This is a genomic window from Streptomyces griseomycini (assembly GCF_014203535.1).
Lineage (GTDB): Bacteria > Actinomycetota > Actinomycetes > Streptomycetales > Streptomycetaceae > Streptomyces > Streptomyces griseomycini.
The window spans coordinates 112,953-168,399 of the sequence record NZ_JACHJI010000002.1; the positions used below are offsets into that span (position 1 = coordinate 112,953).

53 protein-coding genes and 4 pseudogenes (2 of these 57 only partly in view) are annotated in these 55,447 nt (G+C 72.1%); 32 read left to right on the forward strand and 25 right to left on the reverse strand.

The window, feature by feature from the left end; genetic code table 11:
- The 3 genes from FHS37_RS05010 to FHS37_RS05020 all read left to right on the forward strand — a co-directional run.
- A protein-coding gene (locus tag FHS37_RS05010) for an FtsW/RodA/SpoVE family cell cycle protein (protein ID WP_184817819.1) crosses the window boundary here: on the forward strand, positions 1 to 1,071 show its 3' portion. The gene continues 294 nt to the left of window position 1, outside the view; 1,071 of the gene's 1,365 nt are visible here — the last part of the coding sequence; its start codon lies off the left edge, out of view; its stop codon occupies positions 1,069 to 1,071.
- Positions 1,068 to 2,525, forward strand: coding sequence for a penicillin-binding transpeptidase domain-containing protein (locus tag FHS37_RS05015; RefSeq protein ID WP_184817820.1), 1,458 nt, complete (start codon positions 1,068 to 1,070; stop codon positions 2,523 to 2,525). Before FHS37_RS05010 ends, FHS37_RS05015 begins: the two co-directional genes overlap by 4 nt.
- Positions 2,526 to 2,591: 66 nt before the next feature.
- Positions 2,592 to 3,101, forward strand: a complete 510-nt coding sequence (locus tag FHS37_RS05020) for a DUF3291 domain-containing protein (protein ID WP_184817821.1) — start codon at positions 2,592 to 2,594, stop codon at positions 3,099 to 3,101.
- Here the strand turns inward: FHS37_RS05020 and FHS37_RS05025 are convergent.
- A pseudogene (locus tag FHS37_RS05025) lies at positions 3,098 to 3,695 on the reverse strand (Uma2 family endonuclease). The gene FHS37_RS05020 and the pseudogene FHS37_RS05025 overlap by 4 nt on opposite strands.
- Positions 3,696 to 3,918: 223 nt before the next feature.
- Here FHS37_RS05025 and FHS37_RS05030 point away from each other — a divergent pair.
- The 4 genes from FHS37_RS05030 to FHS37_RS05045 all read left to right on the forward strand — a co-directional run bounded on the left by FHS37_RS05030 (position 3,919) and on the right by FHS37_RS05045 (position 7,178).
- The gene (locus tag FHS37_RS05030; protein WP_184817822.1) at positions 3,919 to 4,857 is read left to right on the forward strand and encodes an AurF N-oxygenase family protein; all 939 of its coding nucleotides are present in this window, start codon (positions 3,919 to 3,921) and stop codon (positions 4,855 to 4,857) included.
- A 35-nt stretch (positions 4,858 to 4,892) separates the two neighbouring features.
- Complete coding sequence (locus FHS37_RS05035; protein ID WP_184817823.1) at positions 4,893 to 5,546, forward strand: TetR/AcrR family transcriptional regulator; 654 nt, start codon at positions 4,893 to 4,895, stop codon at positions 5,544 to 5,546.
- A 41-nt stretch (positions 5,547 to 5,587) separates the two neighbouring features.
- Positions 5,588 to 5,902 carry a DUF8847 domain-containing protein gene (locus FHS37_RS05040; protein ID WP_184817824.1) on the forward strand — a complete coding sequence of 105 codons (315 nt, stop codon included), beginning with the start codon at positions 5,588 to 5,590 and terminating at the stop codon, positions 5,900 to 5,902.
- Positions 5,903 to 6,005: 103 nt separating this feature from the next.
- Positions 6,006 to 7,178, forward strand: a complete 1,173-nt coding sequence (locus FHS37_RS05045; protein WP_184817825.1) for a C40 family peptidase — start codon at positions 6,006 to 6,008, stop codon at positions 7,176 to 7,178.
- 136 nt (positions 7,179 to 7,314) lie between these two features.
- Here the strand turns inward: FHS37_RS05045 and FHS37_RS05050 are convergent, their stop codons facing one another.
- From FHS37_RS05050 to FHS37_RS05070, 5 genes are read right to left on the reverse strand one after another with little or no spacing between them, the layout of a single operon-like run.
- The gene (locus tag FHS37_RS05050) at positions 7,315 to 8,577 is read right to left on the reverse strand and encodes a styrene monooxygenase/indole monooxygenase family protein (protein WP_184817826.1); all 1,263 of its coding nucleotides are present in this window, start codon (positions 8,575 to 8,577) and stop codon (positions 7,315 to 7,317) included.
- Positions 8,578 to 8,590: 13 nt separating this feature from the next.
- Positions 8,591 to 9,229 carry a GTP-binding protein gene (locus FHS37_RS05055; RefSeq protein WP_184817827.1) on the reverse strand — a complete coding sequence of 213 codons (639 nt, stop codon included), beginning with the start codon at positions 9,227 to 9,229 and terminating at the stop codon, positions 8,591 to 8,593.
- On the reverse strand, positions 9,210 to 9,638 hold the full coding sequence (locus FHS37_RS05060) for a DUF742 domain-containing protein (protein ID WP_184817828.1): 429 nt from the start codon (positions 9,636 to 9,638) through the stop codon (positions 9,210 to 9,212). The genes FHS37_RS05055 and FHS37_RS05060 overlap by 20 nt, the downstream gene beginning before the upstream one ends.
- The gene (locus FHS37_RS05065; RefSeq protein ID WP_184817829.1) at positions 9,635 to 10,138 is read right to left on the reverse strand and encodes a roadblock/LC7 domain-containing protein; all 504 of its coding nucleotides are present in this window, start codon (positions 10,136 to 10,138) and stop codon (positions 9,635 to 9,637) included. Before FHS37_RS05065 ends, FHS37_RS05060 begins: the two co-directional genes overlap by 4 nt.
- Complete coding sequence (locus FHS37_RS05070; protein ID WP_229889953.1) at positions 10,135 to 13,173, reverse strand: sensor histidine kinase; 3,039 nt, start codon at positions 13,171 to 13,173, stop codon at positions 10,135 to 10,137. The genes FHS37_RS05065 and FHS37_RS05070 overlap by 4 nt, the downstream gene beginning before the upstream one ends.
- A gap of 407 nt (positions 13,174 to 13,580) precedes the next feature.
- On the opposite strand from FHS37_RS05070, the gene FHS37_RS05075 reads away from it, so the two are divergent.
- Positions 13,581 to 14,387 carry a protein phosphatase 2C domain-containing protein gene (locus FHS37_RS05075; protein ID WP_184817831.1) on the forward strand — a complete coding sequence of 269 codons (807 nt, stop codon included), beginning with the start codon at positions 13,581 to 13,583 and terminating at the stop codon, positions 14,385 to 14,387.
- A 46-nt stretch (positions 14,388 to 14,433) separates the two neighbouring features.
- Here FHS37_RS05075 and FHS37_RS05080 read toward each other — a convergent pair whose 3' ends face one another.
- Positions 14,434 to 14,928 carry a MarR family winged helix-turn-helix transcriptional regulator gene (locus tag FHS37_RS05080; RefSeq protein WP_184817832.1) on the reverse strand — a complete coding sequence of 165 codons (495 nt, stop codon included), beginning with the start codon at positions 14,926 to 14,928 and terminating at the stop codon, positions 14,434 to 14,436.
- A 235-nt stretch (positions 14,929 to 15,163) separates the two neighbouring features.
- Between FHS37_RS05080 and FHS37_RS05085 the strand changes: the two genes are divergently transcribed.
- On the forward strand, positions 15,164 to 15,988 hold the full coding sequence (locus FHS37_RS05085; protein ID WP_184817833.1) for a lysozyme: 825 nt from the start codon (positions 15,164 to 15,166) through the stop codon (positions 15,986 to 15,988).
- A 75-nt stretch (positions 15,989 to 16,063) separates the two neighbouring features.
- On the opposite strand, the gene lon is transcribed toward FHS37_RS05085, so the two are convergent.
- Positions 16,064 to 18,478, reverse strand: coding sequence for an endopeptidase La (gene lon, locus FHS37_RS05090; protein ID WP_184817834.1), 2,415 nt, complete (start codon positions 18,476 to 18,478; stop codon positions 16,064 to 16,066).
- A gap of 195 nt (positions 18,479 to 18,673) precedes the next feature.
- Between lon and FHS37_RS05095 the strand changes: the two genes are divergently transcribed.
- The 8 genes from FHS37_RS05095 (at position 18,674) to FHS37_RS05130 (ending at position 28,379) form a co-directional block, all read left to right on the forward strand.
- Entirely contained in the window at positions 18,674 to 19,387 is a 714-nt protein-coding gene (locus tag FHS37_RS05095; RefSeq protein WP_184817835.1) for a spermine/spermidine synthase domain-containing protein, read from the forward strand.
- A gap of 123 nt (positions 19,388 to 19,510) precedes the next feature.
- Positions 19,511 to 20,251, forward strand: a complete 741-nt coding sequence (locus FHS37_RS05100; protein WP_184817836.1) for a response regulator transcription factor — start codon at positions 19,511 to 19,513, stop codon at positions 20,249 to 20,251.
- Complete coding sequence (locus FHS37_RS05105; protein ID WP_184817837.1) at positions 20,248 to 21,357, forward strand: sensor histidine kinase; 1,110 nt, start codon at positions 20,248 to 20,250, stop codon at positions 21,355 to 21,357. The genes FHS37_RS05100 and FHS37_RS05105 overlap by 4 nt, the downstream gene beginning before the upstream one ends.
- Positions 21,358 to 21,648: 291 nt before the next feature.
- Positions 21,649 to 25,461, forward strand: a complete 3,813-nt coding sequence (locus FHS37_RS05110; protein ID WP_184817838.1) for a multifunctional oxoglutarate decarboxylase/oxoglutarate dehydrogenase thiamine pyrophosphate-binding subunit/dihydrolipoyllysine-residue succinyltransferase subunit — start codon at positions 21,649 to 21,651, stop codon at positions 25,459 to 25,461.
- 101 nt (positions 25,462 to 25,562) lie between these two features.
- Positions 25,563 to 25,742, forward strand: a complete 180-nt coding sequence (locus FHS37_RS05115; protein WP_003992906.1) for a DUF6104 family protein — start codon at positions 25,563 to 25,565, stop codon at positions 25,740 to 25,742.
- A 147-nt stretch (positions 25,743 to 25,889) separates the two neighbouring features.
- Complete coding sequence (locus tag FHS37_RS05120; RefSeq protein WP_184818749.1) at positions 25,890 to 26,342, forward strand: sporulation protein; 453 nt, start codon at positions 25,890 to 25,892, stop codon at positions 26,340 to 26,342.
- An 80-nt stretch (positions 26,343 to 26,422) separates the two neighbouring features.
- Positions 26,423 to 27,343, forward strand: a complete 921-nt coding sequence (locus FHS37_RS05125; protein ID WP_184817839.1) for a DUF4097 family beta strand repeat-containing protein — start codon at positions 26,423 to 26,425, stop codon at positions 27,341 to 27,343.
- 1 nt (position 27,344) lies between these two features.
- Positions 27,345 to 28,379: a PadR family transcriptional regulator gene (locus tag FHS37_RS05130; protein ID WP_184817840.1), complete on the forward strand. Its 1,035-nt coding sequence runs from the start codon at positions 27,345 to 27,347 to the stop codon at positions 28,377 to 28,379.
- 290 nt (positions 28,380 to 28,669) lie between these two features.
- On the opposite strand, the gene FHS37_RS05135 is transcribed toward FHS37_RS05130, so the two are convergent.
- The 4 genes from FHS37_RS05135 to FHS37_RS05150 form a co-directional block, all read right to left on the reverse strand.
- Positions 28,670 to 29,230 carry a Clp protease N-terminal domain-containing protein gene (locus FHS37_RS05135; RefSeq protein ID WP_184817841.1) on the reverse strand — a complete coding sequence of 187 codons (561 nt, stop codon included), beginning with the start codon at positions 29,228 to 29,230 and terminating at the stop codon, positions 28,670 to 28,672.
- Complete coding sequence (locus tag FHS37_RS05140) at positions 29,230 to 29,439, reverse strand: HTH domain-containing protein (protein WP_030860301.1); 210 nt, start codon at positions 29,437 to 29,439, stop codon at positions 29,230 to 29,232. The genes FHS37_RS05135 and FHS37_RS05140 overlap by 1 nt, the downstream gene beginning before the upstream one ends.
- A 145-nt stretch (positions 29,440 to 29,584) precedes the next feature.
- Positions 29,585 to 30,550 (reverse strand): zinc-binding dehydrogenase, encoded by a 966-nt coding sequence (locus tag FHS37_RS05145; protein WP_184817842.1) that lies wholly within the window; start codon positions 30,548 to 30,550, stop codon positions 29,585 to 29,587.
- Positions 30,551 to 30,739: 189 nt separating this feature from the next.
- Positions 30,740 to 31,978 (reverse strand): NAD(P)-dependent malic enzyme, encoded by a 1,239-nt coding sequence (locus tag FHS37_RS05150; protein ID WP_184817843.1) that lies wholly within the window; start codon positions 31,976 to 31,978, stop codon positions 30,740 to 30,742.
- Positions 31,979 to 32,556: 578 nt separating this feature from the next.
- On the opposite strand from FHS37_RS05150, the gene FHS37_RS05155 reads away from it, so the two are divergent.
- Genes FHS37_RS05155 through FHS37_RS05165 form a run of 3 tightly spaced genes read left to right on the forward strand, consistent with a single transcriptional unit; the run spans position 32,557 to position 35,271 of the window.
- Complete coding sequence (locus FHS37_RS05155; protein ID WP_184817844.1) at positions 32,557 to 33,525, forward strand: ABC transporter substrate-binding protein; 969 nt, start codon at positions 32,557 to 32,559, stop codon at positions 33,523 to 33,525.
- Between the two features lie 37 nt (positions 33,526 to 33,562).
- Entirely contained in the window at positions 33,563 to 34,501 is a 939-nt protein-coding gene (locus FHS37_RS05160) for an amino acid ABC transporter permease (protein ID WP_184817845.1), read from the forward strand.
- A 17-nt stretch (positions 34,502 to 34,518) separates the two neighbouring features.
- Positions 34,519 to 35,271: an amino acid ABC transporter ATP-binding protein gene (locus tag FHS37_RS05165; protein WP_184818752.1), complete on the forward strand. Its 753-nt coding sequence runs from the start codon at positions 34,519 to 34,521 to the stop codon at positions 35,269 to 35,271.
- A gap of 53 nt (positions 35,272 to 35,324) precedes the next feature.
- Here FHS37_RS05165 and FHS37_RS05170 read toward each other — a convergent pair whose 3' ends face one another.
- Entirely contained in the window at positions 35,325 to 36,092 is a 768-nt protein-coding gene (locus tag FHS37_RS05170) for a class I SAM-dependent methyltransferase (RefSeq protein ID WP_184817846.1), read from the reverse strand.
- A 100-nt stretch (positions 36,093 to 36,192) separates the two neighbouring features.
- Between FHS37_RS05170 and FHS37_RS05175 the strand changes: the two genes are divergently transcribed.
- Positions 36,193 to 36,840, forward strand: a complete 648-nt coding sequence (locus tag FHS37_RS05175) for a CGNR zinc finger domain-containing protein (RefSeq protein ID WP_184817847.1) — start codon at positions 36,193 to 36,195, stop codon at positions 36,838 to 36,840.
- Here FHS37_RS05175 and sodX read toward each other — a convergent pair.
- A complete protein-coding gene (sodX, locus tag FHS37_RS05180; RefSeq protein ID WP_184817848.1) occupies positions 36,726 to 37,178 on the reverse strand; it encodes a nickel-type superoxide dismutase maturation protease in 453 nt (150 codons plus the stop codon). The genes FHS37_RS05175 and sodX overlap by 115 nt on opposite strands.
- A gap of 144 nt (positions 37,179 to 37,322) precedes the next feature.
- On the opposite strand from sodX, the gene sodN reads away from it, so the two are divergent.
- On the forward strand, positions 37,323 to 37,718 hold the full coding sequence (sodN, locus tag FHS37_RS05185) for a superoxide dismutase, Ni (RefSeq protein WP_004983535.1): 396 nt from the start codon (positions 37,323 to 37,325) through the stop codon (positions 37,716 to 37,718).
- A 233-nt stretch (positions 37,719 to 37,951) separates the two neighbouring features.
- Here the strand turns inward: sodN and FHS37_RS39115 are convergent.
- A pseudogene (locus FHS37_RS39115) lies at positions 37,952 to 38,200 on the reverse strand (cupin domain-containing protein); the annotation flags it as partial.
- On the opposite strand from FHS37_RS39115, the pseudogene FHS37_RS40730 reads away from it, so the two are divergent.
- Together FHS37_RS40730 and FHS37_RS05195 are read left to right on the forward strand one after the other, a co-directional pair.
- Positions 38,199 to 38,468 (forward strand): annotated as a pseudogene (locus tag FHS37_RS40730) (EamA family transporter); the annotation flags it as partial. The pseudogenes FHS37_RS39115 and FHS37_RS40730 overlap by 2 nt on opposite strands.
- 101 nt (positions 38,469 to 38,569) lie before the next feature.
- Entirely contained in the window at positions 38,570 to 39,277 is a 708-nt protein-coding gene (locus FHS37_RS05195) for a B3/B4 domain-containing protein (RefSeq protein ID WP_184817850.1), read from the forward strand.
- A 171-nt stretch (positions 39,278 to 39,448) separates the two neighbouring features.
- Here the strand turns inward: FHS37_RS05195 and FHS37_RS05200 are convergent, their stop codons facing one another.
- From FHS37_RS05200 to FHS37_RS05225, 6 genes are all read right to left on the reverse strand, one after another.
- A complete protein-coding gene (locus FHS37_RS05200; RefSeq protein ID WP_184817851.1) occupies positions 39,449 to 39,715 on the reverse strand; it encodes a hypothetical protein in 267 nt (88 codons plus the stop codon).
- 26 nt (positions 39,716 to 39,741) lie between these two features.
- Positions 39,742 to 40,326 carry a dihydrofolate reductase family protein gene (locus FHS37_RS05205; RefSeq protein WP_184818754.1) on the reverse strand — a complete coding sequence of 195 codons (585 nt, stop codon included), beginning with the start codon at positions 40,324 to 40,326 and terminating at the stop codon, positions 39,742 to 39,744.
- Positions 40,327 to 40,495: 169 nt separating this feature from the next.
- Positions 40,496 to 40,888, reverse strand: a complete 393-nt coding sequence (locus FHS37_RS05210) for a hypothetical protein (protein ID WP_184818862.1) — start codon at positions 40,886 to 40,888, stop codon at positions 40,496 to 40,498.
- A gap of 238 nt (positions 40,889 to 41,126) precedes the next feature.
- Entirely contained in the window at positions 41,127 to 41,774 is a 648-nt protein-coding gene (locus FHS37_RS05215) for a GNAT family N-acetyltransferase (protein ID WP_184817852.1), read from the reverse strand.
- 302 nt (positions 41,775 to 42,076) lie between these two features.
- A complete protein-coding gene (locus FHS37_RS05220; RefSeq protein WP_184817853.1) occupies positions 42,077 to 43,186 on the reverse strand; it encodes a family 2 encapsulin nanocompartment cargo protein polyprenyl transferase in 1,110 nt (369 codons plus the stop codon).
- 141 nt (positions 43,187 to 43,327) lie between these two features.
- Positions 43,328 to 44,734 (reverse strand): family 2B encapsulin nanocompartment shell protein, encoded by a 1,407-nt coding sequence (locus FHS37_RS05225; RefSeq protein WP_184817854.1) that lies wholly within the window; start codon positions 44,732 to 44,734, stop codon positions 43,328 to 43,330.
- Between the two features lie 293 nt (positions 44,735 to 45,027).
- Here FHS37_RS05225 and FHS37_RS05230 point away from each other — a divergent pair, with 293 nt between their 5' ends.
- From FHS37_RS05230 to FHS37_RS05240, 3 genes and pseudogenes are all read left to right on the forward strand, one after another.
- Positions 45,028 to 45,618 carry an N-acetylmuramoyl-L-alanine amidase gene (locus FHS37_RS05230; protein WP_184817855.1) on the forward strand — a complete coding sequence of 197 codons (591 nt, stop codon included), beginning with the start codon at positions 45,028 to 45,030 and terminating at the stop codon, positions 45,616 to 45,618.
- A 136-nt stretch (positions 45,619 to 45,754) separates the two neighbouring features.
- A pseudogene (locus FHS37_RS05235) lies at positions 45,755 to 46,202 on the forward strand (DUF6010 family protein).
- Between the two features lie 33 nt (positions 46,203 to 46,235).
- A complete protein-coding gene (locus tag FHS37_RS05240) occupies positions 46,236 to 47,162 on the forward strand; it encodes a 1-aminocyclopropane-1-carboxylate deaminase/D-cysteine desulfhydrase (RefSeq protein ID WP_184817856.1) in 927 nt (308 codons plus the stop codon).
- A 19-nt stretch (positions 47,163 to 47,181) separates the two neighbouring features.
- On the opposite strand, the gene FHS37_RS05245 is transcribed toward FHS37_RS05240, so the two are convergent.
- On the reverse strand, positions 47,182 to 48,774 hold the full coding sequence (locus FHS37_RS05245; protein WP_184817857.1) for a Na+/H+ antiporter: 1,593 nt from the start codon (positions 48,772 to 48,774) through the stop codon (positions 47,182 to 47,184).
- 60 nt (positions 48,775 to 48,834) lie between these two features.
- Between FHS37_RS05245 and FHS37_RS05250 the strand changes: the two genes are divergently transcribed.
- The 3 genes from FHS37_RS05250 to FHS37_RS05260 all read left to right on the forward strand — a co-directional run bounded on the left by FHS37_RS05250 (position 48,835) and on the right by FHS37_RS05260 (position 50,913).
- Complete coding sequence (locus tag FHS37_RS05250) at positions 48,835 to 49,095, forward strand: UBP-type zinc finger domain-containing protein (RefSeq protein ID WP_184817858.1); 261 nt, start codon at positions 48,835 to 48,837, stop codon at positions 49,093 to 49,095.
- A gap of 256 nt (positions 49,096 to 49,351) precedes the next feature.
- Positions 49,352 to 49,765 (forward strand): ATP-binding protein, encoded by a 414-nt coding sequence (locus FHS37_RS05255; RefSeq protein WP_004925829.1) that lies wholly within the window; start codon positions 49,352 to 49,354, stop codon positions 49,763 to 49,765.
- A 17-nt stretch (positions 49,766 to 49,782) separates the two neighbouring features.
- A complete protein-coding gene (locus FHS37_RS05260; RefSeq protein WP_184817859.1) occupies positions 49,783 to 50,913 on the forward strand; it encodes an RNA polymerase sigma factor SigF in 1,131 nt (376 codons plus the stop codon).
- A gap of 10 nt (positions 50,914 to 50,923) precedes the next feature.
- On the opposite strand, the gene FHS37_RS05265 is transcribed toward FHS37_RS05260, so the two are convergent.
- Positions 50,924 to 51,364, reverse strand: a complete 441-nt coding sequence (locus FHS37_RS05265; RefSeq protein ID WP_184817860.1) for a hypothetical protein — start codon at positions 51,362 to 51,364, stop codon at positions 50,924 to 50,926.
- 115 nt (positions 51,365 to 51,479) lie between these two features.
- Between FHS37_RS05265 and FHS37_RS05270 the strand changes: the two genes are divergently transcribed.
- Both FHS37_RS05270 and FHS37_RS05275 read left to right on the forward strand, forming a co-directional pair.
- On the forward strand, positions 51,480 to 52,448 hold the full coding sequence (locus FHS37_RS05270; protein ID WP_184817861.1) for a diacylglycerol/lipid kinase family protein: 969 nt from the start codon (positions 51,480 to 51,482) through the stop codon (positions 52,446 to 52,448).
- A 320-nt stretch (positions 52,449 to 52,768) separates the two neighbouring features.
- Positions 52,769 to 53,026, forward strand: a complete 258-nt coding sequence (locus FHS37_RS05275; RefSeq protein ID WP_003992873.1) for a WhiB family transcriptional regulator — start codon at positions 52,769 to 52,771, stop codon at positions 53,024 to 53,026.
- Between the two features lie 247 nt (positions 53,027 to 53,273).
- Here FHS37_RS05275 and FHS37_RS05280 read toward each other — a convergent pair whose 3' ends face one another.
- Together FHS37_RS05280 and FHS37_RS05285 are read right to left on the reverse strand one after the other, a co-directional pair.
- Positions 53,274 to 54,749, reverse strand: coding sequence for a sensor histidine kinase (locus FHS37_RS05280; RefSeq protein WP_184817862.1), 1,476 nt, complete (start codon positions 54,747 to 54,749; stop codon positions 53,274 to 53,276).
- Between the two features lie 346 nt (positions 54,750 to 55,095).
- Positions 55,096 to 55,447: the 3' portion of a TetR/AcrR family transcriptional regulator gene (locus FHS37_RS05285; RefSeq protein ID WP_373304218.1), read on the reverse strand. It continues 311 nt past the right edge of the window; 352 of the gene's 663 nt are visible here — the last part of the coding sequence; the start codon falls outside the window, past its right edge; the stop codon is at positions 55,096 to 55,098.

The window sequence follows — 55,447 nt, forward strand, 5'->3', positions numbered from 1 at the left end:
CTGGTGCTGATCTACCGGCTCGACCTGGAGACGCCGGGCGATCCGGCGGCCCCCACCCAGTTGGTCTGGTCGACGCTGGGCGTGGCGCTGTTCACCGTGGTGGTGCTGGTGCTGCGCGACCACCGGGTCCTCCAGTGCTACACCTACGTCTGCGTCGCCGCCGCGCTGGTCCTGTTGACGGTCCCGATCCTCTTCCCGGCGGTGAACGGGGCCCGGATCTGGATCCGGGTCGCCGGGTTCTCCATCCAGCCCGGTGAGTTCGCGAAGGTGCTGCTGGCGGTCTTCTTCGCCGCGTACCTCGCCGCGAACCGGAGCGCCCTCACCTACGCCGGCCGCCGGGTCTGGCGGCTGCAGCTGCCCACCGGCCGGGTGCTCGGCCCGATCGTCGCCGTCTGGCTGGTCAGCGTGGGCGTACTGGTGCTGGAGCGGGACCTCGGCACCTCGCTGCTGTTCTTCGGCCTGTTCGTGGTCCTGCTGTACGTCGCCACCGGCCGCACCGGCTGGATCGCCGTCGGCCTGCTGCTGGCGTCGCTGGGCGCGGTGGCCGTGGGCCGGCTGGAGCCGCACGTGCACCACCGGATCGAGACCTGGCTGCACCCGTTCGCCTCCATCGAGGCGGGTGAGGGCCCGAACCAGCTGGCCCAGTCCCTGTTCGCCTTCGCGGAGGGCGGGATGCTCGGCACCGGGCTCGGGCTGGGGCACTCCGTGCTCATCGGCTTCGCGGTCAAGTCCGACTTCATCCTGGCGACGGCCGGCGAGGAGCTGGGCCTGGCCGGACTGTCCGCGATCTTCCTGCTCTACGGGCTGCTGGTGGAGCGCGGCTACCGGGCGGGGCTCGCCCTGCGCGACCCGTTCGGCCGGCTGCTCGCCGTGGGCCTCGCCTCCCTCGTGGCGCTCCAGGTGTTCGTGATCGCGGGCGGGGTGACCGGGCTGATCCCGCTGACCGGGATGGCGATGCCGTTCCTGGCGCAGGGCGGCTCGTCGGTGGTGACCAACTGGACGATCGTGGCGCTGCTGGTCCGGCTCAGCGACTCGGCGCGCCGCCCGGGCGGCGGGGGTGCCGTCCGGTGACGCGGCACATCCGGCGCGCCGGTCTCTTCTGCGCCCTGCTGCTGGTCGCCCTGCTGGTGAACGCCGCCCGCGTCCAGGTCCTGCGGGCCGACGCCTACGACGACAACCCGGCCGACCGCCGCGACGCCATCACCCGCTACCGGCAGCCGCGCGGCGACATCCTGGTCGCCGGCCGGCCGGTCACCGGCTCGCGGGACACCGGGGAGCACCTGCGCTACGAACGGACGTACACCGACGGGCCGCTGTACGCGCCGGTGACCGGTTTCGCCTCGCAGGAGTACGGGACGACGCTGCTGGAGCACACCGAGGACGGGCTGCTGTCCGGCGCCGACCCGGTGCTCGCGCCGCTGCCGCTGTGGAACGAGTTCACCCGCTCCCGCAACGCGGGCGGCCACGTCGTGACCACGATCGACCCTGCGGCGCAGCGCGCGGCGTACGAGGGGCTGCGCTCGCGCAAGGGGGCGGTGGCGGCGGTGGAGCCGTCGACCGGCCGGATCCTGGCACTGGTGTCGGTCCCCTCGTACGACCCCGGGCTGCTGTCGGGGAACGGCAGGACGGCGCGGGACGCCTGGGCGCGGCTGAACGCCGACCCGGACCGGCCGATGCTGAACCGGGCGGTGCAGCGGACGTACCCGCCGGGTTCGACGTTCAAGGTGGTCACCGCGGCGGCGGCGCTGAACGCGGGCGTGGTGACCGACCTCGACGAGCCGACCGACTCCCCCGGCCCGTACCGGCTGCCGGGCACGACGACGCGGCTGACCAACGGGTCCCCGGGCTGCGCGGACGCCTCGGTGCGGGAGGCGTTCACCTGGTCCTGCAACACGGTCTTCGCCAAGCTGGGCGTGGAGACGGGCGTGGCGGACATGACGGCCACGGCGCAGGCCTTCGGCTTCAACGACGGGGACCTGCGGGTCCCGTTCCGGGTGGCGCGCAGCACCTTCGACACCACGGTGGACCGGGCGCAGCTCGCGCTGGCGTCGATCGGGCAGTACAACACCCGGGCCACGCCGCTGCAGATGGCGATGGTGGCGGCGGCCGTCGCGAACGGGGGGCAGGTGCGGGAGCCGTACCTGGTGGAGCGGACGGTGCGGGCGGGCGGCGGCACGGTGTCGACGGCCGGCTCCCGTCCGGTGCGGCGGGTCATGCATCCGTCGACGGCGATGCTGATGCGGGAGCTGATGCGGGGCGTGGTGGAGAAGGGGACCGGCACGAAGGCCGCGGTCCGCGGTGCCGTGGTCGGCGGCAAGACCGGTACCGCCCAGCACGGCCTGGGGAACTCCGGGACGCCGTACGCCTGGTTCGTCTCCTGGGCGCAGGGCCGTGAGGACATGGAGGCGAAGGTGGCGGTCGCCGTGGTGGTCGAGGACGCGGCGGCGAACCGGCGGGAGGTCAGCGGGGGCGGGACGGCGGCCCCGATCGCGCGGGCGGTGATGGAGGCGGTGCTGAACTCGTAGGCACAGCCGCCCACTTACTGAGACGGGGGCTACCGAACCCCCGGCTCCCGACCTACCGTTCGGTCCATGACCGAGACCACCGCCGCGTACGAACTCGCCCAGGTGAACATCGCCCGCCTCAAGGCCCCGCTGGACTCCCCGCAGCTGAAGGACTTCGTCGACAGCCTCGACCCGGTGAACGCGGACGCCGACGCCGCCCCCGGCTTCGTCTGGCGCCTCCAGAGCGAGGAGGGCGACGCGACGGACATCTCCGTCTTCGGCGACTCGTGGCTGATCATCAACATGTCGGTGTGGCGGGACGCCGACGCCCTGACGGCCTTCATGTACCAGGGCCGCCACCGGGAGATGCTGGCGCGGCGCAGGGAGTGGTTCGAGCGCGTCCAGGAGGCGATGGCGACCCTGTGGTGGGTTCCGGCGGGTCACCGCCCGACGGTCGCGGAGGCGGAGGCCCGGCTGCTGCACCTGCGCGCCAACGGCCCGACGCCGTACGCCTTCACGCTGCGGACCTCGTTCCCTCCGGGGGCGTCGGAGCCGGTGCTCGGCGAGGTGCCGGAGGGGCTGGGCTGCTCGGTCTAGCGGCGGCGGTCGACGGCGGTGAGGTCGACGTCGACGGGGAACGGGACGGTCAGCTTGAGCCGGTTGTGGAAGATGCCCATCGGGACGTACGACCTGGTCATCGGGTCCAGTTCGTAGACGTAGACCACGGGGAGTCCGTCGTTCTCCTCGACGCGCCGGTAGTGCGGGATGCCCGCGGCCGCGTACTTCCTCGGTTTCACCTCGCGGTCCCGTTCCTGCGAGTCTCTGGAGACGACCTCGACGGCGATCACGACGTCCTCCGGCCGGTACCAGGTCTGGTCCGGCCCGGCGTCGGCGTCCGCCCGGAACACCAGGACATCGGGTTCCGGGCGGTTGCGCTCGTTGAGCTTGACGGTCATCTCACGGATGACGTCCAGTCCATCCGGCGCCTGAGCCAGCAGGGCGTCGTAGCAGCCGAATGACGCGTGAGTGGAAATTGGTCCGCGGGCTCACGAAGACGAGGCTCCTGTCGATCAGCTCCGTGTGCGGAGGCAGGTCGGGAAGCTCGTCGAGGTCGTCCGCCGTCCAGCCGCCCTCCGGCGGACGAGGCCACCGGTAGTCGCCGTCCAGCCCGAAGTCGCGTGCGGCGTTCATGATCGTTCCCATGTGCTGCGGTCTGACCGGCACGGCCAGCGTACCCAGGGCGAACGGCGACGCGGCGCTCCATGAGGTGAGGCGCGGGCGCGCCGTTGACGCCCCGCCCGGTAGACCGGTCGTCAACAAGTCCTGCGCGAAGGATTGACGCCCTTGTTGACAGGTAGTCTCATAAGTGGGGTGAACCACCGGTGACCCGAGACGCCCGCGAGGTGGAACCGCCATGACGACCCTGACGGAAGCCGACGCGCTCGACGGCCTGCGCGACGCGCTCGGCCTGCTCAAGGACCGCGAGCAGGTGGCCCAGCGGCTGCTCGACGCTTCCGCCAAGCACTCCTTCGACCCGGACCGGGAACTGGACTGGGACGCGCCCTTCGAGGAGGGCAAGTGGTTCTGGCCGCCCGAGCTGGTGTCGCTGTACGACACCCCGATGTGGGAGCGGATGAGCGAGGAGCAGCGCATCCTGCTCTCCCGGCACGAGGCCGCCGCGCTCGCCTCGCTCGGCATCTGGTTCGAGATCATCCTCATGCAGCTGCTGGTGCGGCACATCTACGACAAGTCCGCCACGAGCGCGCACGTGCGCTACGCGCTCACCGAGATCGAGGACGAGTGCCGGCACTCGAAGATGTTCGCCCGGCTGATCACCCGCGGCGGCACCCCCTGGTACCCGGTGAGCCGGGTCCACCAGCAGCTCGGCCGGCTGTTCAAGACGGTCTCCACCACTCCGGGCTCCTTCACGGCGACCCTGCTCGGCGAGGAGGTCCTGGACTGGATGCAGCGGCTGACTTTCCCGGACGAGCGGGTCCAGCCGCTGATCCGGGGCGTCACCCGCATCCACGTCGTCGAGGAGGCTCGGCACGTGCGCTACGCCCGTGAGGAGCTGCGGCGCCAGATGGTGACCGCGCCGAAGTGGTCGCAGGAGTTCACCCGGCTCACCTCCGGCGAGTTCGCCCGCGTCTTCTCCGTGGCGTTCGTGAACCCGGAGGTCTACGCGAACGTCGGCCTGGACAAGCGCGCGGCCGTGGCCCAGGTCAGGGCGAGCGGGCACCGGCGGGACGTGATGCAGCAGGGCGCCAGGCGCCTGACGGACTTCCTGGACGACATCGGGGTGCTGCGGGGCGTCGGCCGGAAGCTGTGGAAGTCGTCCGGGCTGCTGGCGTAGGCACCCGTCCGGGGCGGGCGGTTACGCTGCGGGGCATGACCCCGCAGGCTCCCACCCCCGCCTACCGGCGGCTCAGCGTCGAGGAACGCCGCAGCCAGCTGCTCGACGCCGCGCTGTCCCTCTTCGCCCACCGCGCCCCGGAAGAGGTGTCCCTGGACGACGTGGCGGAGGCGGCCGGGGTGTCACGGCCCCTGGTGTACCGGTACTTCCCGGGCGGCAAGCAGCAGCTGTACGAGGCCGCCCTGAGGTCGGCCGCCGACGAGCTGCGGCACTGCTTCGACGAGCCGCACGAGGGCCCGCTGCTGCTCCGGCTGTCCCGGGCCCTCGACCGCTACCTCGCCTTCGTCGACCAGCACGGCACCGGGTTCAGCGCGCTGCTGCAGGGCGGGAGCGTCGTGGAGACCTCCCGCACGACCGCGATCGTCGACGGGGTGCGGCGGGCCGCCGCCGAGCACATCCTCAGCCATCTGGGGGTGGCCGGGCCCGGGCCCCGGCTGCGGATGACCATCCGGATGTGGATCACGGCCGTCGAGGCGGCCTCGCTGATCTGGCTCGACGAGGACAAGCAGCCGCCGGCGGACGAACTGCGGGACTGGCTCGTGGAGCAGTTCGTGGCGGTGCTGGAGGTGACCGCGCGGCGCGACCCGCAGACCGAGGCGCTGGTCCGGGAACTGGCCGCGGACCTCTGACCGGGGACCGGGGACACCGGCGCATGGCCGACACTGGTGCCGTGAAGAGCGAAGACACCCCGTTCGAGGGCGGGCCCATGGACGGGCGCGTCCTGCCCGTGCTGCTGGGCATCACCGGGCACCCGCCCAAGACGTACCGCATTCCGGTCCCGGCCCCGGACGGCGGCCCGCCCACGGTGCTGGTCTACCGGCGCGTGCCCCGCGGGCGGAGCGGACGGACCGGGCTGACGCAGGGGTGGAAGTACCTGTACGACCCCACGGGGCAGGCGGGCGGCCGCCCGAGGTGGCCGTGGTCGAAGCCCGTGCCCGATCCAGACGCCACGCCGAAGGGCAAGCCGGACGACGCGAACGGGTGACCCGGTTGCGCCGAACCGCGCACACCCGGCGAGCGGGCCCGGAGAACACGTCCGATGCTCGCGATGCGGAGCGGACGAGCCGCCCCGCGTCGGAGGTGATGACGTGTCAGGAATGCTTCTGCGTCTGGTGTGTACGGCGGCGGTGGCGGCCGGGACCGTTCTCGCACCCGCGCCCGCGACGGCCGTTCCCGAACCGGACGGCCCCGGTGACCGCTCCGTCGCCGAACTGCTGACGGACCTTCAGTCCCTGTACCGGGAGGCCGAGAAGGCCACCGAGGCCTACAACGGCACCGAGGAACGGCTGGAGAAGCAGCGCGCCGAGACCGAGCGGCTGGAGGCCGCCCTCGCCCGGGCCCGGCTCTCCCTGCACGACAGCCGGGGCGCGGCCGGGCGGCTGGCCCGGCAGCAGTACCAGAGCAGTACCGGGATCTCCCCGTACGTCCGTCTGCTGCTCGCGCGCGATCCGCAGGGCGCCCTCGACCAGGGCCACGTGATCGGGCAGTTGGCGCGGGAACGGGCCCAGACGGTGGACCGGCTGACCGGCGACGAGGAGGAGGCCGACGAGCTGGCCCGCCGGGCGCGCGCGGCCCTCGACGCCCGGCTCGCCCTCACCGAGCGGCGCCGGAAGGAGCGGGACGAGGTGCTCGGGCGGCTCCGCGAGGTCGAGGAACTGCTCGCCTCGCTCACCGACGAGGAGCTGGCCGCGCTGGCCGAGCTGGAGCGGTCCGAGGTGGCCCGGGACCAGGAGGAACTGCTCGCCTCCGGTGCGCTCGGCGACGCGCGCCCGCCCACCGCGGCGGGCGACCGGGCGGTGCGGTACGCCGTGGAGCAGCTCGGGAAGCCGTACGAGTGGGGTGCGGAGGGACCGGAGAGCTACGACTGCTCGGGGCTGACCTCCGAGGCGTGGGGCGCAGCCGGGACGCCGATCCCCCGGACCAGTCAGGAGCAGTGGGCGCGGCTGGAGCGCGTCCCGCTCCGGGAGCTGCGGCCGGGGGACCTCGTCGTGTACTTCCCCGAGGCCACGCACGTCGCCCTCTACCTCGGCGACGGCATGGTGGTGCAGGCTCCCCGGCCCGGCGCGAGGATCAAGGTCTCCCCCATCGCGGCCAACCCGGTCCTGGGCGCCGTACGCCCCGACCCGGACGGGGAGCCCCTGCGGCGGTACGTGCCGCCCGAGCTCCCCGAGGGGGCGACGGAAGGGTCCGACGAGGGGTACGCGGGGTACGCGGCGCCCACGGCGGAACCGGCGGGGCGGACGGGGCCCGCCGCCCCGTAGCCCGCCCGTCCGTGCGGGGGAGCGCGGCGACCGCGGACGCCGTCGGCGCGCCCGGCGCCTGCGGGGCCGCCCGCTCCGGCGGCCCCCGGCCTCCCCGGTCCCGGGCGCGGTCGCCGACCCGGAACCGCCCGGAGGACTACGCGCCCGTGGCGCCCGAGACCTCCATCAGGTAGGCCTCCGTCTTCTGCGGGTCGTAGAAGAAGTTCTCGAAGTCGGCCGGGTTGTCGAACCCGTTGGCGAAGCGGTCGGCGACCGGCTGGATCTGGCCGGCGGCGCCGATGAGGTTCAGGACGTGCTCGGGGGGCGGGGCGAGCATGGCGTTCGTCCACTTGGTGACGTGCCGGGCCGTCTCCCAGTAGCGGTCGAAGGTCTGCTGCATCCACTCCTCGTCGAACGGCTTGTCGCCGTGCTCGAGGATCGAGGCGAGGTAGGAGGCGGCGCACTTGGACGCCGAGTTGGAGCCCTGTCCGGTGATCGGGTCGTTGGCGACGACCACGTCGGCCACGCCGAGGACCGCCCCGCCGCCGGGCAGCCGGCCGATGGGGTGGCGGACGGTGGGGGCGTAGCGGCCGGCCAGGGTGCCGCCGGCGTCGGTCAGTTCGACCTTGGTGGCCCGCGCGTACTCCCAGGGGAGGAACTTCTCCATGAGCTCCAGCGTCAGGGAGAGGTGCTCCGCCGGGTCCTTGACGTCCTTGAAGACGTCCAGCGGGCCGCCCGGAACGCCCTCCCAGAACAGGATGTCGGCGCGGCCCGAGGTGGTGAACGTCGGCATGATGAACATCTCGCCGACCCCGGGGACCAGGTTGCAGCGGACGGCCTCCGTGTCCGGGTGTTCCGGGCGCGGTTCCATCCCGTGGACGTAGGCCACCGCGAGGGCGCGCTGCGGCTCGCTGTACGGGGAGCGGGAGGCGTCCCGGCCGAACATCTGCACGAGCTCGCCCTTGCCCGCCGAGACGAGCACGAGGTCGTACGTGCGCGAGAAGTAGTCGAGGTCGCCGACGGCCGCGCCGTGGATGACCAGCTGGCCGCCGCGCTGGGCGAACGTCTCCATCCAGCCGGCCATCTTCACCCGCTGGTCGACCGACTGCGCGAACCCGTCGAGCCTGCCCAGCCAGTCGATCGCGCGCTGCGTCGGGCCCGGGTCGTACGAGCCGGGGGCCGCGACCGAGACCCCGAGGCCCTGGATCTTCGGGGCCTGGGACTCCCAGAAGTTCAGCTGGAGGTCGCGCTCGTGCTGCAGCGCCGTGTGGAACATGCACTGCGTCGACATCACCCGTCCGGTGCGGATCTCGTCCGCCGTCCGGTTGGACATCAGGGTGACCTCGTACCCGTGCGACTGGAGGCCGAGGGCGAGCTGGAGACCGGACTGACCGGCTCCGACGACGAGTATCTTCCGCATACGGGGGTGTCTCCTACTCGGGGGTTTCGTCGAGCGCGTGGCCCACCAGGGCCAGGAGGGTCTCGATCACGGAGATCCGGCGGCGCGCGTCCATGATCATGACAGGTATGTGCTGCGGGATGGTCAGGGCCTCCCGCACGTCCTCCGGCTCGAACAGCTCGCTGCCGTCGAAGTGGTTGACCGCGACGACGTACGGCAGCCCGCAGCTCTCGAAGTAGTCCAGCGCCGGGAAGCAGTCCTTCAGGCGCCGGGTGTCGGCCATGACGACCGCGCCGATCGCACCGCGCACCAGGTCGTCCCACATGAACCAGAACCGCTGCTGACCGGGCGTGCCGAAGAGGTAGAGCACGAGGTCGTCGTCGAGCGTGATGCGGCCGAAGTCCATGGCCACGGTGGTGGTGAGCTTGCCCGGCGTGGCGGTGAGGTCGTCGGTCTCCTCGCTCGCCTCGGTCATCAGCGCCTCGGTCTGCAGGGGCGTGATCTCCGAGACGGAGGTGACCAGCGTGGTCTTGCCGACGGCGAAGCCGCCCGCCACGACTATCTTCGTGGCGACCGGGGCGCGGGTGCGGTCCGTCTGCCAGGGCTGCAACGGCTCGCCGTCCTCGACGAGCGGGGAGACGCCTCGGGCGGCGTCAGAGACGACGGAGTCCACTCAGCACCCTTTCCAGCAGCGCGCGGTCCGGGCGGCCCGTGCCGTGGCCGGTTCCCGTTCCGTAGACACGGATCCTTCCCTGGTCCGCGAGGTCGCTCAGGAGCACGCGGACCACGCCGAGCGGCATCTTCAGCAGCGCGGCGATCTCGGCCACCGTACGCATCCGGCGGCACAGTTCGACGATGGCCCGGGTCTCCGGCATGATCGCCGACAGCCCGCCGCTCGTCAGTTCCCTGCGCTCCTCGGCGGCCTCCAGCGCGGCCGTGCTCGCCGTGCTCGCGACGAACGTCTCCACGAGCAGGACGTGGCCGAAGCGGGTGCGCCCGCCGGTGAGCGAGTAGGGGCGGACCCGGGCGGGTTTGCGGTCACCGCCGCGGACCGGGAGCCGTTTCCTGGGCGTACTGCTCATCGGGGACTCCCGGTGGACTCGGTCTCCAGGGACTTGCGCAGCTCGCTGCGGAGTTCGGGGGTGAGGACGTGGCCGGCCCGGCCGACGAACAGGGCCATGTGGTACGCCACCACGCTCATGTCGCAGTCCGCGGAGCCGTGCACGCCGAGCAGCGAGCCGTCGCTGATCGACATCACGAACAGGCTGCCCTCGTCCATCGCGACCATCGTGTGCTTGACCGGACCGAAGTCCATCAGCTTCGAGGCGCCGACGGTGAGGCTGCCGATGCCGGAGACGACGGTGGCCAGATCGGCGGCGGAGCCGCGCGGGCCGGTACGGGGCTCCGTCCTGGCCTCGCGGGCCTCCGTGTTCCGTGCGTGGTCGGAGGAGAGGAGCAGCAGGCCGTCGGAGGAGACCACCGCGACCGAGAGGATGCCTGGCACCTCCTCGACGAGGTTGGTCAGCAGCCAGTGCAGGTTGCGGGCCTCACTGCTCAGTCCGAAGGTACTGGGCGCGGTCAACTGCTTGCCTCCTCGACGGTGCCCCCCGTGGTTTCTTCGGTTGTGGCGGGTGCGGCGGACGGGACCTGGTGCCGGCCCGTCTGCTCGGCGATCTCGGCCTCGACGTCCCGGCGACCGGCCTCCGCCCCCTGACGGAAGCCGCCGAGGCGGCGGCGCAGCGCCTCGGCGTCCACGGAACCGGTGCGCGGTCGTGGGGCCTGGACGGGTGTGGTGATCTTCGGTGTGCGCTTGGGCAGCCCCTTGGCGGTGACGGGCTCGTCCTCCACCGGCGGCCCGTCGGGCACGCGCGCGTGCTCGCCGGACGGTCCGTGCCCGGCACCGGCTTCGGCCCCCCGACCGGCACCGGCGGCCGTCGGCCCGGACTGCGACGGGGCACCCGCACCCGCGGGAGCACCGGACGCGGCCCGGGGCACGTCAGCGGCGGCCGCGTGCTCGCCGGACGGTCCGTGCCCGGCACCGGGAGCGGTCCAGGCTTCGGCTTCGGCGGCGGCCGTGTGCCCGGTCTCGTCGGGGGCGGGCGCGGTTCCCGGTGCGGCCGGCGTGTCGTCGGCCGCGTCCGCCGGGGACGGGATCAGCAGCTCCATCGTGGTCTCGGCGGCTCGCTGGGACGGCACCGCAGCGCCCTCCGCGTCCGTGTCCCCGTCACCTGCCGGCTCCGCCGCGGACTCCGCGTCGTGGCTCCGGGCACGCTCCCCCACGGCGTCCCCGGCACCGCCGCTCCCGGGCTCCGCACCGGTGCCGTCCGCCGGCTCCGTGCCGGTCCCCTCCGGGGCGCCCGCCTCCGCGGCCCCCTGGCGGCGCACGGTCTTCTCCGCGAGGGCGACCAACGGGTCGCCGCCCTCCCGGCGGCCGGGCAGCACGTTGGAGTTGGCCTCGGCGTCGGCGCCCGGGAGGGAGAAGGTGTGGGTGCCGCCGGCGACGGGACCGGAGGCGGGGACCGCGGCGGGCCCGGCGGGCGCGAGCAGGGTCTTGGGCAGGACCACGACCGCGGCGATGCCGCCCTGCTTCTGCTTCCGCAGCTGGACCCGCACCCCGTGCCGGTGGGCGAGCCGGGAGACGACGTACAGGCCGAGGCCGAGACCGTCCTCGCCCTCCTGGTCGTAACCGTCCTCCGGGTCGAACTCGGACAGGCGGGAGTTGAGCCGTTCCAGCCGCTCCGCGGTCATGCCGATGCCCTCGTCCTGCACGGAGAGCATGACCTCGCCGTTCTCCAGCAGCCAGCCGGAGACCTCGGCGGGCAGGTCGGGCGGGGAGAACGAGGTGGCGTTCTCCAGGAGTTCGGCCAGCAGGTGGGACAGGTCGTCCGCGGCGAACCCGGCGATGTGCGCGTGCGGCGGCAGCGCGGCGATCCGGACCCGCTCGTACCGCTCGATCTCGCTGACCGCGGCCCGCACGACGTCGACGAGCGGGACGGGACCCGCCGTGTGCCGGCCGTGCTCGGTGCCGGCCAGGACGAGGAGGTTCTCGCTGTGCCGGCGCATGACCGTGGCGAAGTGGTCGAGCTTGAACAGGGTGGCCAGGCGCTCCGGGTCGTCCTCGCGCTCCTCCAGGCCCTCGATCACGCCGAGCTGCCGCTCGACCAGTCCGAGGGTGCGCAGCGCCAGGTTGACGAAGGTGCCGCCGATGCCGGTGCGCAGCCGCTCCAGTTGCTCGGCGGTCCCGGCGAGTTCGGCGCGCAGTTCCTCACGGGCGTCGGCCATCTTCTGGCGCTGGCCGACGAGGTGCCTGCGGTCGGCCTCCAGGGTGGCGACCCGCTCGGTGAGGCCGGCGGCGTGCGCGTGCAGGGCGTTGACGGAGCGGACGACCTGGGCGAACTCGTCGTTGCGGCCGGTGAAGGTGATCGGCTCCTCGGTGCCGGGGTTCTCCGCCTCGGCGAGGCGGGCGGAACCGCGGCGCAGCACGGAGAGCGGGCGGGTGAGGGTGCGGGCCATCGCGGTGGCGACGCCGACGGCGAGCAGCATCAGGGCGCCGAGGACGGCGACGCGGATCTCCAGTGCGGTGACGTCGTCGTCGCGCAGCTGGGCGAGGTCCTTGGTGCGCTGGTCGAACAGCGCCGACTCCGCCCCGCGCATCGTCTCGACGCGCGCGGTGAGGGCGGCCCGGAGCTTCTTCGGGTCGGTGCCGAGTTCGTCGTCGGAGAGCGTCGGCTCGTCGGTGAGCCTCGCGAGGTACTTGTCGGCGGAGTCGACCTCGGGGCCGGTGACCGTGGAGTCGTAGGAGGTGCGGGCGGCCTTGGGCGCGGTGTCGCGGAAGTCGGCGAGGGCGGCGTCGGAGCGCAGCCGGGCCTGGAGCGCGGCGGCGGTCAGCGCGTCGCGCCGCTCGGCGTCGGCGTCCGAGGTGGTGGTGGACGTGGACGGCAGGCCGGTGATCGGGTCGATCACGGTCTGCGTGGTGCTCGGCACGTTCAGCGCGGCGAGCAGCAGTCCGCGGGTGGCGGCGGCCTGCTGGACGGCGGAGTCCAGCTCGGCGAGCGCGTACGTTCCGGAGCCCGCGCGGGGCGGGGTCTGCTGGGCGAGCCGCTCGGCGAGCCGGTGCAGCTGGGTGATGGCGGTGGAGTACGCCTGGTGCGCCTCGAGCGCGCTGCTCTTGCCGGTGAGCGCGGCGCGGCGGACGGCCGCGACGGCGTCGAGGTCGTCGCGCAGGGCGTCCTCGGTGTCGGTGTCGGCGCGCAGTTCCTCGACCTGCCGGTCGACGCGGGCGCTGTGCTCCTCCGACGGGGCCTTGGACTTGGGCCGGCCGGCCGCGATGTAGGAGGTGACGTCGTCGCGCTCGTCGGCGAGGGAGTGGGCCAGGGCGAGGGCGTCCTGGGTCTGCTCGGCGAGCGTCACCAGCTCCTGCGAGTCCTTGAGTTCGGCGGAGGCCGCCAGCACGGACGGCGCCCCGGCGCCGGCGATCGCGGCGGCCACCACGGCCACGGCCACGATGAGCCGGTTGCGTACGTGGGTGGGGCGGCCCCTGCCGACGGTGGGCGTCTGCTCCGCGTCCCCCGTGGGGGCCGTCTGCTTGGCTGTGCGACGAGGCCGCGACTTCTGCACCGGTGCTCGCATTCCTGACTCGTGTACCCCTGGATCCGGGTGACGCTCCGTCAACGGGCGTGGACGCTCGCCCCGAGCCGCCGAGCGCGCTCGGACGGCAAAGCGCCCCCATCGCTCCCCGACCCTCCCAGTGCCCGTGGGCAGTGGATGCGCATCACCTGACCCGCCACCCGAAGGAGTGAACATCGGACGCGAGTTGAGGAGCAAGTCCCGGCGTGCCGTGCGGCGGCCCCGCACGGCACGCCGGTTGGACGTCTGCGGCGGGCGGTGGCAATATTCGCCGCCACGCGTTCCCGGAGCCCTGCATTCCCTCCCAAATCCGGCGCCTGACCTGCACGACTGCGGTGATCCGGCAATGGGCGTCGGCCTTCTGCGGCCCTTGTGAAAGGCTCGTGCAGACTGACCGGATGCGTACGGAACTTGTTTCGGAGCCCGGCGATCCGGGCCGCCCCAACGAGGACTTCGCGAGTGTCGGGCTTCCGGCCTCCGGACAGGGCGGTTCGCTCGTCGTGCTGGACGGGGTCACCCCACCGGAGGACGGGGGCGGCTGCCTGCATTCGGTTCCCTGGTTCACCGCGCGCCTCGGCGGGGCGCTGACCGAACTGACCGTTTCGCTCCCGGATGTTCCCCTGGCCGAGCTGCTGTCCCGCGCCCTCACCCGTACCGCCGACAGCCACGCGGCAACCTGTGACCTTTCTCACCCCCGAACCCCTCAGGCAACGGTGGTGCTGGCCCGCTGGTCACCGGGCTCGGTCGAGTACCTGGTCCTGTCCGACTCGGCCCTGCTGGTCGAGTCCACCGACGGCACGGCGACCGCGCTGCTGGACGACCGGCTGGCCCTGCTGCCCCGCTCGGCCCTGGCGACGGACGCCCTGGTGGACGCCACGGTGCGCAACCGGGAGGGCGGTTTCTTCACCGCGGCGGCGGATCCCTCGGTGGCGGCCCGCGCGGTCACCGGCACCCTGCCGCGCGACGGGGTGCGCGCCCTGGCCGCCCTGACGGACGGGGCGGCGCGCTGGGTGGAACGGTTCCACGAGGGCGACTGGGCGGACTGCCTCGCGCTCCTCCGCGCGGAGGGGCCGCGTTCCCTGGTGCACCGTGTACGGGCGCTGGAGCGGGCGGACGCGGACCGGCTGCCGCCGCGCCGGGGCAAGACCCACGACGACGCGACGGTGGTCTACGTGGAGCTGCCCCCGTCCCCGCCCCCGGCGTGAACGCCGGGGTGCTCCCGGCGGTGGTGCGCGTCCGGTCCCGCCCCGGTCACCTCTCCATTCCGCGGTTCAGCTGGTGCAGCAGCCGGGCGAGTTCCGCGACCTCGCCGGGGTCCCAGTCGGCGAGCCGGCCGGCGTAGCGCGCGCGGCGGGCCTCGCGGACCCTGCTCACCCGTTCGCGTCCCTCCCGGGTGAGGGCGACCAGCCAGGCGCGGCCGTCGGCGGGGTCCGGCTCGCGGGCGACGAGGCCGAGTTCCTCCAGCGCGCGCAACTGGCGCGACATCGTCGCCTTGCCGACGCCGATGTAGGCGGCGAGCTCGGTGGCCCGCTGCTTGCCGCACTCATCCAGACGGACGAGCAACCCGTAGGCGGACGACTCCAGGTCGGGGTGGACCTCGCGGGCCATCTCCCCCTGGTTGGCCCGGGCGCGCCGCAGCAGCACCGTCAACTCCCGTTCCAGGGCGAGGAAACCGGGCTGGTCCAGACCGCTCCCGGGCCCTGGGGCGGCGGCTCGTTCCCCGCCGCCGTTTCGGTCTTCGTGCACGTGAGCCCTGCCTCGGTCTTCCCGGTCCTGAACGTTCTCGCCAAGTGGCGGCGTCGCCGCAGCTCCGCCAGTATTTCGCAGGCGTAGACCAACGGCAGCTCCCGGACGGAACCCTCCCCACGTCGCGGTCCACGCGCGCAGTCTCTCTACCAGGCGACTGCGTGGCATGCCCACTACATGCGACGGGGGTCACACACCGCATCCCCCTCGACAACCAGCCCTTCGGAGACACGTCATGCCCGTGCCCAGATCCGGCGTCACCCGTTTACACGTGTACACCGCCGTCGCGGCGGTCCTGCTCGGCCTCTTCTCCCTGCCCCGCACGGCCGCGGCGGGCGAGCCCGCCCCCAGCGCTCCCCCGCGCGGCTCCGCCCACATGGGGATGGGCGTCGTCGCCCACGACGGCCGCGGCGGCCTCCCCACCCGGCGCTCCACCCAGACGGAGGGGGTGGACGTCTCCAGCCACCAGGGCGACGTCGCGTGGCCGACGCTGTGGAACAGCGGGGTCAGGTGGGCCTACGTGAAGGCCACGGAGGGGACGTACTACACCAACCCCTACCACCCTCAGCAGTACGACGGCTCGTACGACATCGGGATGATCCGCGGCGCCTACCACTTCGCGACCCCCGACACCTCGAGCGGCGCCGCCCAGGCCGACTACTTCGTCGACCGCGGCGGCGACTGGTCCCCGGACGGATGGACCCTGCCGGGCGCGCTCGACATCGAGTGGAACCCCTACGGGGACGCCTGCTACGGCAAGTCGCAGAGCGCGATGGTGGACTGGATCCACGACTTCCTGGACCAGTACCGGGCGCGCACCGGCCGGGACGCCGTCATCTACACGGCGACCAGCTGGTGGAAGCAGTGCACCGGGAACTACGCCGGTTTCGCGTCCACCAACCCGCTGTGGATCGCCCGGTACGCCTCCACCGTGGGGGAGCTCCCCGCCGGCTGGGGGACCTACACGATGTGGCAGTACACCTCGACCGGGCCGACCGTCGGGGACCACGACCGCTTCAACGGCACGGTCGACCGGCTGCGGTCCCTCGCGCTGGGCTGACCACGGCCCTCCCGGCGCGGCGAAGGCCCGGGCCTCCCTCACGGAACCCGGGCCTTCCCTCGTCCGGCCGCCCCGTCACACGGCGACCGGAACCTCCGGCACCGCGCCGTTCACGGCCGGCGACAGCGCCAGCTCGAGCACCTGGCGGACGTCGGTGACGGTGTGGACGTCGAGCTTGTCCAGCACCTCGGCCGGGACGTCGTCCAGGTCGGGCTCGTTGCGCTTGGGGATGACCACGGTGGTGATCCCCGCGCGGTGCGCGGCGAGCAGCTTCTGCTTCACCCCGCCGATCGGCAGCACCCGCCCGGTCAGCGAGACCTCGCCGGTCATCGCCACGTCGGTGCGGACCAGCCGCCCGGAGAGCAGCGAGGCCAGCGCCGTGGTCATCGTGATGCCGGCGCTGGGGCCGTCCTTGGGCACCGCGCCCGCCGGGAAGTGGATGTGCACGCCCCGGTCCTTCAGGTCGGCCACCGGCAGCTCCAGCTCGGCGCCGTGGCTGCGCAGGAAGCTCAGCGCGATCTGCGCCGACTCCTTCATCACGTCGCCCAGCTGGCCGGTCAGGGTCAGCCCCGCCGCGCCCGTCTCCGGGTCGGCCAGCGACGCCTCCACGTAGAGGACGTCACCGCCGGCGCCGGTCACCGCGAGCCCGGTGGCGACACCGGGGACGGAGGTGCGGCGCTCGGCCGGGTCCTGGGCGGACTCGGGCACGTGGTGCGGCCGGCCGATCAGCTCCCGCAGGCCGCCCTCGGTCACGGTGAACGGCAGCTCCCGTTCGCCCAGTTCGTGCTGGGCCGCGACCTTGCGCAGCAGCCGGGCGATGGACCGCTCCAGGGTGCGCACGCCCGCCTCGCGGGTGTACTCGCCGGCCAGCTTGCGCAGCGCGCCCTCGTCCACGGTCACCTCGTCGGCACCGAGCCCGGCCCGCTCCAGCTGGCGCGGGAGCAGGTGGTCCCGCGCGATGACGACCTTCTCGTCCTCGGTGTAGCCGTCCAGGCGGACGATCTCCATCCGGTCCGCCAGCGCCTCCGGAACGGCCTCCAGGACGTTGGCGGTGGCGAGGAAGACCACGTCGGACAGGTCCAGCTCCACCTCCAGGTAGTGGTCCCGGAAGGTGTGGTTCTGCGCCGGGTCCAGCACCTCCAGCAGGGCCGCGGCCGGGTCGCCCCGGAAGTCCGAGCCCACCTTGTCGATCTCGTCGAGCAGCACCACCGGGTTCATCGACCCGGCCTCCTTGATCGCCCGGACGATCCGGCCGGGCAGCGCGCCGACGTAGGTGCGCCGGTGGCCGCGGATCTCGGCCTCGTCGCGGACCCCGCCGAGGGCGACCCGGACGAACTTCCGGCCCATCGCGTGGGCGACGGACTCGCCGAGGCTGGTCTTGCCGACGCCGGGCGGACCGACGAGCGCGAGCACGGCGCCGCCGCGCCGCCCGCCGACCACGCCGAGCCCCCGGTCGGCACGCCGCTTGCGCACGGCCAGGTACTCGGTGATGCGCTCCTTCACGTCCTGCAGGCCCGCGTGCTCGGCGTCGAGCACGGACCGGGCGCCCTGGATGTCGTAGGCGTCCTCGGTGCGCTCGTTCCACGGCATCTCGAGCACGGTGTCGAGCCAGGTGCGGATCCAGGAGCCCTCGGGCGACTGGTCGGAGGCGCGCTCCAGCTTGTCGACCTCCTTGAGCGCGGCCTCGCGGACCTTCTCCGGCAGGTCGGCGGCCTCGACGCGGGCGCGGTAGTCGTCGGACTCCTCGCCCTCCTGCTCGCCGTTCAGCTCGCGCAGCTCCTTGCGGACGGCCTCCAGCTGGCGCCGCAGCAGGAACTCGCGCTGCTGCTTGTCGACGCCCTCCTGGACGTCCTTGGCGATGGACTCGGCCACGTCCTGTTCGGCGAGGTGGTCGCGCAGCTGCTGGGTGGCGAGCTTCAGGCGGGCGACCGGGTCGGTGGTCTCCAGCAGGGCCACCTTCTGCTCGGTGGTCAGGAAGGGCGAGTAGCCGGAGTTGTCGGCGAGCGCGGAGACGTCGTCGATGGCCTGGACGCGGTCGACGACCTGCCAGGCGCCGCGCTTGCGCAGCCAGGCGGTGGCGAGCGCCTTGTACTCCTTGACCAGCTCGGTCACCTGGCCCGGCAGGGGCTCCGGCACGGTCTCGTCGATCCGGGTGCCCTCCACCCACAGCGCCGCGCCCGGCCCGGTGGTCCCGGCGCCGATCCGCACCCGGCTCCGGCCGCGGATCAGGGCGCCCGGGTCGCCGTCGGCCAGCCTGCCGACCTGCTCGACCGTGCCGAGGACGCCGGTGCCGGCGTAGGTCCCGTCGATGCGCGGCACCAGGAGCACCCTGGGCTTCCCGGGCTCGTTCTTCGCGGCGGCCTGGGCGGCCTCCACCGCGGCGCGCACCTCCGTGTCGCTCAGGTCCAGCGGAACCACCATCCCGGGCAGCACGACCTCGTCGTCGAGCGGCAGCACAGGCAGGGCGAGCGGTGTGGACTCAGCAGCCATGATCTCCCCTTCGGCAGTCAAATTGAGTTATGCCGACTCAATGCTCGTGAGCCGCCGGATGTTCCCCAAGCCGTGTTCGCTCTGAGCGATCATCAGGTGACGTGCGGGACCCACGGGCTGCGCGCCCCCGGCGGGCGAACCGGTGGAAGTCCGACGGACGACCCGGTGAAAAGGGGGAGCTGCCAAGATGAACGGATGCCCACCCCGTACGACATTCCCGAAGTCACCGAAGTCCTGGACCGCCGCGAGGGTCCGTACGGCGAGGTCGCGCTGCGGCGGCACGGCGGCCTGCTGCAGATCATCGCGAACGGCTGCTTCCTGATGGACACCTCCGACGGCCGCTCGGAGCGCCGGCTCGTCGACGCCGCCCTGGCCGCGCTCGACGCCGCCGACGCGCGCGAGGGCCGCGACCCGCGCCCCGGCCCGCACGTCCTCATCGGCGGACTCGGGGTCGGCTTCTCGCTCGCACACGCCGCCGGCCAGTCCCGCTGGGGGCGGATCACCGTGGTGGAGCGCGAGCCGGCCGTCATCGACTGGCACCGCGGGGGCCCTCTGGCCGCGCTCTCCGCCGAGGCCCTCGCCGACCCGCGCACGGAGATCGTCGAGGCGGACCTCGTCACCTACGTCAATGAGACATCCGACACGTTCGACGCGCTGTGCCTCGACATCGACAACGGACCCGACTGGACCGTCACCGAGGACAACGACGGGCTCTACTCACCGGCCGGACTGGCGGACTGCGCAAGGGTGTTGAGGCCCCGCGGAGTGCTCGCCGTGTGGTCGGCCAAGCCCTCCCCGGAATTCGAGGGAACCTTGCGGAATGCCGGGTTCCAGCATGTGCGTACCGAAGAGGTCCCCGTTGCCCGGGGCGTTCCGGACGTCGTGCACCTCGGCGTCCGCCCTGGATAGCAAACACGCGGTAACTCCCCGTACGCTGCTGCCCTGACGCGGGTCTTTCAAGCGTCAACCGCAGTCATGCGCACACGAGGGATCACCCCACGGATTCCGGAAAGCACACCTCAGGGGCGGGCGATGGACCAGACACACACCTCCCACAACGGCACGGCGACGACCACCCCCGGCGCACAGCGACGGGTCCTGGTGGTCGAGGACGACGCGACGATCGTGGACGCCATCGCGACCCGCCTCCGCGCCGAGGGATTCCTCGTGCAAACGGCGGGCGACGGCCCGTCCGCGGTGGACACGGCGGAGGCCTGGCAGCCCGATCTGCTGATCCTCGACATCATGCTGCCGGGCTTCGACGGCCTGGAGGTCTGCCGGCGCGTGCAGGCCCAGCGGCCCGTGCCGGTGCTGATGCTCACCGCGCGCGACGACGAGACCGACATGCTGGTCGGGCTGGGCGTCGGCGCCGACGACTACATGACGAAGCCTTTCTCCATGCGGGAGCTGGCGGCCCGCGTGCACGTGCTGCTGCGCCGCATGGAGCGCGCGGCCCTCGCGGCCACGACGCCGCGCAGCGGCATCCTGCGCCTCGGCGAGCTGGAGATCGACCACGCGCAGCGCCGGGTACGGGTGCGCAGCGAGGACGTCCACCTGACGCCCACCGAGTTCGACCTGCTGGTGTGCCTGGCGAACACCCCCCGCGCGGTGCTCTCCCGCGAGCAGCTGCTGGCCGAGGTCTGGGACTGGGCGGACGCCTCCGGCACCCGGACCGTCGACAGCCACATCAAGGCGCTGCGCCGCAAGATCGGCGCCGAGCGCATCCGCACCGTGCACGGCGTGGGCTACGCCCTGGAGACGCCGACGCCATGAGCGACGGGCCGGCCGGACACAGAAACCCCGGGAAGCCTCCCTGGGGCGGTGCACGCCCGTTCTCGATCAAGACCAAGCTGGGCGCGCTGGTCGTCATCTCGGTGCTGATCACCACCGGGCTGTCGATGATCGCGGTGCGCACCGAGACGGAGCTGCGCTTCATCACGGTCTTCTCGATGATCGCCACGCTGCTCATCACGCAGTTCGTGGCGCACTCGCTCACCGCGCCGCTGGACGACATGAACGCGGTGGCCCGGTCCATCTCGCACGGCGACTACACCCGCCGGGTGCGCGAGAACCGCCGCGACGAGCTGGGCGACCTGGCCCAGACGATCAACGTCATGGCCGACGAGCTGGAGGCCCAGGACCGCCAGCGCAAGGAGCTGGTGGCCAACGTCTCGCACGAGCTGCGCACCCCCATCGCGGGCCTGCGCGCGGTGCTGGAGAACATCGTCGACGGGGTCACCGAGGCCGACCCCGAGACGATGCGCACGGCCCTGAAGCAGACCGAGCGGCTGGGCCGCCTGGTGGAGACCCTCCTCGACCTGTCCCGCCTGGACAACGGCGTCGTCCCGCTGAAGAAGCGCCGGTTCGAGGTGTGGCCGTACCTGTCCGGCGTGCTGAAGGAGGCCAACATGGTCGCCTCCGCCCGCGCGGGCATGGCCACCGGGTCCGGCAGCCACACGCGCACGGACGTCCACCTGCACCTCGACGTGACGCCGCCCGAGCTGACCGCGCACGCCGACCCGGAGCGCATCCACCAGGTGGTCGCCAACCTCATCGACAACGCGGTCAAGCACAGCCCGCCGCACGGCCGCGTGACGGTCAGGGCGCGGCGCGGACCGCAGCCGGAGTCGCTGGAGCTGGAGGTCCTGGACGAGGGACCCGGCATCCCGCGGACCGAGTGGCACCGCGTCTTCGAGCGGTTCAACCGCGGCAGCGTCAGCCGGCCGCACGGTCCCGGCAGCGACGGCGGCACCGGTCTCGGCCTGGCGATCGCCCGCTGGGCCGTCGATCTGCACGGCGGCCGGATCGGAGTGGCCGAATCCGAGCGGGGTTGCCGGATTCTTGTCACCCTTCCAGGGGCGTCTTCCGTGTCGGATTGACGTACAGTTCGAAGCGGAGCCACAAGATCCACTGGCGTCCGCGCTGACGGGCACGTGTGATCAGGCACAGGCCCCGCGCCAGGTGCGCGCCGGGCCCGATCGAGCGATCCCTGAAGCAGCCGGAAGAAGCGGAACCACGCTTGTTTCCCGCCATTTCCAGCGCCGAAACACCCTCTGAGATGTGACTTGCGCGACGTTGAACGGACCCGGCCTGACCTTCTCGCTCTTGGAGGCGTAGCCTTGATTTCCGCTGTCCATCATCTTGCGAAGCGGAAGAGGGCGGTTGACGCCGTGTCGCCACAGTCCCCCAGTAACTCGAGCATCTCGACCGACACCGACCAAGCGGGTAAGAACCCCGCTGCGGCCTTCGGTGCCAACGAATGGCTCGTCGACGAGATCTACCAGCAGTACCTCCAGGACCCGAACTCGGTGGACCGAGCCTGGTGGGACTTCTTCGCCGACTACAAGCCGGGCGCGCCTGCGACCTCGGCTCCGGCGGGTACCGCGGCCGCGGGGGCCGCGGGGACCACCACCCCCACGGCCCAGCCGGCCGCCCCGGCCCGGCCCGCCGCGCCCGCGCCGGCCGCCGCGCAGCCCGCGCCCGCCGCCCCGGCCCAGCCGGCCGCCAAGGCCCCCGCGCCGCCGGCCCAGGCCCAGGCCCAGGCTCCGGCGAAGGCCGCCGCCCCCGCCGCGAAGCCGGCCGCCGCGAAGGCCGAGCCCGCGGGCGAGGCGAAGGAGGGCCCCGAGCAGGTGACCCTGCGCGGCCCGTCCGCCGCCGTCGCGAAGAACATGGACGCCTCGCTGGAGCTGCCCACGGCCACGTCCGTGCGCGCGGTCCCGGTGAAGCTGCTGTTCGACAACCGCATCGTCATCAACAACCACCTCAAGCGGGCCCGCGGCGGGAAGATCTCCTTCACGCACATCATCGGCTACGCCATGGTCCAGGCCATCAAGGCGATGCCGTCGATGAACTGGTCCTACGCGAAGGTGGACGGCAAGCCGACCCTGGTCAAGCCGGAGCACGTCAACCTCGGTCTCGCCATCGACCTGGTCAAGCCCAACGGCGACCGCCAGCTGGTCGTCGCGGCGATCAAGAAGGCCGAGACGCTGAACTTCTTCGAGTTCTGGCAGGCCTACGAGGACATCGTCCGTCGCGCCCGCGACAACAAGCTGACGATGGACGACTTCACCGGCGTCACGGTCTCCCTGACCAACCCCGGCGGCCTCGGCACCGTCCACTCCGTGCCGCGCCTGATGCCCGGCCAGTCGGTGATCATGGGCGTCGGCTCCATGGACTACCCGGCGGAGTTCCAGGGCACCAGCCAGGACACCCTCAACAAGCTCGGCATCTCGAAGGTCATGACGCTCACGTCGACCTACGACCACCGGGTGATCCAGGGCGCCGCCTCCGGCGAGTTCCTGCGCGCCGTCGCGAACCTGCTGCTCGGCGAGAACAACTTCTACGACGACATCTTCGAGGCGCTGCGCATCCCCTACGAGCCGGTCCGCTGGCTCAAGGACATCGACGCCAGCCACGACGACGACGTCACCAAGGCCGCCCGGGTCTTCGAGCTGATCCACTCCTACCGGGTCCGCGGCCACGTCATGGCCGACACCGACCCGCTGGAGTACCGCCAGCGCAAGCACCCCGACCTGGACATCGTCGAGCACGGCCTCACCCTGTGGGACCTGGAGCGCGAGTTCGCCGTCGGCGGCTTCGCCGGCAAGTCGATGATGAAGCTGCGCGACATCCTCGGCGTGCTGCGCGACTCGTACTGCCGCACCACCGGCATCGAGTTCATGCACATCCAGGACCCCAAGCAGCGCAAGTGGATCCAGGACCGCGTGGAGCGCGGCCACTCCAAGCCGGAGCGCGAGGAGCAGCTGCGCATCCTGCGCCGGCTGAACGCCGCGGAGGCGTTCGAGACCTTCCTGCAGACCAAGTACGTCGGCCAGAAGCGCTTCTCGCTGGAGGGCGGCGAGTCCGTCATCCCGCTGCTCGACGCGGTGCTGGACTCGGCCGCCGAGTCCCGCCTGGACGAGGTCGTCATCGGCATGGCCCACCGCGGCCGGCTGAACGTCCTCGCCAACATCGTCGGCAAGTCGTACGCGCAGATCTTCCGCGAGTTCGAGGGCAACCTCGACCCGAAGTCGATGCACGGCTCCGGCGACGTGAAGTACCACCTGGGCGCCGAGGGCACCTTCACCGGCCTGGACGGCGAGCAGATCAAGGTCTCCCTGGTCGCCAACCCCTCGCACCTGGAGGCGGTGGACCCGGTCCTGGAGGGCGTCGCCCGCGCCAAGCAGGACATCATCGGCAAGGGCGGCACGGACTTCACCGTCCTGCCGGTGGCCATCCACGGCGACGCGGCCTTCGCGGGCCAGGGCGTGGTGGCCGAGACCCTGAACATGTCGCAGCTGCGCGGCTACCGCACCGGCGGCACGGTCCACATCGTCATCAACAACCAGGTCGGCTTCACCGCGGCCCCCGAGTCCTCGCGCTCCTCCATGTACGCGACGGACGTGGCCCGCATGATCGAGGCCCCGATCTTCCACGTGAACGGCGACGACCCGGAGGCGGTCGTGCGCGTCGCGCGCCTGGCCTTCGAGTTCCGCCAGGCGTTCAACAAGGACGTGGTGATCGACCTCATCTGCTACCGCCGCCGCGGTCACAACGAGTCGGACAACCCGGCCTTCACCCAGCCGCTGATGTACGACCTGATCGACAAGAAGCGCTCGGTGCGCAAGCTGTACACCGAGTCCCTCATCGGTCGCGGCGACATCACCCTGGAGGAGGCCGAGCAGGCGCTGCAGGACTACCAGGGCCAGCTGGAGAAGGTCTTCACCGAGGTCCGCGAGGCCACCAGCCAGCCCGGTGCCGCGGAGACCTCCGACCCGCAGGCCGAGTTCCCGGTCGCCGTGAACACCGCGGTGACCACGGAGGTCGTCAAGCGGATCGCCGAGTCCCAGGTCAACATCCCCGACCACATCACCGTCCACCCGCGGCTGCTGCCGCAGCTGCAGCGCCGGGCGGCGATGGTCGAGGACGGCACCATCGACTGGGGCATGGGCGAGACCCTCGCCTTCGGCTCGCTGCTCCTCGAGGGCGTCCCGGTCCGACTGGCCGGCCAGGACTCCCAGCGCGGCACCTTCGGCCAGCGCCACGCGGTCATCATCGACCGCAGCACGGGCGAGGAGTACACGCCGCTGCAGTACCTCTCCGAGGACCAGGCGCGGCTGAACGTCTACAACTCCCTGCTCTCCGAGTACGCGGCGATGGGCTTCGAGTACGGCTACTCGCTGGCCCGCCCCGACGCGCTCGTGCTGTGGGAGGCGCAGTTCGGCGACTTCGTCAACGGCGCCCAGACGGTCGTGGACGAGTTCATCTCGTCGGCGGAGCAGAAGTGGGCCCAGACCTCCGGTGTGGTCCTGCTCCTCCCGCACGGCTACGAGGGCCAGGGCCCGGACCACTCCTCGGCCCGCCCGGAGCGGTTCCTGCAGCTCTGCGCCCAGAACAACATGACGGTCGCGATGCCGACGTCCCCGTCGAACTACTTCCACCTCCTGCGGTGGCAGGTGCACAACCCGCACCACAAGCCGCTGGTCGTCTTCACCCCGAAGTCGATGCTGCGCCTGAAGGCCGCGGCCTCGAAGGCGGAGGAGTTCACCACGGGCCAGTTCCGCCCGGTCATCGGCGACTCCACGGTCGACCCGGCCGCGGTGAAGAAGGTCGTCTTCTGCGCCGGCAAGGTCTACTACGACCTGGAGGCCGAGCGGCGCAAGCGCGGCGCGGACGACACGGCGATCATCCGCATCGAGCGCCTGTACCCGCTGCCGGGTGCCGAGCTCCAGGCGGAGATCAAGAAGTACCCGAACGCCGAGAAGTACCTGTGGGCCCAGGAGGAGCCGGCGAACCAGGGTGCCTGGCCGTTCATCGCGCTCAACCTGATCGACCACCTCGACCTGGCGGTCGGCGCCGACCTCCCGCACGACGAGCGGCTGCGGCGCATCTCGCGCCCGCACAGCTCGTCCCCGGCGGTCGGCTCCGCGAAGCGCCACCAGGCCGAGCAGGAGCAGCTGGTGCGTGAGGTGTTCGAGGCGTAGGCCCGACGCCCTCACGGGCCGTGCGCACGTCGCACGCGGCCGGGCCGCACCCCCGCTCCGGGGGTGCGGCCCGGCCGTTTTCCGGCACCTATCCTTGTCCCATGTACTTCACGGACCGTGGCATCGAGGAACTGGAGAAGCGGCGCGGCGAGGAGGAGGTCACCTTCGAGTGGCTGGCCGAGCAGCTGCGCACGTTCGTCGATCTCAACCCCGACTTCGAGGTGCCGGTGGAGCGCCTGGCGACGTGGCTGGCGCGGCTGGACGACGAGGACGACGAGTAGCGCTCCCTCCGGCGGGGGCCGCGCCGGCCCCCGCGTGCCCCCGCGCCCCCGGCTCGATCGGCGGGACGCCCCGCGGACGGGGCACCCCTCGGAGTCGGGGAGGCGGAGGACCACCGGGCCCTCCGGGGGGAGGGGACCCGGCATGGCATCCCGCACGTTCCTGAGTGCGCCCGGCGTCAACGCGCCGACGGTCGAGCCACCGTCGAGAACCCGGACGTCCGGCCCGGCGGGCAGCTCCGCTGCCGGACGGTCGTCAAGGGCGGGGGCGCCTCGGTGCGCATCGACCGGTTCGCCCTCGAACCGGTCACCCGGGTCGAGGCGCGCGAGCCCCCGGACACCGGACGGACGGACCCGGGCGTGGTGGACGTTTCCGCGCCCGACGAGAGGTTCGTCCTGGAGGCGGGGCAGACGCTCGGCCTCACCACCACGTTCGAGGCCCCGGGAGATGCCGCGCCCGCCCAGGACGTCTTCTTCCAGGCGTGCCTCGGCCTCGGCTTCCGCTCCGACGAGGCCGAGGTCAAGGGCTACGGCGCCCCACTCGGTCCGAGGGGGCGCCCTTCGCATGTCGGGGACGGCCGATCGCCGGAACGAGCGTCTTGACTTTCCCGGGGTGCGATATATCGTGAATCACGTAAGACGCGATATGGCGTGTCGTCGGGTTCGTTCCAGGAGGTCGCCCCGTGTCCGAGTGGTCCGTCGCGGAACCAACGAAGCTCGCCTTCGACACGCCCGTGAACGAACTCCACGTGCGCATCGTCAACGGAACGGTGAACGTGGTGGGGACCGACGAAGGTTCCGCCCGTCTGGAGGTGTCCGAGATCGAGGGACCGCCCCTGGTGGTCACCCAGGAGGGCGGCACCCTCACGGTGGCCTACGAGGACCTGCCCTGGAAGGGCTTCCTCAAGTGGCTGGACCGGAAGGGGTGGCGCCGCAGCGCGGTGGTCTCCCTGGCCGTTCCCGCGCGGACCCGGGTCGAGGTGGGCGTGATCGGTGCCGGCGCCGTCGTCTCCGGGATCCAGGGACCGGCGGTGGTGAAGGGGATCGCGGGCGACCTCACCCTGGTCGCCCTCTCCGGCCCGGTCCGGACGGAGACGGTGTCCGGAAACGTGGAGGCCCAGTCGGTCACCGGCGACCTGCGCTTCGCCTCCGCCTCCGGGGACCTCACGGTCGTCGAGGGCTCCGGCTCCTCCGTGCGGGCGGACTCGATCAGCGGTTCCATGATCGTGGACCTCGATCCCGCCGGCCCCACCGACGTCCGGCTGACCAGCGTCTCCGGCGAGATCGCGATCCGGTTGCCGGATCCGGCGGACGCCGAGGTGGAGGCCAACACCGCGAGCGGTGCCGTCTCCAACGCCTTCGACGACCTGCGGGTGCACGGCCAGTGGGGCGCCCACAAGATCACCGGCCGTCTGGGCGCGGGCAGCGGCAAGCTGCGGGCCACCACCGTCTCCGGTTCGATCGCCCTGCTGCGCCGCCCGGCCGGGGAGGACGGGCCGGACGGCGGACCGCGGGGCGGCTCGGGGGACAATCCCCCTACCGGCGGGGGTGAGGGCTCGTCCGACACCCCGGCCGACGGCACGACCGACAAGAAGGTGCTCTGACATGCCCCCCGTCTTCGCACACGGACGCCTCCGCCTGTACCTGCTGAAGCTGCTGGACGAGGCACCGCGCCACGGCTACGAGGTGATCCGCCTCCTCGAGGAGCGTTTCCAGGGGCTGTACGCGCCGTCGGCCGGCACGGTCTACCCGCGCCTGGCCAAACTGGAGGCGGAGGGCCTGGTCACCCACACCGCCGAGGGGGGCCGCAAGGTCTACTCGATCACGGACGCCGGACGCGCCGAACTGGCCGACCGCAGCGGTGAGCTGGCCGACCTGGAGCTGGAGATCCGGGAGTCGGTCGCCGAGCTCGCCGCCGAGATCCGGGCCGACGTCAGCGGTGCCGCGGGCGATCTGCGCCGCGAGATGCGGGCCGCGGCGAGCAAGGCCCGCCAGAGCCACCGGAACGGGACGTCCGGTGAGGAGGGCGTCCTCGGCGACTTCACCGGCCTCGGCGACAAGGACGCCTGGCGCGTCGCCAAGGAGGAGATGCGCCGCGCCAAGCAGGAGTGGAAGGAACAGGCCCGGCGCGCCAAGGACGAGAGCCGTCGCGCCCGCGAGGAGGCCCAGCGCGCCCGCCGCCAGGCCCAGGAGGCCCAGGACCGGGCACAGGAGGAGGTGCAGCGCATCGCGCGACGGGTCCAGGAGCAGATGCAGGACCACTTCGCCCGGGGCGACTGGCCGACGGGGCTGCGCGAGGGTCTGAGCGAGCTGGCCAAGGAGATGGGTGAGTTCGGCAAGGACTTCGCCTTCGGCCGCGCCGGCGCGGGGACCGCCGACCGGACCTCCCGGCCGTCGTACTCCCACACCCCCGAGGACTTCCCCGCCGACTACACCCCGGCCTGGGCGCACGAGGGCGCCACGGACTCCACCGGTGACCCGGCCCGCGACCTGGACCGGCTGCTGGACCGCTTCCGGGACGACATCCGCGACGCGGCCCGCGACCACGGCATCACCCCGGACCAGCTCCGCGACGCCCGCGGCCATCTGTCCACGGCCGCGGCCCGGATCGGGGCGATGCTGCGCACACCGAGGTCCTGAGCCCGGCGACGGGCCGGATCCCGGCGGTACGCCCGGGGCCCGGCCCGCGCGACCGAGGGCCGGGCCGTGCGACCGGGAGCCGACGCGGCCGGGACCTCACCCATGCCGTCGGACGCCGCCGGTCGATTCCGCCCCGCGGTATCCGGCCCCTGTGAGCCCGCGCCCGCCCGGGGGCCTGCGGCCGCGGATGGGGCACCTTCCCGGAAAGGGCCGCGTCCGGCGGATCCATGCCCCGGGTCCGCCGGACGCGCCGGTGGTGTCCCCGTGCCGTCGGACGGAGCCTGCCCGCGTCAGGCGCACGCCTCCCCCGGGCCGCCGAGCACCCTGGTCAGCGACGCGAGGGTCACCCCGTGGTCGGCGAGCACCTCGGCGGGGACGCCGGGGCGGACGGTCAGGGCGAGGAGGATGTGCTCGTCCCCGATGTGCCGCTCGCGCCGGGCGAGGGCGACGCGCAGGGCCTTCTCCAGCACCTCCTTGGCGTCCTTGCCGAAGCCGGGACGCCCCGACCACCAGACCTTGTCCTTCCGGTCGCCGGACATCGCACCGACACCATGGGTCTCCTCCACCCGGGCGACGATCTCCGAGACGTCGATGCCCAGCCCGGCGAGGGCGTCGGTCTCGGCCTGCGACAGTCCGGCGCGGCGGCGCGCTTCCTCCAGGGCCCGCCGCACCGACTCCTTGCGCTCACCGGCCCCGAGCGCCGCCAGCGCGAAGGAGGCGCGGCTGCCCTCACGGTCCAGCAGGGCGAGCAGCAGGTGCTCGGCGCCGACGGTCCGCGCCCGCGCCCCTTCGGCGCACTCGAGCGCCCCCTTCACCACCGCACGGGCGTCCTTCGTGAACCGCTCGAACATCAATGCCTCCCGTACTTCTTGTGCACGGCCTGCCTGCTGACCCCGAGCTCGGTGGCGATCTCCTGCCACGACCAGCCCTGATTGCGCGCGTTGCGCACCTGCACGGTCTCCAGTTGTTCCAGCAGCCTGCGCAGCGCGGCGACGGCCCGCAGGCCGACCCGTGGATCGCGGTCGCCCGCGCGCTCGGCGAGGTCGGTTGCCTCAGTCATGATGTCAACTTACGTTGACACCCCTCTCGTGTCAACCCAAGTTGACACGCCGACGGCCGGCCCGGAGATCCGGACCGGCCGTCGGGAGACGAGCCGCACCCCGCCGTCAGGGGTTCCCGCGTCAGGGGGCGCCAGGGCGGGTGCGTCAGGGGTTCGTGAGCACGATCTTGCCGAACAGCTCGCCGCCCTCCATCCGTTCGAACCCCTCCCGGGCCCGGTCCATGGGCAGCACCTCGTCGATGACGGGACGCACACCGGTGGCGGCGCAGAAGGAGAGCAGGTCCTCCAGCTCGTCCTTGGTCCCCATCGTCGACCCGACGACCTTCAGCTCGAGGAAGAAGATCCGGGTCAGCTCGGCGTGCGAGGGCCGGTCCCCGCTCGTGGCCCCGGAGATGACGAGCGTGCCGCCGGGCCGCAGCGACTTCACCGAGTGGGACCAGGTGGCGGCCCCCACGGTCTCGATGACCGCGTCGACCCGCTGCGGCAGCCGCGCACCGGACTCCAGCGCCTCCACGGCGCCCAGCTCCAGCGCCCGCTTGCGCTTGGCCTCGTCCCGGCTGGTGGCGAAAACCCGCAGTCCCGCGGCCTTCCCCAGCGCGATCGCGGCGGTGGCGACTCCCCCGCCGGCCCCCTGCACCAGCACCGAGTCACCGGGCCGGACCCCGGCGTTGGTGAACAGCATCCGGTAGGCGGTCAACCAGGCCGTGGGCAGACAGGCCGCCTCCTCGAAGGACAGCTCCTTCGGCTTGGGCAGCACGTTCCAGGTGGGCACGGCGACCTGCTCGGCGAAGGTGCCCTGGTAACGCTCGGTCAGGATGGACCGGGGCTCCTTCGGCCCCACCCCGTGACCGCTCTGCCCGATCACCGAGTGCAGGACGACCTCGTTGCCGTCCTCGTCCACCCCCGCGGCGTCGCAGCCGAGGATCATCGGCAGTTTGTCCTCCGCGAGGCCTACGCCGCGCAGGGACCAGAGGTCGTGATGGTTGAGGGAAGCGGCCTTGACCGTGACGGTGCTCCAGCCGGGACGGGCCTCGGGAGCCGGACGCTCTCCCGACTCCAGGCCGGTGAGCGGCTGGTCGCGGTCGATTCGGGCGGCGTAGACAGCGAACATGACCTTGACGATAGGTTCCCCGCCCCGCGGAAGGAACCACGGCCCGCTGTGAGACACGCCCTCTTGCCAGGGAGCGGTGACGCCCACCCGGCCGGTCCGGCCTCCCGGCGAGGAACCCACGGCAAAGGAATCGGCCCCGTCCACCGGAACTCGGGTCCGGTGGACGGGGCCGATGACGAACCGCGCGCCTCAGCGGCGGGCGACCCCCTCCGCCCGGGCGGCCGCGGCCACCGCCGCCGTCACCGCGGGGGCGACCCGCTCGTCGAACGGGGACGGGATGACGTAGTCGGCGGCGAGGTCGTCGCCCACCACCGACGCCAGCGCCTCGGCCGCCGCCAGCTTCATCCCCTCGGTGATCCGGGAGGCCCGCACCTGCAGCGCCCCCGCGAAGATCCCCGGGAACGCCAGCACGTTGTTGATCTGGTTCGGGAAGTCCGACCGGCCGGTGGCCACGACCGCCGCGTACTTGTGCGCGACCTCCGGGTGCACCTCCGGGTTCGGGTTGGCCATGGCGAAGACGAACGCGCCCTCGGCCATCGACGCCACCGCCGGCTCCGGGACCGTGCCGCCGGAGACGCCGATGAAGACGTCGGCCCCGGCCAGCGCGGCCTCCAGCGTGCCGGAGAGCCCGGCCTTGTTGGTGAACGACGCCAGTTCCCGCTTGATCGGCGTGAGGTCCTCGCGGTCCCGCGACACCACGCCCTTGCGGTCGGCCACCGCGACGTCCCCGATGCCGGCCTCGACCAGCATCCTGGCGATCGCCACACCGGCCGCGCCGGCACCCGAGATCACGGCCCGCAGGTCGCCCAGCGTGCGCCCGCTCAGCCGCGCGGCGTTGCGCAGCGCCGCCAGCGTCACGACCGCCGTGCCGTGCTGGTCGTCGTGGAAGACCGGGATGTCCAGCCGCTCCTGCAGCCGCCGCTCGATCTCGAAGCACCGGGGCGCCGAGATGTCCTCGAGGTTCACCCCGCCGAAGGACGGGGCGAGCCGGACCACGGTCTCGACGATCTCGTCGACGTCGGTGCAGTTCAGCGCGATCGGGACGGCGTCCACGCCGCCGAACTGCTTGAAGAGGATCGCCTTGCCCTCCATCACCGGGAGGGAGGCCTCGGGCCCGATGTCCCCGAGCCCGAGCACGGCCGTGCCGTCCGTCACGACGGCGACGACCGACGACTTCCACGTGTAGTCGTGGACGAGTTCCGGCTGCTCGGCGATCGCGCTGCACACCTTCGCGACGCCGGGCGTGTAAGCCAGGGACAGATCGTCCTTGTCGCGGACCGGCACGGTGGCCTGCACGGCCATCTTGCCCCCGCGGTGCAGCGCGAACGCCGGGTCGAAGGAATCGAGGGGCTCGGCCCCGCTCTCCTGCTCCGTATGACCCTGCAGGCTTTCGCTGTCGCTGCGAGGATTGACAATCTCCGCTGCCACTTGGTTTTACCCCTTAAGTGTTTCGGTTTGAGGGTTGCCGCTCCTGGTGAGGAGCGGGCGGGACCGCGCAAGGCCCGGAGGGTTGATGCGTACGGGCCGAACACGACGGGCACGCCGCACACGTGCCCTGAGCCCCGGATGAGGGGTGTAAAGAACCTTCTTACCGGACGGACGCCGTCGGCGACGAGTCCATAACGCGAAGGTCACATGACGACACCCCGAATCATCGCCCGATATCAGGACAAGACCTGGACGAACTCCCAGCAAGCCCGCAAGTGCAGCAAAGGGAGCGGTGCACACGTCCGCATCGCGGGATTCACCGAAGATCTTCCGGCCGGAATGATTGATTCCCGCAGAGTGTCCGGTCGTGATGTACCGGAGTGGTGCGGTTCGAGAGTCACCCGTTATCCGATTTTGACATCGCGATCCCCCTGAATGGTTCAGTCCGAATGGCAAGATGCGGTAATCACACGAGGTCGCGACACTCGAAGACGCGTGCTCTCGTCGACCCGCGGCGACACCGCACGGCAGTCGCCGGCCCCATCGGCAACTCCACCCATCCGCCGGAGGAACCCACCATGACCGCAAGCACCACCCGTCGTACCACCGCCGCGCGCTCCCGGACAGCAGCGGTCGGCGCGATCGCGGTCGCAGGCGCACTGCTTCTCACCGGCTGCGGTGACCAGACCAAGGACAACGGCTCGGGCGGCAAGGACACCGCGTCGACGAGCGCCGCCCCGCTGGCCGACAAGCTGCCCCAGGCGATCCGCGACAAGGGCGTCATCAAGGTCGGCTCGGACATCGCGTACGCCCCGGTCGAGTTCAAGGACGACTCCGGCAAGACGGTCGGCATCGACCCGGACATCGCGGCCGCCATGGGCAAGCAGCTCGGCGTGACGTTCGAGTTCCAGAACGCCACCTTCGACACCCTCATCGGCGGTCTCGCCTCCAAGCGCTACGACATCGCCATGTCGGCCATGACCGACACCAAGGACCGCCAGGAGGGCATCGACTCGGACACCGGCAAGAAGGTCGGTGCGGGCGTCGACTTCGTCGACTACTTCACCGCGGGCGTCTCGCTCTACACCAACAAGGGCGACGACCAGGGCATCAAGACCTGGGACGACCTGTGCGGCAAGACCATCGCCGTGCAGCGCAACACCTTCTCCCACGACCTCGCCAGCGAGCAGGCGAAGAAGTGCGAGAAGGACGGCAAGAAGACCCTGAAGATCGAGGACTTCGCGACCAACCCCGAGGCCGAGACCCGGATGCGCTCCAAGGGAGCGGACGTCGTCTCCGCCGACTTCCCGATCGCCGCGTACTCCGTGAAGAACTCCGGCGGCGGCGAGTACTTCGAGATCGTCGGCGACCAGGTCGAGGCGGGCCCGTACGGCATCGCCGTCGCCAAGGACAACACCGAGCTGCGCGACGCGCTGCAGGCGGCGGTCCAGGCCATCATCGACAACGGCGAGTACAAGAAGATCGTCGAGAAGTGGGGCGTCGCGGACGGCGCGGTCACCGAGGCCAAGATCAACGGCGGTTCCTGACCCGCCCCGTTCGACTCGGCTCTGAAAGGCTCCACCCGTGACTGTTGACGTCAACAAGACGAGCGGTCCCGGCGCGACGCCCCCCGCCGGGCCGGAGGCCATCAAGGCCATTCCGGTCCGGCACCCGGGGCGGTACGTGTCCGCGGCCGTCGCGCTCGCCCTCCTGGGCGCGGTCGTCTACGCCTTCGCGCAAGGCAGGATCAACTGGGGTTCGATCCCCGAGTACTTCTTCGACGACCGCATCCTCGACGGTGTCTGGAACACCCTGCTGCTCACGGTGCTGTCGATGGTGATCGGCATCGTCGGCGGCATCCTGCTCGCCGTGATGCGCCTGTCGAAGAACCCGGTGACCTCGTCCATCGCCTGGTTCTACATCTGGTTCTTCCGCGGCACGCCGGTCCTGGTCCAGCTCTTCGTCTGGTTCAACCTCGGACTGGTCTTCGAGTACATCAACCTGGGCCCGATCTACAAGGACTACTGGTCGTCCTTCATGACGCCGCTGCTGACGGCGCTGCTCGGCCTGGGGCTCAACGAGGCCGCGTACATGGCCGAGATCTGCCGCGCCGGCCTGCTCTCGGTGGACGAGGGTCAGACGGAGGCCTCGCACGCCCTCGGCATGAGCCACACGAAGACGCTCCGCCGGATCGTGATCCCGCAGGCGATGCGTGTGATCGTGCCGCCCACGGGCAACGAGGTCATCAACATGCTGAAGACCACCTCGCTGGTCTCGGCGGTGCAGTACTACGACCTCTTCAAGCAGGCCCAGGACATCGGGCAGAGCGCGGGCTCGCCGGTGGAGATGTACTTCCTCGCCGCCGCCTGGTACCTGATCATGACCTCGATCCTGAGCGTCGGGCAGTACTACATCGAGCGGTACTACGCCCGTGGCTCCAGCCGCACCCTGCCGCCGACGCCGCTGCAGCGCTTCAAGGCGGCCGTACTGCCCACGCGCCGCCCGAAGGGAGTCACGGCATGACGCAGTCCTCCCCCGCCATGGTCAAGGCGGAGGGCGTCCACAAGTCCTTCGGCCACGTCGAGGTCCTCAAGGGCATCGACCTGGAGGTGAGGACCGGCGAGGTGTTCTGCCTCATCGGCCCCTCCGGCTCCGGCAAGTCGACCTTCCTGAGGTGCATCAACCACCTGGAGAAGATCAACGCCGGCCGTCTGTACGTCGACGGCGACCTGGTCGGCTACCGCCAGAAGGGCGACAAGCTGTACGAGCTCAGGGACAGCGAGGTCGCCCTCAAGCGCCGGGACATCGGCATGGTCTTCCAGCGCTTCAACCTGTTCCCGCACATGACGGCCGTCGAGAACGTCATGGAAGCCCCGGTGCAGGTCAAGGGCGTGAGCAAGGCACAGGCCAAGGAGCGCGCGATGCAGCTCCTGGAGCGCGTGGGCCTCGGCGACAAGGCCAGGAACTACCCCTCGCAGCTCTCCGGCGGCCAGCAGCAGCGCGTGGCGATCGCCCGGGCGCTCGCCATGGACCCCAAGCTGATGCTGTTCGACGAGCCGACCTCGGCCCTCGACCCGGAGCTGGTCGGTGACGTCCTCGACGTCATGCGCGACCTCGCCGAGTCGGGCATGACGATGGTCGTCGTCACCCACGAGATGGGCTTCGCCCGCGAGGTGGGCGACAGCCTGGTCTTCATGGACGGCGGCGTGGTCGTCGAGTCGGGCGACCCGCGCCAGGTGCTGACCGACCCGCAGCACGAGCGGACCAAGTCGTTCCTGTCCAAGGTGCTCTGAGCGAAAGCGCGAAGGGGCGGTACGGATTCCCGTACCGCCCCTTCTGCCGTCGGCTACCTCAGCGCCAGCAGCAGCGTGTCCGACGGCGAGCACCACACCGGCCGGGCCTCGGCGAACCCCTTCTCGCGCAGCACGCGCGCGTGCCAGGCCGCGGACGGCGTGTCGCCGTCGGCGTGCTCGCCGTAGATCGCGAAGCGGCGGGCCGTGGGCTCGGCGAGGACGGGGTCCTCGGCGGCGAGCCGCCACCACTCGGTCCAGTCGAGGGCGCCGTCCCGCTTGGCCCGGTCCTGACGGGCGTGGCGCTGGGCGCGCTCGGCCGCGTTGATCCTGGGCGTGGTCTCGTCGATCATGTGGTCCGCGTTCATGAAGACACCGCCGTCGCGGACCAGGCCCGCGATGTGCCCGTAGAGGTCCGCGAGGGGTTCCCGGTGCAGCCAGTGGAGGGCGGTCGCGGTCAGCACGGCGTCGTAGGAGTCGTACGGCAGCGCCCGTGCCCAGCCGGGGTCCTTGAGGTCGGCGGTCACGAAGGTGACCCGCCCGTCGCCCGCGAAGGTGCCCTCGGCGATGGCGAGCAGCGCCGGGTCCAGGTCGACGCCGGTGCTGGTGGCGTCCGGGAACCGGGCGAGCAGCCGGGCCGTGATGCTTCCCGTGCCGCACGCGAGGTCCAGCACGCGCGGGGAGGTGCCGACGAGGGCCTCCACCATGTCGAGCATCACCCGGAACCGCTCCTCGCGGTCGGGCATGTACCACTCCTGCTGCCGGTCCCAGCTCTCCTGCCAGGCGTGCCAGTCGACAGTGGTCGTGGTGTCCGCGTCCGTCATCGAGCCCCTCCCTCGCGTACGTCACGTAATACCCTGGAAGCACGATCGTCTGTTACCCGACCGCACGCACGACCATAGAGCCCCTGCGTAAGGACTACAAGTGGAACTGGCCTATTACTCCGATTACGCCGTACGCCTCGTCAACACCGAGGAACCGGCCCGGGGGAAGGACACCCTGACGTCGATCGACGCGGTCCGCGACCTCTTCGGCGGCAACCAGTCGGCTGCGCGCCGCACGACCGAGGCCGACGTCACCCGGTTCCGCTCCGTCCGGGCCCGGCTGCGCGCGGTCTTCGAGGCGGCGGACGGCGGTGACGAGACCCTCGCCGTGGACCTGCTGAACTCGCTGCTGCTGGAGTTCCCGGTGAGCCCGCAGATCTCCGGGCACGACTTCCGGGACGACGACGGCCGCCCGCTGTGGCACATGCACCTGGCCGACCACCCGTCCAACGCGACCGCCGGTTACGCCGCCATCGCGGCGATGGGCCTGGCCTTCCACCTCACCGAGTACGGCGTGGACCGCCTCGGCCTGTGCGAGGCGCCGCCCTGCCGCAACGCCTACCTGGACACCTCGACCAACCGCTCCCGACGCTACTGCTCCGACCGCTGCGCCACCCGCGCCAACGTGGCGGCCTACCGCGCCCGCAAGCGCCTGGAGGCCGACCGGACCGACCGCGCGGCCCGGCCGGAGAGCACCGGCCGGGCCGCCGACAGCGCCCAGACCACCAGGGCCGGCAACGAACGCTGAGCCGGCCTGCGCGGCCGGTACCGGAAGCGGACCCTGCCGAGCACCAGCTCGTCGGGGACGACCCCGTAGTCGGTGCTGTCGCCCCCGGCGTACGCGTTGTCACCGAGCACCCACCAGCCGCCCTCGCGCCGTTCCGCGGCCCGCTTCACCACGAGCAGGTCCTGCTGGAACGGATGCCGCAGCACGACCACGTCGCCGCGTTTGACCCGGGCTCCGTAGTGCACCAGGAGCCGGTCCCCGTGGTACAGCGTGGGCACCATGGACGGCCCCGTCACCTCGGCCACCCCGAAGGGCAACGGCGCCCTCACCCGCTCGGCGTCCTGCGACAGCTCCGGCATCACCCGGCACCTCCCGGTCTTTCCTCCACCAGTCCCAGTCTGACCCGGGACTTTTGTCCTAAGCCCACGGGGGCACTCGCGAAAACGGGTCTCCCAGGGAGTAATGTCCCCCCTGAGAAGACGATCACGAGGAAGGAATGCTCCATGCTTTCCCGCCTGTTTGCCCCCAAGGTCAAGGTCAGTGCGCACTGCGACCTGCCCTGCGGTGTGTACGACCCTGCCCAGGCCCGCATCGAGGCGGAGTCGGTGAAGGCCGTCCAGGAGAAGATGGCCGGCAACGACGACCCGCACTTCCAGGCGCGTGCCACGGTCATCAAGGAGCAGCGCGCGGAGCTCGCGAAGCACCACGTCTCCGTGCTCTGGAGCGACTACTTCAAGCCCCCGCACTTCGAGAAGTACCCGGAGCTGCACCAGCTGGTCAACGACACCCTGAAGGCCCTCTCGGCCGCCAAGGCGTCGACCGACCCGGCGACCGGCCAGAAGGCGCTGGACTACATCGCCCAGATCGACAAGATCTTCTGGGAGACCAAGAAGGCCTGATCGTGAATCACGCCTTTTGAGCTGCAGTTTCCTTGCTTGCAGTGTCTCCCTGACCGCACCCGGTCCGCAGTCCGCCGCGCACGGCGTCCTGACGGACCGGGTGCGGTCTTCTTCGCCCGGCCTCGGGTGGACGCAGCCCCGCTCCGCCTGCCGGCGTCGGTGGTCGGCCCCGCCCCGGCCCGGCCGCCGTCGGGATCGCCGGCGTCAGGGCTCGTGCGCCGTGCGGACCACGCCGTGGCGGCGGGACCGGGCGGCAGGTGGACCGTCATGATCAGGTGACAGGTCCCGCTGCCCGCGCCGCGGTAGGTGCGGGGGGTGTCGCCGTCGAAGGCGGCGGTCCGTCCCGCTTCCACGGGGTGTTGGGTGCCGTCGGCGACCGGGGTCATCCGGCCGGAGGTGACGCTGACGGTCTCCACGGCTCCGGCCCGGTGGGGACGGCTGGGACGTTCCTCGCCGGGCTCCGGTCGCCGGCGCCGGACCTCCCGCAGGTCCCACGCCCTGCGCGCCGTGGTGTCCGCCGCTCCGGCCTCGCTCGCGGTCGGGCCGCCGCCGTGGCCGGTGCTCGGCGCCTCGTCCGGCGCGGGCTCTCTCGCCCGGGGTGCCGCGTCCGGCGTCGCCTCGGCCGCCGCGTTCGCGCTGCTCCACCGCACGCCGGCGATCGGCCCGATGGACGCGTTCTCGCCCGTGACCGCGCCGGCGTCCGCCGTGCCGCCCGTCGGCGTGGGCCCGCTGCAGGGCGAGCACCTCGGCCTGGACGTGCCGACCGCCCGTCGGCGGCTCCGCCGCCTGGACCGCATCGTCCCCTGGAAGCCCTGACCAGCCCCGCCCCGACACACGAACGGACACCGCCCATGACCGCCTTCCGCCTCGCCCCCTCCGTCGCCGACGCCTTCCCCGACACCCTCATCGCCCTGGTCACCGCCACCGGCCTGCGCGGCCGTGAGCCCTGGCCCGACACGACCGCCGCCCTGGAGGGACTGGAGCGGCAGCTCGCCGACGGCACCTGGCAGCCCGCCGACGAGACCGACCCGCGCATCGAGGCGTGGCACGCCGCCTACCGCTCCTTCGGCACCAATCCCCGCCGCATCCGCCCCAGCGTCGACGCCCTCGGCCGGAGAATGTCCAAGAAGGCGACCCTGCCCCGCATCAATCCGGCCGTCGACTCCTACAACGCCGTCTCCGTCCGCCACGGTCTGCCCGCAGGCGCCTTCGACCTGGACCACGTCGTCGGCGACGTCGACATCCGCCACGCGGACGGCACCGAGTCCTTCACCCCGCTCGGCGAACCCGGCACCGTCGAGAACCCCGAGTCCGGCGAGATCGTCTACGCCGACGCCACCGGCGTCCTCACCCGCCACTGGAACCACCGTGACGCCCACCGCACCCGCGTCACCGAGGACTCCGTCCACGTCGCCTTCGTCCTCGAAACCCTCCACGCCACCCGCGACGGCGCCCTCCTGAAGGCCGCGACCGAGGAGCTGCAGGGCCTGCTCGCCCCGCATGCCGACCGGACCGCCGTGCACCACCTCAGTCCGGCACGGCCCCGAGCCGCCGTCTGAGGCCTCCCTCCTCACGACCGGGCAGCCGTGAGCGGTCACCCCGTCCTCGCCGTGCGGCGCCGACCCGGGGACCGGGCGCCGGGTCTCCCTGCCGTCCGGGAGCGGCCGGACCACCACGGGGTGGCCGGGTGCCCGCCGCCGTGACCGGGTGCCGCGGTGGTCCGCCCTCCGTCAGACGTTCCTCACGGTGGTCCGCCCCGGCTCCTGCGCGGGTGTCCTGTCCCCGGCGGCTCCGGGCCCTTCGGTCCCCGCGGCGCGCCGGGTGTCCTCCGCCCGGCCGGTTCCGCCGGGCTCCCGGGCGACGTAGTCCTCGCACTCCGGGTTGTGGCACGGGCCGGGCACCCACACCGGCACCCACGCGCCCAGCGTCTTGTGGCGCCGGACCACCGTCTGCACTGGCTGTCCACAGGCGGGACAGACGGGTTGTTCGCTGTCCATGCCCTCAGGGTAGGCCCGGCGGCGGTTCAGCGCCTCCTGCTGTACGTCCGCACCACCGCGCCGTTGCCGAAGCCGCGCACCGACTCCAGTGCGAACTGCGTCACCGAGAAGGCGGAGGTGAACATCGGCATGCCGGTGCCCAGCACGATGGGGTACGTCTTGATGATCAGCTCGTCGATCTCGTCCACCAGCTCTCCGGCGAGCCGGGCACCGCCGCACAGGTAGACGTCGAACGCGCTGTCCTCGGCCTTCAGCGCGCGGACCCGGCCGACCAGGTCCTCCGCGATGATCTCGACGTTCGGGTCGGGCGACTCCTTCAGCGTGCGCGAGGCGACGTACTCGCGCAGGTGGGCGTAGGGGCTGGTGACGCCCTCCTTGAGGGCCAGGTCGTAGCTGGCCCGCCCCTGGACGATCGTGTCGAACCTCTTGTTCGGCAGGTCGTCGATGCCGAGGGCCCGGCGGCCCTGGGTGGGGATGGTCTCCGGGTGTTCCGCCTTGAGGAAGTCGAGGAACTCCTCGTCGACGAAGGGGAACATGGCCGACGCGTCGCCGTCCGGATCGCCGATGAAGCCGTCGATGGAACAGGCGATGAAGTAGGTGAGCTTTCGCAGAACGACCTCTTTCCGTGGGTACTCCCTCGCGAACAACTCCAGTTGTAGTACTTCATCCGTAGCGACTGCAATGGATGAAGTGACGTCACCGATAAGCAGGAAGAGGGATTCCGCATGTCCTCTTCCCGGTCCGGGGTCCGTACGGTCCCGGTCGTCGCCGGACGGGCCGTCACCCCGGGGCCGTCCGTGGTCCGTCGCGGTGCGGCGGGGCGTCCGGGTGTGCCGGACCGCGAGCGCGAGGAAGAGACACACGGCCGCGGCGGGGACGGCGGGCACCGGCGGGCAGCGGCCCGTGCGGCAGCTGCGCCCACCACCGGGCCGCCTCCCGCTGCTCGCCCGCGCGTCGTACGGCGGCACGGATCCCCAGGACGGCGGCGGCCGGGGAGCCCGCGGCCATCACGGCTCCCGGCACCCACCACGCCGTGGCCACGAGCGGCGCCAGGGCGACCGCTCCGAGCGTGCCCCAGCCGGTCGGGCAGGCGATCGCCGCGGTACGGCGGGACAGCGGCCGGTCGGCTCCGGCACGCAGGTCGGCGAGGGGCAGCAGCTCACCGGTCGCCATCCGGTCGCGCCGGAGCGCACCGTGGCCATGGCCCTCGCGGCCCGCCGCTGCGGCCAGCCGTCGTCCACGACACACCGGGCCAGACGCAGCCTCCCGGTCGGCGTCAGCGGGGCATTACGGTGGGACACGAGGGCCTCCTGAGCTTCGGTGCAGACGTCGCGATCCACACCGAACCCGGAAGGCCCTCACCCGTTCAAGCACCCAGCACGCGTGTCACCAACGTCCCGGGACAACACACCTAGGGCCGAACGTCCCTGTCGGGGCCGCCTTCCGAGCCGGTGGTCCGGGGCTCGCGCCACATCGGCCACATGCGCGGGCCGTCGGGGAGGACCAGGGGTTCACCGGCCGGGGCGAAGCCGAGACGCTCGTACAGCCGGCGGCTCCGTTCGCTGCTCGCCTCGAGGTAGGCCGGCAGCCCCTCCCGGTCGCAACGGTCGAGGACCGAGCCGATCAGCGCGGTGCCGAGCCCCTCGCCCTGACGGCCGGGTGCGACGCCGATCATCCACAGGTACTCGTGGGCCCGTCCCGAGGGGTGGATGCCGGCCGTCAGCCGACCGATCAGCTCCACGCGCCCGTTCTCCGGGTCGACGGCCCGGCGCACCTGTGCCGGACCGTCGTCGTCCGCTCCGCCGTCGCCCTCGCCGTGGTCGTCCGCAGGTACGGACATCCACAGCGCGCACGCCGATCCGTCCTCGGTGACGTCGATGCGCCCCTCGGCGAGCACGATCCCGGTGAACGCGGCCATGAGCCTGTGGTGTGTCGTACGGCGGTACTCCTCACCGGGGAAGACCCAGCCGCTCACCGGGTCGTCCTGGAACGCCTCGTCCAGGAGCCGGACGACCAGCTCCCGGTCCCCTTCCCCAGCCGTCCGGATCGCCACGCCCATGTCCGCCCCTTCGCCTCAACCACCACTGTCCTTACGGGGGTTGAGCCTAACGGGGGGCTCCGCCGGCCGCTTCCCCGAAGCGGGCACAGGCACCGGAACCGGACCGGGCCGGGCGGAACCGCGGCATGCGGTGGCGGGCCCCGCACACCGTGGGGAAGTGCGGGACCCGCCGGGCCGGAGCCACGGCGGCCGTGCGGGGTCAGGAGCCGCACGGTCCCGGTGGTTCCGGGGACGGGGCGACGGCCGCACGGGAACGGCCGGGGCACGTGCTCCGATGCCCCCCGACCGTCCCCGGCCGACCGTCAGGTGCTGCGTCGCGTCACGAACTCGGCCAGGGCCAGCAGCCCGCCCGCCGCCTCCGGGTCGGGCACCGCGCGGGCCACTTCCTGCATCGCGCGGGCCATCCGGTCGGCCGCCTGGACCTGCGCCCAGTCACGGCCGCCCGCCCGTTCCACGGCCAGGGCGATCCGCTCCAGGTCCTCCTCCCGGTGCGCGGTCGCGTACAGGGAGGCGAGTTCGGCGGCCGCCGGGGTCCCCGAGGTGAGAGCGGCGACCACCGGCAGGGACTTCTTGCGGGCGGCCAGATCCGCTCCGGCCGCCTTGCCGGTGCGGCGGGGGTCGCCCCATATGCCGATCACGTCGTCGATGAGCTGGAAGGCCAGCCCCGCCTCGCGGCCGAACGCGTCCAGGGCCGCCACGTCCGCGTCCCCGGAACCCGCGTACAGCGCACCGATCGCGCAGGCGCATCCGAGCAGCGCACCGGTCTTGGCCTCGGCCATGGCGAGCGTCTCGGCGAGGGTGACCCCGCCGGGGTCGCGTCGCTCCATGGACGTGTCCGCGTGCTGCCCCGCGCACAGCTCGACGACACAGTCCGCGAGCCGGACCGCCGCGGCCGGAGCCGCCGGATGCGCGTCCTCGGCGAGCAGCCGCAGGGCGAGCGCCTGGAGGGTGTCCCCGGCGAGGATCGCGTCGGTGTCGCCGAACACCTTCCACGCCGTGGGCCGGTGGCGGCGGGTGGTGTCCCGGTCCATCACGTCGTCGTGCAACAGCGTGAAGTTGTGGACCAGTTCCACCGCGGCTGCCGCCCGTACGGCCGCCGTCCGGGCCTCGGGACCGCCCAGGGCGGAGGCCGCCGCGAGCACCAGCGCGGGGCGGATCGCTTTTCCCGAACCCCCTTCGGCCGGGGTTCCGTCCGCGTGTTCCCAGCCGAAGTGGTACAGCGCGATCCGGCGCATCGGGCCGGGCAGCGAGCCGAGGGCGGCCCGCAGCACGGGGTCGACCGCGGCCCGCGCCCGCTCCAGCAGTATCGCCGCCTCGTGCCCCTCGCCGGGGTGTTGCTCCGGCTCCGTCGTACGCGGTGCCGTGCGTGGCGTCGGGCACTCCGCCGTGGGCCCCGTTCTCGGCTCCGTCATGAACTCCGCCATCGACTCACCCCCGTGGCCGGCTCGTGGAGCGGAGGGGCGGCGCTTCCTCCGCCGTCGGGCGCGTACTCCCGAGGTGTACCCGCCCGGACGGACGGGGACACGGCGGGCGCACCGAGAGCTCGCGGACGGTCACCGCCAGCGACCGATCTCGACGTTCTCCAGGACACCGAGCGCGTCCGGCACCAGGACCGCTGCCGAGTAGTAGGCCGTGACCAGGTACTTGATGATGGCTTGTTCGTTGATGCCCATGAACCGTACGGACAGACTCGGCTCGATCTCGTCGGGGATGCCCGTGGCCCGCAGCCCGATGACGCCCTGCTCCTCCTGGCCGGTGCGCAGGGCGATGATGGAGGTCGTCCGGGCCTCGGTCACCGGGATCTTGTTGCACGGGAAGATCGGCACGCCCCGCCACGTGGGGATGCGGTTGCCGCCCATGTCGATGGTCTCCGGAACCAGTCCCCGCTTGTTGAGCTCACGGCCGAACGCGGCGATCGCGCGCGGGTGGGCGAGCAGCAGCCGGGTTCCGCGGCGCCTGCTGAGCAGTTCGTCCATGTCGTCGGGGCTCGGCACCCCGGCGTGCGGCTGGATCCGCTGGTCGTACTCGCAGTTGTGGAGCAGGCCGAAGTCACGGTTGTTGACGAGTTCGTGTTCCTGGCGCTCCTTCAGTGCCTCGACGGTCAGCCGGACCTGCTGCTCCGTCTGGTTCATGGGCTGGTTGTAGAGATCGGCCACGCGCGTGTGGATGCGCAGTACGGTCTGGGCGACGCTGAGTTCGTACTCGCGCGGCTTGGCCTCGTAGTCGACGAAGGTGTGCGGGATGTCCGGCTCCCCGCTGTGACCGGCCGCGAGGTCGATCTCCTTCTCTCCGTACCTGTTCGTACGCTGTCCGGGGATGGTGCGGATCCCCCGCAGGTGCTCGCGCAGACTCTCGGACCGCTCGGCGACCTGGGCGAAGGCCTCGCGGGGCAGGGCGAGCACGGTGCAGGCGGTGAGCGTGCGCGCCGTGTACTCCCAGATGGCTTCCTCGTCCAGCAGCACCTGATCGCCGAAGTAGGCACCGTCGGCGAGGACGCCGAGGGACTCGTCCTCGCCGTAGGGCCCGGTGCCGACCTTCTCCACCCTGCCGTGCGCCAGCAGGTACACCTCGTCGGCCGGACTGCCGAACGAGGCGATCACCTGGCCGGCCCCGACCTCCCGCTGCCGGCAGCGGGCGGCCAGCTCGGACAGCACCTCCGTGTCGTCGTACGACCGCAGGGCCGGCAGCTCGCCCAGTTCCGCGGGGATGACCTCGACGCGGTCACCGGTCTTCACGAACGTCATGCGACCGTCGCCCACGGCGTACGTCAGTCGCCGGTTGACGCGGTAGGTACCGCCCTGCACATCGACCCAGGGCAGCATGCGCAGCAGCCAGCGCGAGCTGATCTCCTGCATCTGCGGCACGGATTTGGTCGTGGTGGCCAGGTTCCGCGCGGCCGCCGTACCGAGGCTCTGCTGCTGCCTGGTCTGCTCCGTGCCGACCTCTTCGCCTACCGACATAGAGAATTGCCCTCCCCTTGGTGTGAGCCGCGTCCGCCTGTGCCGGACGCGGGCCTGCGCGATCAAGCGTTCCTCACCCACCGTGTTCGCACCATTACCCGAACGAGCGGGAATGGATCTTGGGTGGTCTGGGCAGACATGGAGGTCATCCGACGGCACTCCACCGGAAGGGGATTGTCCGGATCGGCTCGCACAGGACTCCGAACGAGTAGTTGAGCGCCCTCCTTTCAGGTATAGGCCCGGTAGCAGGCGGTTGCGACCGGCGGCCGCCACCCGGCACGAAGGAGGCGGTCATGGCCCCACCCATGTCCGCAAGCGCGTTCCTGCGCGTTCTGAAGGCGGAGGGACTCACGGTCGTCGAGGTCGGCGACTGGCGCGACCACAACCGCAACCACAAGGGCCCGTGGGGTCCGGTCCACGGCGTGATGATCCACCACACGGTGACCAAGGGCAGCGCCCGGACCGTGGAGATCTGCCGCAAGGGCTACGCGGGTCTGCCGGGGCCCTTGTGCCACGGCGTCATCACCAAGGACGGCCGGGTCCACCTCGTCGGCTACGGCCGGGCCAACCACGCGGGTCTCGGCGACGACGAGGTGCTGCGCGCGGTGATCGCCGAGAAGCGGCTGCCGAAGGACAACGAACAGAACACCGACGGCAACCGGCACTTCTACGGCTTCGAGTGCGAGAACCTGGGCGACGGCGAGGACCCCTGGCCGGCCGCGCAACTGGAGGCCATCGAGAGGGCCGCGGCCGCGGTGTGCCGCCACCACGGCTGGAACGAGCGGTCGGTGATCGGCCACAAGGAGTGGCAGCCGGGGAAGGTGGATCCGCGCGGGTTCACGATGAGTTCGATGAGGAACCGGATCCGCGACCGCCTGAAGTGACCCGGTGGTGCGAGGGCGCACGCGGCCGGCCGGTGGCGACAACCCGTCGGAATCTGTCGCTCGGTCCCCTGGGGGCCGGTGGGACCCGCTCCTGGCGTGGTGGGCCGTACCCGTCAGCCCCGGAAGAGGTCCCGCCGTGCAGTACGTCGCCCCGATCGGCATCGGCGTCCTCATACGCCCTGCTGATGCCCCTCGTCCGCGAACCGCACCGGCGGCGCCTGAACGCCGTCATGCTCGCCGGTGCGGGCGCCGCCCACCTCAGCGGCGGTGGTCTGGGCGGCTGGGAGTTCGCCTTCACGGCACTGGTCACCTGTGTCGCGTTCCGCGGCCTGGAGCCGTGGACGTTCATCGGTGTCGCCTGGCTGCCGCACACCGCGTGGGACGTCGTCCACCACCCCGAGGGCGACCCCATCGTCCCGTTCCTCCACACCTCGTCCCCGGGCTGCGCGATCTGCGGCCCGGTGATCGCCCTGTGGTGCCTGCGGGGCGGGCCCTCCCTGCTCGGCCTCCTCCGCGGCCGCGGCCCCGAGCCCGTCCGCGATCGCGAGGCCGGCCAGCCGGCCGCCGGCCCGGGCACCGCCTGAGCCCGTGCCCTCCCTCCGGGTGACAATGACCCCGTGACCAGTTCCGACGACCCCGGCTCCGCCGCCCTCACGTCCCTCACCGACCTGCGCCCGGGGCTGCCCTCACCGGTGCAGGAGGTGACGGACGGGCGGTTCGCGCGGCGCGGGGTCCGGCTGCTGCTGAAGCGGGACGATCTGATCCACCCCGAGCTGGTCGGGAACAAGTGGCGCAAGCTGGCCCCGAACCTCGCGGCGGCGGCCGGACGGACGGTGCTCACCTTCGGTGGCGCCTACTCCAACCACCTGCGGGCCACGGCCGCCGCCGGCCGGCTGCTCGGCCTGCGCACGGTCGGCGTGGTGCGCGGTCAGGAACTCGCCGGCCGCCCGCTCAATCCCTCGCTGGCCCGGTGCGTGTCCGACGGCATGCGGCTGCACTTCGTCGACCGGTCGGCGTACCGCCGCAAGACCGAGCCGGAGACCCTCGCGGCCGTCCTGCGCGCGGCGGGTGCCGAGGACGCGTACGTCGTGCCCGAGGGGGGCAGCAACTCCCCCGCGGTGCGCGGCTGCCGGGCGCTCGGTGCGGAACTGACCGGCCGGGCCGACGTGGTCGCGGTGGCCTGCGGCACCGGCGGCACACTCGCCGGCCTGGCCGCCGGACTCGGCGCCGGCGGGCGCGCGCTGGGCGTTCCGGTGCTGAAGGGCGGCTTTCTGGCCGATGAGATACGGGCCCTGCAGAGCGCGGCGTTCGGTGGCCCGCGCGGCGACTGGAGCCTCGACGACCGCTTCCACTTCGGCGGCTACGCCCGTGTCACCGAGGAACTCGACGCGTTCGCCGAGGACTTCGAGCACCGGCACGGCGTACCCGTCGAACGTCTCTATGTCGCCAAGTTGCTCTATGCCCTTGTCGCCCTGGCGGAGGAGGGCGCCTTCCCCCGCGGGAGCACGGTCGCCGCCGTGGTCACCGGCCGTCCCTTCCCCTGATCCGGCCCGGCCGGCCCGCCTAGGCCGTCTCCCGGTACGCCGCCGCCTCCTCCAGGTCCAGCCGGCGCAGCAGCGTCCGCAGCATCTCGTCGTCGATGTACCGGCCGTCGCGCAGTCTGACGAACACCTCGCGCTCCGCGCCGATCATCTCCCGCGACAACCGCCGGTAGGTGTCGTCCACCGACTCCCCGGTGACCGGGTTGACCTGGCCGAGCCGTTCCCAGACGGCGTTGCGGCGACGCTCCAGGACGGTGCGCAGCCGGTCGGCGAGCGGGCCCGGCAGGGCGTTGCGCTCGTCGGACAGGAGCTCGTCGAGGCGCTGCTCGGCGGCCCTGGAGGCCTGTGCCTGGGCGTTGGCCTCCACCAGGGTCTCGGCCTGCGTGTCGCGCCCGGGGAGCTTCAGCACGCGGATCAGCGGGGGCAGCGTCAGCCCCTGCACGACCAGGGTGCCGATGACGGTGGTGAAGGTCAGGAAGAGCAGCAGGTTGCGGTGCGGGAAGTCCTCGCTCCCTGCGGTGACCGGGATCGAGAAGGCGATGGCCAGCGAGACCACCCCTCTCATCCCGGCCCACGCGATCACGAACGGGCCCTTCCAGCCGGGCTTCCCCTCGCGTTCCCGGATCCTCGCCGAGAGCATCGGCGGCAGCCAGGTCGCCGGGTACACCCAGAGGAACCGCACGACGACGACCACCACGAAGACGACGAGCGCGTACCAGGCGGAATCGACGCCCCCGTGCTCGCCGAGCCCCCTGAGGACGACCGGCAGCTGCAGCCCGATGAGCGCGAACACCGCGGACTCCAGCACGAACGCGACCATCTTCCACACCGCGTCCTCCTGGAGGCGGGTGGCGAAGTCGACCTCCCACGCGCGGTGCCCCAGACAGAGGGCGACCACCACGACGGCGACGACGCCGGAGGCGTGCACCTGCTCGGCGGCGGCATAGGCGACGAACGGGATCAGCAGGGAGAGCGTGTTCTGCAGCAGCGCCTCCTTCACGTGCGTGCGCAGCCAGTGCAGGGGAACCATCAGCACCAGGCCGACAGCCACCCCGCCGACCGCCGCGAGCAGGAACGCCCCGACGCCCGCCGCCCAGGTCGCGCCCTCGCCGACCGCCACCGCGACGGCCACCCGGAACGCGGTGATCGCGGTGGCGTCGTTCAGCAGGGACTCGCCCTGGAGGACGGTGGTGATCCGGGACGGCAGTCCGACCCGGCGCGCCACCGCCGTCGCCGCGACCGCGTCCGGCGGGGCCACCACGGCGCCGAACACCAGGGCCGCGGTCAGGGGCAGGCCCGGCACGACCAGGTACAGGGCCCAGCCGACGGCGAAGGTCGCGAACAGCACGTACCCCACCGACAGCAGCGCCACCGGCCGCAGCTGCGCCCGCAGGTCGAGGTAGGAGCTGTCGGTGGCCGCCGTGTGCAGCAGCGGGGGCAGGACGAGCGGCAGGACGACGTGCGGGTCGAGCCTGTAGTCGGGCACCCCGGGGAGGTAGCTGACCGCCAGGCCGGCCGCGACCAGCAGCAGCGGTGCCGGCACCCAGGTGCGCCGGGCGGCCGCGGCGACCGCGGCACTGCCCGCGACCAGCAACAGCAGGGGCATCACGTCCATGTCCGGCCCGCCCTCGATTTTCTGCGCGGTCTTCCGCGCGCCCGTCGTAATCTGGCCACCATGAAACAGTGCACGCATGCCGGCGCGCTGCCGCACCCGGAGCCCGTCCCGCTCAGTGAGACGTGCCCGGAGTGCCTGCGGGACGGCACGGACCCGGTGCAGCTGCGCCTGTGCCTGAGCTGCGGCCACGTCGGCTGCTGCGACTCCTCGCCGGGACGGCATGCGACGGAGCACCACAGGAAATCCGGCCACCCCGTGATGCGGACCCACGAACCGGGCGAGGACTGGCGCTGGTGCTTCGTCGACCACGTACTCGTGTGACCCGACGGGACCCCGGTGCCGGACGGTTCGACCGTCTGACGACCGGGTACGTCAATCCGGCGCGCGCTCTTCCCATTTGGGCCCGCAGACCCCTAGCCACGGAGCGTATTCATAGTTTTACTATGAGTGACAGCGGTGGTCGGGGTCCCGAGGACAGGATCGCCGAGAGCGCGATAGCGTCACCGCTGAACCACGTAGCGCGTTGTCCGGGGGGCGACCCCGGCCCTGAAACGCTTGTACCACCTTGGAGGTGAGGGTGTCCCAGATCGCAGGCGAGCCCGCGACCCAGGACTTCGTGGAAGTCCGGCTGCCGGCCGCGGGGGCCTACCTGTCGGTGCTGCGTACGGCCACGGCCGGGCTCGCGGCCCGTTTGGACTTCACCCTCGACGAGATCGAGGACCTGCGCATCGCGGTCGACGAGGCCTGCGCGATCCTGCTCCAGCAGGCCGTGCCGGGGTCGGTGCTCAGTTGCGTCTTCCGGCTCGTCGACGACTCGCTCGAGGTCACCGTCTCGGCGCCGACCACGGACGGTCACGCCCCCTCGCGGGACACCTTCGCCTGGACCGTCCTGTCCGCGCTCGCGGGCAAGGTCTCCTCGGCCGTGGACGAGGACAAGACCGTTTCGATCAGCCTCTACAAACAGCGCGGCGCGGGACCCGGGCCGGCGTGAGGGACGAGGACGGGCCGGTGCGGGACGAAGAACGCGGTACGAGGGAGCTGCCGGCCGAGCGTGTGCCGGACGGCATCGACGGCATCCCCGAGCAGGCCCGGCCGCATCCGGAGGACGACTCCACGGAGACCGGCTCGGCGGGCGGCGGGCGGCCCGGCGGTGCCGTGCGGAGCACGCCTCCGGGCAGGTCGGCCGGGATCGCTCCCGGCCACGGGGGCGCCCCCGCCCGAGCGAAGCCGGCGGGGGACGAGGCGAGCGCTCGGGGAAGGGCGACGGGCGGGACGATGAGCGAGCACGAGCGACACGCCGAGGACGAGGCGCCGCGGGCACCGAGCACCCGGGGCACCAGGAACGCAGCGGGCACCCAGAACGCGCACGGCGCACAGCACGACGCGCAGGACCGCAGCGGGGCGCGCGCCATGTTCCTCGAGCTGCGCACGCTGCAGGACGGCAGCCCCGAGTACGCGGAACTGCGCAATCAGCTGGTCCGCATGCACCTGCCGCTCGTCGAGCATCTCGCGCGCCGCTTCCGCAACCGCGGCGAGCCGCTGGACGACCTCACCCAGGTCGCCACCATCGGGCTGATCAAGTCGGTCGACCGCTTCGACCCGGACCGCGGCGTGGAGTTCTCGACGTACGCGACCCCGACGGTCGTCGGCGAGATCAAGCGGCACTTCCGCGACAAGGGCTGGGCGGTGCGCGTGCCGCGCCGGCTGCAGGAGCTGCGGCTGGCGCTGACGACGGCCACGGCCGAACTCTCGCAGCTGCACGGCCGCTCCCCCACGGTCCACGAGCTGGCCGAGAAGCTGGCGATCTCGGAGGAGGAGGTCCTGGAGGGCCTGGAGTCCGCCAACGCGTACTCCACGCTGTCCCTGGACGTTCCCGACACCGACGACGAGTCCCCGGCGGTCGCCGACACCCTCGGCGCCGAGGACGAGGCGCTGGAGGGCGTGGAGTACCGGGAGTCGCTCAAGCCGCTGCTGGAGGATCTGCCACCGCGCGAGAAGCGGATCCTGCTGCTGCGCTTCTTCGGCAACATGACCCAGTCGCAGATCGCGCAGGAGGTCGGCATCTCGCAGATGCACGTCTCCCGGCTGCTGGCCCGCACCCTGGCCCAGCTGCGGGAGAAACTGCTCGTGGAGGAGTGAGCCGACGCGGCTACTTCCCGGCGTTCCCGGGCCCCCGGATGCCGAGGGCCCGGGTCGTCTCGGGGTTGAGGAGCAGGACGAGCGCGGTGACGGCCACCACGGCGAGCACGATCCCGGCCGGGATGGCCACGCTGTCGGCCTTCAGCAGGGTGTAGGCCACCGGCAGCGCCATGATCTGCGTGATGACGGCGGGACCGCGGCTCCAGCTGCGCCGGCCGAGCAGCCCCCGCGCGGCGATGAGCGGCAGCAGCGCGAGCGCGATCAGCGTCACCCCGCCGGTGACGGCCTGCTGCCGGTCGTCCGGCTCGCCCGTGACACCGAGGACCAGCATCCAGACGCCGCCGGCCACCAACGCGATCCCCTCCAGGGCGGCCAGCGCGGCGGCGTACGTCAGACGGCGCGGGCGGGGGCCGGTGGTGTCCGGGGTGGTGGGGGTCTGCTCACTGCTCACCCCTGAAGGGTAGCCCTCGCCGTACGCGCCCCCGTGCCGAGGTTCACGCCCCGCTCCCGGCCCGATCCGCACCTCGGTCTGGGCCCGGTACCGCCCAGTAGGTACCCTGCACGTCATGCGTGCACTTCTTGTGGTCAATCCGGCGGCAACCACCACGAGTGCGCGCACGCGCGACGTACTGATCCACGCGCTCGCCAGTGAGATGAAGCTGGAGGCGGTCACCACCGAGTACCGCGGGCACGCGCGCGACCTGGGCCGGCAGGCGGCGGAGAGCGACGACATCGACCTGGTCGTGGCCCTCGGCGGCGACGGCACGGTCAACGAGGTCGTCAACGGTCTCCTGCACTCCGGACCCGATCCGGAACACCTGCCCGGGCTCGCCGTGGTCCCCGGCGGCTCCACCAACGTCTTCGCCCGCGCCCTGGGGCTGCCCAACCAGCCCGTGGAGGCCACCGGCGCCCTGCTGGACGCGCTGCGCGAGGGCCGCGAGCGCACCGTGGGCCTGGGTCTGACCTCGGGCACCCCGGGCTCGGAGGACGAGGCGGTACCGGCCCGCTGGTTCACCTTCAACGCGGGACTGGGCTTCGACGCCGGCGTGGTCGGCCGGGTGGAGCAGCAGCGGGAGCGCGGCAGGAGGTCCACCCACGCGCTGTACGTGCGCCAGGTCGTGCGCCAGCTGTTCGGTGAGCCGCACCGCCGGCACGGGGTGATCACCCTGGAGCAGCCGGGCGAGGACCCGGTCACCGACCTGGTGCTCTCCATAGTCTCGAACACCTCGCCGTGGACGTTTCTCGGCAATCGTCCGATCTACGCGTCGCCTAAGGCCTCGTTCGACACGGGGCTGGACATCTTCGGCCTGAGCCGGCTGTCCACCGCCGCGGTTGCCCGGTATGGCACCCAGTTGCTCGCTTCGTCCCCGGAGCGCGGACCCCGGGGCAGGCACGCCGTCTCCCGGCACGATCTGACGCAGTTCACCTTGCATTCGAAGGTGCCGCTGCCCCTTCAGATGGACGGTGACCACCTGGGGCTGCGCACCAGCGTGACGTTCACAGGCGTACGCCGTGCACTGCGTGTGATTGTGTGAGCAGAAAGGGCCAAAGTCCTTTCACTCGAACGTTTAGGCCAGGATCCACCCCATGGAAGTACGGCTGTGACCTAGTCGACACCGAAGAATCAAAAAAAACTTTCCGGAAGGGGTTGTATCCGCCGCCGAGGTTTGCGAGTCTCTACATGGCGATCGGGACGGCCCGCAACACCGGCCTCCACAGATCACCGGAACCCCTCTTCAAACCCAAGGACCACGCCAGGGAACCTGGCGGTCGGCCCTTCCCTTGTTGAGGGATTCGTGAAAGCGTTCACATTCACAAGCAAATCCTGCAGTAATACCAAGGAGAGGTAGCAGCCATGGACTGGCGTCACAACGCCGTTTGCCGCGAGGAAGACCCCGAGCTCTTCTTCCCCATCGGCAACACCGGTCCCGCGCTGCTGCAGATCGAGGAAGCCAAGGCCGTCTGCCGCCGCTGCCCGGTGATCGAGCAGTGCCTGCAGTGGGCGCTCGAGTCCGGTCAGGACTCCGGCGTCTGGGGTGGTCTCAGCGAGGACGAGCGTCGTGCGATGAAGCGCCGCGCCGCCCGCAACCGGGCCCGTCAGGCCTCCGCCTGACGACCCCACCCCTGCTGACAGCCTGAGCTTGGCGGCGCGTGCAGCGCGTACGCATCTCCCGCCCCCGAGCCGCAGCGCGCAGTTCCCCCTGAACCTCGACTCCGCTCGAGCAGGGGGTGACCCCATCGCATGAGCATGAGCCCCGGACCTTCCCACCGGTCCGGGGCTTTTCGCTGCCCGCGTCCGTCCGGTGGGAAGAGGACGGCCGACAGGCGGTCAGACACCCTCCTCCCCGCGGGGACCCGTGCTACTTGCCCGAGCGCACCGGGATGTCCAGGATCACCCGGGTCCCCCGGTCCGGGGCCGGAACCATGTCGAAGGCGCCGCCCAACTCGCCCTCCACCAGGGTCCGCACGATCTGCAGGCCGAGGTTGCCGGCGGTGTGCGGGTCGAAGTCCTCGGGCAGTCCCACACCGTCGTCCTGCACGGTGACCAGCAGACGGGTCTCCTTCGTGGTCCCGCCGCGGACCGCGGACACCTCGACGGTGCCGGTCTCGCCCTCGCGGAAGCCGTGCTCCAGGGCGTTCTGCAGGATCTCGGTCAGCACCATCGACAGCGGGGTGGCGACCTCGGCGTCGAGTATGCCGAAGCGGCCGGTGCGCCGGCCGGTGACCTTGCCCGGGGAGATCTCGGCGACCATCGCCAGGACCCGGTCGGCGATCTCGTCGAACTCCACGCGCTCGTCCAGGTTCTGGGAGAGCGTCTCGTGCACGATCGCGATGGACCCGACCCGGCGCACCGCCTCCTCCAGCGCCTCACGGCCGCGCTCCGACCCGATCCGCCGGGCCTGGAGCCGCAGCAGCGCCGCCACCGTCTGGAGGTTGTTCTTCACCCGGTGGTGGATCTCCCGGATGGTCGCGTCCTTGGTGATCAACTCACGTTCGCGGCGGCGAAGTTCGGTGACGTCCCGGAGGAGGACCAGCGACCCGATCCGCGTCCCCTTCGGCTTGAGCGGGATCGCGCGGAACTGGATCACCCCGTCGTGCGCCTCGATCTCGAACTCGCGCGGGGCCCAGCCGCTGGCTACCTTGGCCAGCGCCTCGTCCACCGGGCCTCGGGAGGGGGCCAGTTCGGCGGTGGTTCGGCCGAGGTGGTGGCCGACCAGGTCGGCGGCCAGGCCCAGCCGGTGGTAGGCGGACAGGGCGTTCGGGGAGGCGTACTGGACGATGCCGTCGGCGTCGAGCCGGATCAGTCCGTCGCCGACGCGGGGCGAGGCGTCCATGTCGAGCTGCTGGTTCGCGAACGGAAAGGCTCCGGCCGCGATCATCTGCGCGAGGTCGGAGGCGCTCTGGAGGTAGGTGAGCTCCAGCCGGCTCGGGGTGCGCACGGTGAGGAGGTTGGTGTTGCGCGCGATCACGCCGAGGACGCGGCCCTCGCGCCGGACGGGGATGGACTCGACGCGGACCGGGACCTCCTCGCGCCACTCCGGGTCCCCCTCGCGCACGATCCGGCCCTCGTCCAGGGCCGCGTCCAGCATGGGCCGGCGTCCGCGCGGGACGAGGTGGCCGACCATGTCGTCCTGGTACGAGGTGGGGCCGGTGTTCGGCCGCATCTGGGCGACGGAGACGTAGCGGGTGCCGTCGCGGGTGGGGACCCACAGGACCAGGTCGGCGAAGGAGAGGTCGGAGAGCAGCTGCCACTCCGAGACCAGCAGATGGAGCCACTCGAGGTCGGTGTCGTCGAGAGCGGTGTGCTGGCGTACGAGTTCGTTCATGGAGGGCACGTCAGCGAGCGTACCCGGCGGTCTGCGGGGCCCCGAAACACCCGCGGGCCGCGGCGCCTGAGAGGGACCCTCAACCCTCCCGGCACCGCAGCCCGGAGCAATATCGGCCGTGGGGTGTGCGGCCCCGGTCGGCCGAACGACGAGGAACCGGGGCAGTCAGGGCAGAGAGCTCCGGATCCTCGATCCGCCTTCCTGTGCGGGGAAGGCAGGCTTGTGCGTCCTGCTCCGCATTGTGGACTAGACCACTCCCGGTGTCCATGCGCGGAACGTTTCTCGTCGGTGTCACGTCGTCGGATGCCACGGCCTATGTCGCGCCGGCCGGACGCACGGGCGTCCACCACGCAGCCTAACCCGTGGCGGTTCCCGCGTGGGGCCAGACGGACATGGCAATTTCGGCGAGCGACTCCAGTTCCTCCCGGCTCGCCCCGTCCCGCGCCTGCTGCGACATGCCCTGGATCATCGCCCCGGTGTACCGGGCGAGCGCACCGGCGTCGGTGTCCGCGGGCAGCACTCCGGCGGCGACGTCGTCCCGGATCCGGCGCTCGAACGCGGCGACGTTGGCCGTACGGCGCTCCCGCAGGGACTGCTCGACCTCGGGGTTCGAGCAGTTCGCGGCGGCGTGGACGACGAGGCAGCCGTGCGGACGGCCCGGTTCGGTGTACACGGCGGCGGCCTCCCGCAGCATCCGTGCGACGGCG

What these genes read in the sequence shown, in the direction of transcription:
- FHS37_RS05020 (WP_184817821.1), top strand. Translation starts at nt 2,592, where the DNA reads ATGACCGAGACCACCGCCGCGTACGAACTCGCCCAGGTGAACATCGCC.
- FHS37_RS05030 (WP_184817822.1), top strand. Translation starts at nt 3,919, where the DNA reads ATGACGACCCTGACGGAAGCCGACGCGCTCGACGGCCTGCGCGACGCG.
- FHS37_RS05035 (WP_184817823.1), top strand. Translation starts at nt 4,893, where the DNA reads ATGACCCCGCAGGCTCCCACCCCCGCCTACCGGCGGCTCAGCGTCGAG.
- FHS37_RS05050 (WP_184817826.1), bottom strand. Translation starts at nt 8,577, where the DNA reads ATGCGGAAGATACTCGTCGTCGGAGCCGGTCAGTCCGGTCTCCAGCTC.
- FHS37_RS05060 (WP_184817828.1), bottom strand. Translation starts at nt 9,638, where the DNA reads ATGAGCAGTACGCCCAGGAAACGGCTCCCGGTCCGCGGCGGTGACCGC.
- FHS37_RS05075 (WP_184817831.1), top strand. Translation starts at nt 13,581, where the DNA reads ATGCGTACGGAACTTGTTTCGGAGCCCGGCGATCCGGGCCGCCCCAAC.
- FHS37_RS05085 (WP_184817833.1), top strand. Translation starts at nt 15,164, where the DNA reads ATGCCCGTGCCCAGATCCGGCGTCACCCGTTTACACGTGTACACCGCC.
- lon (WP_184817834.1), bottom strand. Translation starts at nt 18,478, where the DNA reads ATGGCTGCTGAGTCCACACCGCTCGCCCTGCCTGTGCTGCCGCTCGAC.
- FHS37_RS05095 (WP_184817835.1), top strand. Translation starts at nt 18,674, where the DNA reads ATGCCCACCCCGTACGACATTCCCGAAGTCACCGAAGTCCTGGACCGC.
- FHS37_RS05100 (WP_184817836.1), top strand. Translation starts at nt 19,511, where the DNA reads ATGGACCAGACACACACCTCCCACAACGGCACGGCGACGACCACCCCC.
- FHS37_RS05105 (WP_184817837.1), top strand. Translation starts at nt 20,248, where the DNA reads ATGAGCGACGGGCCGGCCGGACACAGAAACCCCGGGAAGCCTCCCTGG.
- FHS37_RS05115 (WP_003992906.1), top strand. Translation starts at nt 25,563, where the DNA reads ATGTACTTCACGGACCGTGGCATCGAGGAACTGGAGAAGCGGCGCGGC.
- FHS37_RS05130 (WP_184817840.1), top strand. Translation starts at nt 27,345, where the DNA reads ATGCCCCCCGTCTTCGCACACGGACGCCTCCGCCTGTACCTGCTGAAG.
- FHS37_RS05135 (WP_184817841.1), bottom strand. Translation starts at nt 29,230, where the DNA reads ATGTTCGAGCGGTTCACGAAGGACGCCCGTGCGGTGGTGAAGGGGGCG.
- FHS37_RS05140 (WP_030860301.1), bottom strand. Translation starts at nt 29,439, where the DNA reads ATGACTGAGGCAACCGACCTCGCCGAGCGCGCGGGCGACCGCGATCCA.
- FHS37_RS05145 (WP_184817842.1), bottom strand. Translation starts at nt 30,550, where the DNA reads ATGTTCGCTGTCTACGCCGCCCGAATCGACCGCGACCAGCCGCTCACC.
- FHS37_RS05155 (WP_184817844.1), top strand. Translation starts at nt 32,557, where the DNA reads ATGACCGCAAGCACCACCCGTCGTACCACCGCCGCGCGCTCCCGGACA.
- FHS37_RS05165 (WP_184818752.1), top strand. Translation starts at nt 34,519, where the DNA reads ATGGTCAAGGCGGAGGGCGTCCACAAGTCCTTCGGCCACGTCGAGGTC.
- FHS37_RS05170 (WP_184817846.1), bottom strand. Translation starts at nt 36,092, where the DNA reads ATGACGGACGCGGACACCACGACCACTGTCGACTGGCACGCCTGGCAG.
- sodX (WP_184817848.1), bottom strand. Translation starts at nt 37,178, where the DNA reads ATGCCGGAGCTGTCGCAGGACGCCGAGCGGGTGAGGGCGCCGTTGCCC.
- sodN (WP_004983535.1), top strand. Translation starts at nt 37,323, where the DNA reads ATGCTTTCCCGCCTGTTTGCCCCCAAGGTCAAGGTCAGTGCGCACTGC.
- FHS37_RS05195 (WP_184817850.1), top strand. Translation starts at nt 38,570, where the DNA reads ATGACCGCCTTCCGCCTCGCCCCCTCCGTCGCCGACGCCTTCCCCGAC.
- FHS37_RS05200 (WP_184817851.1), bottom strand. Translation starts at nt 39,715, where the DNA reads ATGGACAGCGAACAACCCGTCTGTCCCGCCTGTGGACAGCCAGTGCAG.
- FHS37_RS05210 (WP_184818862.1), bottom strand. Translation starts at nt 40,888, where the DNA reads ATGGCGACCGGTGAGCTGCTGCCCCTCGCCGACCTGCGTGCCGGAGCC.
- FHS37_RS05215 (WP_184817852.1), bottom strand. Translation starts at nt 41,774, where the DNA reads ATGGGCGTGGCGATCCGGACGGCTGGGGAAGGGGACCGGGAGCTGGTC.
- FHS37_RS05220 (WP_184817853.1), bottom strand. Translation starts at nt 43,186, where the DNA reads ATGACGGAGCCGAGAACGGGGCCCACGGCGGAGTGCCCGACGCCACGC.
- FHS37_RS05225 (WP_184817854.1), bottom strand. Translation starts at nt 44,734, where the DNA reads ATGTCGGTAGGCGAAGAGGTCGGCACGGAGCAGACCAGGCAGCAGCAG.
- FHS37_RS05230 (WP_184817855.1), top strand. Translation starts at nt 45,028, where the DNA reads ATGGCCCCACCCATGTCCGCAAGCGCGTTCCTGCGCGTTCTGAAGGCG.
- FHS37_RS05245 (WP_184817857.1), bottom strand. Translation starts at nt 48,774, where the DNA reads ATGGACGTGATGCCCCTGCTGTTGCTGGTCGCGGGCAGTGCCGCGGTC.
- FHS37_RS05250 (WP_184817858.1), top strand. Translation starts at nt 48,835, where the DNA reads ATGAAACAGTGCACGCATGCCGGCGCGCTGCCGCACCCGGAGCCCGTC.
- FHS37_RS05270 (WP_184817861.1), top strand. Translation starts at nt 51,480, where the DNA reads ATGCGTGCACTTCTTGTGGTCAATCCGGCGGCAACCACCACGAGTGCG.
- FHS37_RS05275 (WP_003992873.1), top strand. Translation starts at nt 52,769, where the DNA reads ATGGACTGGCGTCACAACGCCGTTTGCCGCGAGGAAGACCCCGAGCTC.